At 71.6% G+C, this 54,669-nt stretch carries 57 protein-coding genes, 1 pseudogene and 1 riboswitch; of the genes and pseudogenes, 33 read left to right on the top strand and 25 right to left on the bottom strand.

Features of this window, described 5'->3' with window-relative positions; translation table 11 throughout:
- Positions 1-207: 207 nt before the first annotated feature.
- The 8 genes from I5Q34_RS30990 to I5Q34_RS30955 form a co-directional block, all read right to left on the bottom strand.
- On the bottom strand, positions 208-693 hold the full coding sequence (locus tag I5Q34_RS30990; protein WP_199895766.1) for a hypothetical protein: 486 nt from the start codon (positions 691-693) through the stop codon (positions 208-210).
- On the bottom strand, positions 690-1,025 hold the full coding sequence (locus tag I5Q34_RS30985) for a DUF6415 family natural product biosynthesis protein (RefSeq protein WP_199895765.1): 336 nt from the start codon (positions 1,023-1,025) through the stop codon (positions 690-692). Before I5Q34_RS30985 ends, I5Q34_RS30990 begins: the two co-directional genes overlap by 4 nt.
- A complete protein-coding gene (locus tag I5Q34_RS30980; RefSeq protein WP_199895764.1) occupies positions 1,022-1,498 on the bottom strand; it encodes a hypothetical protein in 477 nt (158 codons plus the stop codon). Before I5Q34_RS30980 ends, I5Q34_RS30985 begins: the two co-directional genes overlap by 4 nt.
- Positions 1,495-1,665 (bottom strand): hypothetical protein, encoded by a 171-nt coding sequence (locus I5Q34_RS30975; RefSeq protein ID WP_199895763.1) that lies wholly within the window; start codon positions 1,663-1,665, stop codon positions 1,495-1,497. The genes I5Q34_RS30980 and I5Q34_RS30975 overlap by 4 nt, the downstream gene beginning before the upstream one ends.
- Before the next feature lie 517 nt (positions 1,666-2,182).
- Complete coding sequence (locus I5Q34_RS30970) at positions 2,183-3,439, bottom strand: helix-turn-helix domain-containing protein (RefSeq protein WP_199895762.1); 1,257 nt, start codon at positions 3,437-3,439, stop codon at positions 2,183-2,185.
- 267 nt (positions 3,440-3,706) lie between these two features.
- Complete coding sequence (locus I5Q34_RS30965; protein WP_199895761.1) at positions 3,707-4,693, bottom strand: sporulation-delaying protein SdpB family protein; 987 nt, start codon at positions 4,691-4,693, stop codon at positions 3,707-3,709.
- Positions 4,690-5,289: an SdpA family antimicrobial peptide system protein gene (locus I5Q34_RS30960; RefSeq protein WP_199895760.1), complete on the bottom strand. Its 600-nt coding sequence runs from the start codon at positions 5,287-5,289 to the stop codon at positions 4,690-4,692. Before I5Q34_RS30960 ends, I5Q34_RS30965 begins: the two co-directional genes overlap by 4 nt.
- Before the next feature lie 117 nt (positions 5,290-5,406).
- Positions 5,407-6,069, bottom strand: a complete 663-nt coding sequence (locus tag I5Q34_RS30955; protein WP_199895759.1) for a hypothetical protein — start codon at positions 6,067-6,069, stop codon at positions 5,407-5,409.
- A 333-nt stretch (positions 6,070-6,402) separates the two neighbouring features.
- Here I5Q34_RS30955 and I5Q34_RS30950 point away from each other — a divergent pair, with 333 nt between their 5' ends.
- The 3 genes from I5Q34_RS30950 to I5Q34_RS30940 are packed head-to-tail and all read left to right on the top strand — an operon-like array spanning position 6,403 to position 7,641.
- Positions 6,403-6,786 (top strand): DUF1648 domain-containing protein, encoded by a 384-nt coding sequence (locus tag I5Q34_RS30950; RefSeq protein WP_199895758.1) that lies wholly within the window; start codon positions 6,403-6,405, stop codon positions 6,784-6,786.
- Positions 6,783-7,268, top strand: a complete 486-nt coding sequence (locus I5Q34_RS30945; RefSeq protein ID WP_199895757.1) for a hypothetical protein — start codon at positions 6,783-6,785, stop codon at positions 7,266-7,268. Before I5Q34_RS30950 ends, I5Q34_RS30945 begins: the two co-directional genes overlap by 4 nt.
- 1 nt (position 7,269) lies before the next feature.
- Positions 7,270-7,641, top strand: a complete 372-nt coding sequence (locus I5Q34_RS30940; protein ID WP_199895756.1) for a GntR family transcriptional regulator — start codon at positions 7,270-7,272, stop codon at positions 7,639-7,641.
- Positions 7,642-8,051: 410 nt separating this feature from the next.
- Here I5Q34_RS30940 and I5Q34_RS30935 read toward each other — a convergent pair whose 3' ends face one another.
- From I5Q34_RS30935 to I5Q34_RS30915, 5 genes are all read right to left on the bottom strand, one after another.
- Positions 8,052-8,312, bottom strand: coding sequence for a hypothetical protein (locus tag I5Q34_RS30935; protein ID WP_199895755.1), 261 nt, complete (start codon positions 8,310-8,312; stop codon positions 8,052-8,054).
- Positions 8,312-8,575: a hypothetical protein gene (locus I5Q34_RS30930; RefSeq protein WP_199895754.1), complete on the bottom strand. Its 264-nt coding sequence runs from the start codon at positions 8,573-8,575 to the stop codon at positions 8,312-8,314. The genes I5Q34_RS30935 and I5Q34_RS30930 overlap by 1 nt, the downstream gene beginning before the upstream one ends.
- On the bottom strand, positions 8,572-8,946 hold the full coding sequence (locus tag I5Q34_RS30925) for a hypothetical protein (protein WP_199895753.1): 375 nt from the start codon (positions 8,944-8,946) through the stop codon (positions 8,572-8,574). Before I5Q34_RS30925 ends, I5Q34_RS30930 begins: the two co-directional genes overlap by 4 nt.
- Positions 8,943-9,338: a hypothetical protein gene (locus I5Q34_RS30920; protein WP_199895752.1), complete on the bottom strand. Its 396-nt coding sequence runs from the start codon at positions 9,336-9,338 to the stop codon at positions 8,943-8,945. The genes I5Q34_RS30925 and I5Q34_RS30920 overlap by 4 nt, the downstream gene beginning before the upstream one ends.
- 86 nt (positions 9,339-9,424) lie before the next feature.
- A complete protein-coding gene (locus I5Q34_RS30915; protein WP_199895751.1) occupies positions 9,425-9,673 on the bottom strand; it encodes a hypothetical protein in 249 nt (82 codons plus the stop codon).
- A gap of 520 nt (positions 9,674-10,193) precedes the next feature.
- Here I5Q34_RS30915 and I5Q34_RS30910 point away from each other — a divergent pair.
- The 3 genes from I5Q34_RS30910 to I5Q34_RS30900 all read left to right on the top strand — a co-directional run bounded on the left by I5Q34_RS30910 (position 10,194) and on the right by I5Q34_RS30900 (position 12,166).
- Entirely contained in the window at positions 10,194-10,565 is a 372-nt protein-coding gene (locus I5Q34_RS30910; RefSeq protein WP_199895750.1) for a hypothetical protein, read from the top strand.
- Between the two features lie 188 nt (positions 10,566-10,753).
- Positions 10,754-10,957, top strand: a complete 204-nt coding sequence (locus I5Q34_RS30905; RefSeq protein ID WP_199895749.1) for a hypothetical protein — start codon at positions 10,754-10,756, stop codon at positions 10,955-10,957.
- Between the two features lie 318 nt (positions 10,958-11,275).
- Entirely contained in the window at positions 11,276-12,166 is an 891-nt protein-coding gene (locus tag I5Q34_RS30900; protein WP_199895748.1) for a serine protease, read from the top strand.
- A gap of 151 nt (positions 12,167-12,317) precedes the next feature.
- Here I5Q34_RS30900 and I5Q34_RS30895 read toward each other — a convergent pair whose 3' ends face one another.
- The gene (locus I5Q34_RS30895; RefSeq protein ID WP_004949045.1) at positions 12,318-12,548 is read right to left on the bottom strand and encodes a hypothetical protein; all 231 of its coding nucleotides are present in this window, start codon (positions 12,546-12,548) and stop codon (positions 12,318-12,320) included.
- Positions 12,549-12,980: 432 nt separating this feature from the next.
- Here I5Q34_RS30895 and I5Q34_RS30890 point away from each other — a divergent pair, with 432 nt between their 5' ends.
- Positions 12,981-15,101 (top strand): type IIA DNA topoisomerase subunit B, encoded by a 2,121-nt coding sequence (locus I5Q34_RS30890; RefSeq protein ID WP_199895747.1) that lies wholly within the window; start codon positions 12,981-12,983, stop codon positions 15,099-15,101.
- 320 nt (positions 15,102-15,421) lie between these two features.
- A pseudogene (locus I5Q34_RS35240) lies at positions 15,422-15,748 on the top strand (response regulator transcription factor); the annotation flags it as partial.
- A gap of 9 nt (positions 15,749-15,757) precedes the next feature.
- Here the strand turns inward: I5Q34_RS35240 and I5Q34_RS30880 are convergent.
- Together I5Q34_RS30880 and I5Q34_RS30875 are read right to left on the bottom strand one after the other, a co-directional pair.
- On the bottom strand, positions 15,758-16,435 hold the full coding sequence (locus tag I5Q34_RS30880) for a response regulator (protein ID WP_199895745.1): 678 nt from the start codon (positions 16,433-16,435) through the stop codon (positions 15,758-15,760).
- Entirely contained in the window at positions 16,432-18,072 is a 1,641-nt protein-coding gene (locus tag I5Q34_RS30875; protein WP_199895744.1) for a sensor histidine kinase, read from the bottom strand. Before I5Q34_RS30875 ends, I5Q34_RS30880 begins: the two co-directional genes overlap by 4 nt.
- A 288-nt stretch (positions 18,073-18,360) precedes the next feature.
- Between I5Q34_RS30875 and I5Q34_RS30870 the strand changes: the two genes are divergently transcribed.
- The 3 genes from I5Q34_RS30870 (at position 18,361) to I5Q34_RS30860 (ending at position 21,240) form a co-directional block, all read left to right on the top strand.
- On the top strand, positions 18,361-19,209 hold the full coding sequence (locus I5Q34_RS30870; RefSeq protein ID WP_199895743.1) for an ABC transporter ATP-binding protein: 849 nt from the start codon (positions 18,361-18,363) through the stop codon (positions 19,207-19,209).
- The gene (locus I5Q34_RS30865) at positions 19,199-20,068 is read left to right on the top strand and encodes an ABC transporter permease (protein ID WP_199895742.1); all 870 of its coding nucleotides are present in this window, start codon (positions 19,199-19,201) and stop codon (positions 20,066-20,068) included. Before I5Q34_RS30870 ends, I5Q34_RS30865 begins: the two co-directional genes overlap by 11 nt.
- A gap of 113 nt (positions 20,069-20,181) precedes the next feature.
- The gene (locus I5Q34_RS30860; protein WP_199895741.1) at positions 20,182-21,240 is read left to right on the top strand and encodes an ABC transporter substrate-binding protein; all 1,059 of its coding nucleotides are present in this window, start codon (positions 20,182-20,184) and stop codon (positions 21,238-21,240) included.
- A 77-nt stretch (positions 21,241-21,317) separates the two neighbouring features.
- Here I5Q34_RS30860 and I5Q34_RS30855 read toward each other — a convergent pair whose 3' ends face one another.
- Positions 21,318-22,223 (bottom strand): sucrase ferredoxin, encoded by a 906-nt coding sequence (locus I5Q34_RS30855; protein ID WP_199895740.1) that lies wholly within the window; start codon positions 22,221-22,223, stop codon positions 21,318-21,320.
- A 162-nt stretch (positions 22,224-22,385) separates the two neighbouring features.
- Between I5Q34_RS30855 and I5Q34_RS30850 the strand changes: the two genes are divergently transcribed.
- Positions 22,386-23,465 (top strand): GTP-binding protein, encoded by a 1,080-nt coding sequence (locus I5Q34_RS30850; RefSeq protein ID WP_277965598.1) that lies wholly within the window; start codon positions 22,386-22,388, stop codon positions 23,463-23,465.
- 565 nt (positions 23,466-24,030) lie between these two features.
- On the opposite strand, the gene I5Q34_RS30845 is transcribed toward I5Q34_RS30850, so the two are convergent.
- Positions 24,031-26,490, bottom strand: coding sequence for a DNA topoisomerase (ATP-hydrolyzing) subunit A (locus I5Q34_RS30845; protein ID WP_199895739.1), 2,460 nt, complete (start codon positions 26,488-26,490; stop codon positions 24,031-24,033).
- A gap of 244 nt (positions 26,491-26,734) precedes the next feature.
- Between I5Q34_RS30845 and I5Q34_RS30840 the strand changes: the two genes are divergently transcribed.
- From I5Q34_RS30840 to I5Q34_RS30825, 4 genes are all read left to right on the top strand, one after another.
- Positions 26,735-28,099 carry a pitrilysin family protein gene (locus I5Q34_RS30840; protein WP_199896061.1) on the top strand — a complete coding sequence of 455 codons (1,365 nt, stop codon included), beginning with the start codon at positions 26,735-26,737 and terminating at the stop codon, positions 28,097-28,099.
- Positions 28,100-28,143: 44 nt separating this feature from the next.
- Positions 28,144-29,511, top strand: coding sequence for a pitrilysin family protein (locus tag I5Q34_RS30835; RefSeq protein ID WP_199896060.1), 1,368 nt, complete (start codon positions 28,144-28,146; stop codon positions 29,509-29,511).
- Positions 29,512-29,775: 264 nt separating this feature from the next.
- Positions 29,776-29,932, top strand: a riboswitch (cyclic di-AMP (ydaO/yuaA leader).
- A 13-nt stretch (positions 29,933-29,945) separates the two neighbouring features.
- Positions 29,946-30,752 (top strand): M23 family metallopeptidase, encoded by an 807-nt coding sequence (locus I5Q34_RS30830; RefSeq protein ID WP_199895738.1) that lies wholly within the window; start codon positions 29,946-29,948, stop codon positions 30,750-30,752.
- A gap of 218 nt (positions 30,753-30,970) precedes the next feature.
- Positions 30,971-31,699 carry a GntR family transcriptional regulator gene (locus I5Q34_RS30825; protein ID WP_277965597.1) on the top strand — a complete coding sequence of 243 codons (729 nt, stop codon included), beginning with the start codon at positions 30,971-30,973 and terminating at the stop codon, positions 31,697-31,699.
- Between the two features lie 150 nt (positions 31,700-31,849).
- Here I5Q34_RS30825 and I5Q34_RS30820 read toward each other — a convergent pair whose 3' ends face one another.
- Positions 31,850-32,131: an HPr family phosphocarrier protein gene (locus tag I5Q34_RS30820; RefSeq protein WP_199895737.1), complete on the bottom strand. Its 282-nt coding sequence runs from the start codon at positions 32,129-32,131 to the stop codon at positions 31,850-31,852.
- Between the two features lie 98 nt (positions 32,132-32,229).
- Here I5Q34_RS30820 and I5Q34_RS30815 point away from each other — a divergent pair, with 98 nt between their 5' ends.
- From I5Q34_RS30815 to I5Q34_RS30800, 4 genes are all read left to right on the top strand, one after another.
- Positions 32,230-35,079 (top strand): bifunctional GNAT family N-acetyltransferase/acetate--CoA ligase family protein, encoded by a 2,850-nt coding sequence (locus I5Q34_RS30815; protein WP_199895736.1) that lies wholly within the window; start codon positions 32,230-32,232, stop codon positions 35,077-35,079.
- Positions 35,080-35,177: 98 nt separating this feature from the next.
- Positions 35,178-35,765, top strand: coding sequence for a DUF5998 family protein (locus I5Q34_RS30810; protein ID WP_049717129.1), 588 nt, complete (start codon positions 35,178-35,180; stop codon positions 35,763-35,765).
- Positions 35,765-36,973 carry an alkaline phosphatase family protein gene (locus tag I5Q34_RS30805; protein ID WP_199895735.1) on the top strand — a complete coding sequence of 403 codons (1,209 nt, stop codon included), beginning with the start codon at positions 35,765-35,767 and terminating at the stop codon, positions 36,971-36,973. The genes I5Q34_RS30810 and I5Q34_RS30805 overlap by 1 nt, the downstream gene beginning before the upstream one ends.
- 96 nt (positions 36,974-37,069) lie before the next feature.
- Positions 37,070-37,768 (top strand): thymidine kinase, encoded by a 699-nt coding sequence (locus tag I5Q34_RS30800; RefSeq protein WP_199895734.1) that lies wholly within the window; start codon positions 37,070-37,072, stop codon positions 37,766-37,768.
- Here the strand turns inward: I5Q34_RS30800 and I5Q34_RS30795 are convergent.
- Complete coding sequence (locus I5Q34_RS30795) at positions 37,743-38,537, bottom strand: VOC family protein (protein ID WP_199895733.1); 795 nt, start codon at positions 38,535-38,537, stop codon at positions 37,743-37,745. The genes I5Q34_RS30800 and I5Q34_RS30795 overlap by 26 nt on opposite strands.
- A gap of 302 nt (positions 38,538-38,839) precedes the next feature.
- Between I5Q34_RS30795 and I5Q34_RS30790 the strand changes: the two genes are divergently transcribed.
- Positions 38,840-39,685, top strand: a complete 846-nt coding sequence (locus I5Q34_RS30790) for a sulfurtransferase (RefSeq protein ID WP_199895732.1) — start codon at positions 38,840-38,842, stop codon at positions 39,683-39,685.
- 283 nt (positions 39,686-39,968) lie between these two features.
- On the opposite strand, the gene sepH is transcribed toward I5Q34_RS30790, so the two are convergent.
- On the bottom strand, positions 39,969-41,027 hold the full coding sequence (sepH, locus tag I5Q34_RS30785; protein ID WP_199895731.1) for a septation protein SepH: 1,059 nt from the start codon (positions 41,025-41,027) through the stop codon (positions 39,969-39,971).
- 349 nt (positions 41,028-41,376) lie between these two features.
- On the opposite strand from sepH, the gene I5Q34_RS30780 reads away from it, so the two are divergent.
- A complete protein-coding gene (locus I5Q34_RS30780) occupies positions 41,377-42,321 on the top strand; it encodes a hypothetical protein (RefSeq protein ID WP_199895730.1) in 945 nt (314 codons plus the stop codon).
- 115 nt (positions 42,322-42,436) lie between these two features.
- On the opposite strand, the gene I5Q34_RS30775 is transcribed toward I5Q34_RS30780, so the two are convergent.
- Together I5Q34_RS30775 and I5Q34_RS30770 are read right to left on the bottom strand one after the other, a co-directional pair.
- Positions 42,437-43,750: a D-arabinono-1,4-lactone oxidase gene (locus tag I5Q34_RS30775; RefSeq protein WP_199895729.1), complete on the bottom strand. Its 1,314-nt coding sequence runs from the start codon at positions 43,748-43,750 to the stop codon at positions 42,437-42,439.
- Positions 43,716-44,981 (bottom strand): MFS transporter, encoded by a 1,266-nt coding sequence (locus I5Q34_RS30770; protein WP_199895728.1) that lies wholly within the window; start codon positions 44,979-44,981, stop codon positions 43,716-43,718. Before I5Q34_RS30770 ends, I5Q34_RS30775 begins: the two co-directional genes overlap by 35 nt.
- A gap of 202 nt (positions 44,982-45,183) precedes the next feature.
- On the opposite strand from I5Q34_RS30770, the gene I5Q34_RS30765 reads away from it, so the two are divergent.
- Both I5Q34_RS30765 and I5Q34_RS30760 read left to right on the top strand, forming a co-directional pair.
- Positions 45,184-46,311 (top strand): ferrochelatase, encoded by a 1,128-nt coding sequence (locus I5Q34_RS30765; RefSeq protein WP_199895727.1) that lies wholly within the window; start codon positions 45,184-45,186, stop codon positions 46,309-46,311.
- Between the two features lie 9 nt (positions 46,312-46,320).
- Entirely contained in the window at positions 46,321-47,112 is a 792-nt protein-coding gene (locus I5Q34_RS30760; protein WP_199895726.1) for an inositol monophosphatase family protein, read from the top strand.
- Between the two features lie 72 nt (positions 47,113-47,184).
- Here I5Q34_RS30760 and I5Q34_RS30755 read toward each other — a convergent pair whose 3' ends face one another.
- Positions 47,185-47,352, bottom strand: coding sequence for a hypothetical protein (locus tag I5Q34_RS30755; RefSeq protein WP_198535550.1), 168 nt, complete (start codon positions 47,350-47,352; stop codon positions 47,185-47,187).
- Between the two features lie 381 nt (positions 47,353-47,733).
- Between I5Q34_RS30755 and I5Q34_RS30750 the strand changes: the two genes are divergently transcribed.
- The 4 genes from I5Q34_RS30750 (at position 47,734) to I5Q34_RS30735 (ending at position 51,244) form a co-directional block, all read left to right on the top strand.
- Complete coding sequence (locus I5Q34_RS30750; RefSeq protein ID WP_199895725.1) at positions 47,734-48,387, top strand: response regulator transcription factor; 654 nt, start codon at positions 47,734-47,736, stop codon at positions 48,385-48,387.
- A gap of 3 nt (positions 48,388-48,390) precedes the next feature.
- On the top strand, positions 48,391-49,662 hold the full coding sequence (locus tag I5Q34_RS30745) for a HAMP domain-containing sensor histidine kinase (RefSeq protein ID WP_199895724.1): 1,272 nt from the start codon (positions 48,391-48,393) through the stop codon (positions 49,660-49,662).
- A gap of 440 nt (positions 49,663-50,102) precedes the next feature.
- The gene (locus I5Q34_RS30740) at positions 50,103-50,399 is read left to right on the top strand and encodes a DUF4193 domain-containing protein (RefSeq protein WP_004949312.1); all 297 of its coding nucleotides are present in this window, start codon (positions 50,103-50,105) and stop codon (positions 50,397-50,399) included.
- 14 nt (positions 50,400-50,413) lie between these two features.
- Positions 50,414-51,244: a hypothetical protein gene (locus tag I5Q34_RS30735; protein WP_199895723.1), complete on the top strand. Its 831-nt coding sequence runs from the start codon at positions 50,414-50,416 to the stop codon at positions 51,242-51,244.
- Here the strand turns inward: I5Q34_RS30735 and I5Q34_RS30730 are convergent.
- Entirely contained in the window at positions 51,241-51,684 is a 444-nt protein-coding gene (locus I5Q34_RS30730) for a DUF3093 domain-containing protein (RefSeq protein ID WP_199895722.1), read from the bottom strand. The two genes, I5Q34_RS30735 and I5Q34_RS30730, sit on opposite strands and share 4 nt — an antisense overlap.
- Positions 51,685-51,743: 59 nt before the next feature.
- Between I5Q34_RS30730 and I5Q34_RS30725 the strand changes: the two genes are divergently transcribed.
- The 5 genes from I5Q34_RS30725 to I5Q34_RS30705 form a co-directional block, all read left to right on the top strand.
- Positions 51,744-52,328, top strand: coding sequence for a PaaI family thioesterase (locus I5Q34_RS30725; RefSeq protein WP_199895721.1), 585 nt, complete (start codon positions 51,744-51,746; stop codon positions 52,326-52,328).
- Complete coding sequence (gene dut, locus I5Q34_RS30720; RefSeq protein ID WP_199895720.1) at positions 52,328-52,825, top strand: dUTP diphosphatase; 498 nt, start codon at positions 52,328-52,330, stop codon at positions 52,823-52,825. Before I5Q34_RS30725 ends, dut begins: the two co-directional genes overlap by 1 nt.
- 1 nt (position 52,826) lies before the next feature.
- Positions 52,827-53,594, top strand: coding sequence for a DUF3710 domain-containing protein (locus I5Q34_RS30715; protein WP_199895719.1), 768 nt, complete (start codon positions 52,827-52,829; stop codon positions 53,592-53,594).
- 337 nt (positions 53,595-53,931) lie between these two features.
- Entirely contained in the window at positions 53,932-54,021 is a 90-nt protein-coding gene (gene kdpF, locus I5Q34_RS30710; RefSeq protein WP_199895718.1) for a K(+)-transporting ATPase subunit F, read from the top strand.
- Positions 54,022-54,029: 8 nt separating this feature from the next.
- The coding region (locus tag I5Q34_RS30705) for a potassium-transporting ATPase subunit KdpA (RefSeq protein ID WP_199895717.1) at positions 54,030-54,669 on the top strand (640 nt) is incomplete at its 3' end.

The following is a 54,669-nucleotide window of genomic DNA, read 5'->3' as shown; positions in this document are numbered from 1 at the left end:
GCCCCTGGAGGGGTACAGGGAACCCCCAGGGGCGGTCGAGAGGGCCGCAGCCCCGCCATCCGGACGGAACGACGCACCTCGCAGGAAGCGCCTTCCACGACCCCGCTCCCGCGTTCGTTGAGCGTTGCACATCCTGGCCCGCGTGCCTTGTGGCGGCAAGAGGGATTCAAGAACAACCTTGCGAAATCTGTGGCGGGCGGCGGAAGCCTACTCGCCGGTCTGCCCGCCCTTGATCAGACGGAGGACATCCCTGTGATCGCACAGCGCTGTCGCGTCGCCCGGGGGTGTCAGCAGCCAGAACGTTCCGGGCGGCTCGGCACGGTGAGGCGCGGGTAGGGCGATGCGGGAGGTCGGGGGCAGACACTCGATGCCGTGCAGGTTCCACATCTTGTGTGTGCCGGGCAGAACGAGGATGTAATGGTTGCGTCGTGGCCGGTCGATGATGACGGCCGTGGTGATCCCGCGCTCAGCGAGGGTTGCCTCGATCTTGTCGCGGTCCGTCGTACCGGCCGTGCGATGGATGATGGCGGCGGGCAGGCGGATCGTGTCGAAGCGTGGTCCGGCCGCGCGGACGAGTGCGGGTCGGTCCTGTGCCCACTCGCGACGGACGCGCCGCGGGTCGTTGCTCTGCGAGGCGAGCCACTCCACGGCCTGCCGCCGCTCGGAGAAGGCCGCGGGGTAGGGGGTGTTCATGACTCCTCCGGCAGGTAGTCGAGTAGTTCGATGACGGCCCAGTACAGGGCGAGAGCGTGATCCGCGACGCTTCTGGGTCCGCGTCCTGGCCGCTTGGCCAGTGCCTTCCGGGCGCGGTCCACCGACGCCTGCCGCATGACGAAAGGCACGCTCCCGGTGGCGTATGTGGTCGCCTGGCGCTCCGTCATACGCAGCAGTGCGGTCAGATGGCGGGTTAACCGGACTATGACCTTCCCTGTTTCCCGTGCCGGAGGTATCAGCACGTAGGCGTTGACGGCCTCACACAAGTCGTCCCGGATCTGGGCGCGGTCGAGTCGCCGGGCGGTGATCACTTCAGGACGCTTTCGTGGTGGATGGTTGGGGAAGGCGGGGTGGGGGTTTCGGTTGAGTTTGGTGTGGTCGTGGTGAGGGCGGCGCTGAGGTGGGCCGGGTGCGTCAAGTGCCCGGTGCCGTCGGGCTTCTCCAGCCAGCCGTGCCCGTGCAGCGGTTCGTCGGCCGGCGGGCACGGGAGCGCCCAGTCGGCCGGGCGCACGGTCAGGCCGGGGAAGCCGTCGAACGCGGCGGCCTGGCCGGGCGGCAGGAGCCACCAGATCTGCCGGCCCTCGGGGTAGGCGAGGACCGGGCCGGCGTGCCCGGTCCGCCGGAGGGCGAGGAGCACGTCGGCGGCCTGGACGATGTCGTGCGTCTCGACGACGGACCACGCGGTCGTGCGGACGGGAGCCAACTCTTCGGCGGACCACTGCGCCTGGACCGTCGTCGGCGAAAGGGCGCAGTGGGCGAGCCATTCGGTGCCGGCCGGGGTCATCTGCTCACCGCTTGATGGCAGGAGCAGGTGCAGACCAGGCGCTCGGCGCGGTCCGCGGTGATCTCGCCGGAGACCTGGCGGATCGTCGTCGCACCGGCGCACCGGCTGTGGTGTCCGGTCCGGCAGTCGGCCGTGATGTGAGGCTCGATGTGCTTGGTTACGGGCACGGCCGTGCTCCTCTGAGGGCAGCGCGGAGCTTCGCCGGGTCCACCAGGGTCCCGTCGGGCAGGTTGGCCCAGTGCAGGCCGGGTGGGAAGAGGCTCAGTGGGTCGGGAACGCGGAGGTAGCTGGGCTTCCCCAAGGCCTCGGTGCCGGGCTGATCCCAGGTGGCGGCCGCGCCTACCGGTACGAGGAAGAAGGCTTCTTGTCCCTCGCGCATGATGGGCCCGGAAAGGCCATAGCGGAGCGCCTCCTCAACGACGTAGCCCTGTACCCGGATCGCGTCCCATTTCCGCCCCACAGGGAGCAACGCCACCTGGGTGCTTGCCCACCAGCGCAAGGCGTGAGCTTCGTTGTGATCAGCGGCAGCCAGCCACTTTCGACGTGCATCGGGCGTCGTGAGACGAGACACGGCACGATCCCCTCGGTTTCGGTGAGTGAGGGGATCGTGCCGCTTGTGAGGCGCTGTGCGCGCACAAAGTGTGCAGGATGAAATTCAAGCAACTAGCTTGACATCAGCCCGAGTTATACACCGGCCCATCGTGCGAAGCCGGCGAGGGTGTCGTCCTGGGCCCGGTCCAGCCTCACCAGCGTGGCCGCCGTGCTGCGCACCGTCGGATGGAATCGGGTGTGATGCGGGGCGAGTTGACGGGCTCGGGTGAGGTCCTGATAGGAACCGGCCCGGTCGCCGGTGGCCAGCTTTGCCGCGGCCACGTCGATGTAGTGGTGTGACGACCGCTCCCGTGCCAGGTCGGTCGGCGGCTCCCACTCCTCCTTGTCCTGCTCGGCGCCCCACTGACGGACCCGCGCAAGCGCCTGCTCGGTGTCGCCGGAGTCGATGAGCATCGCCACTTCGTGGATCTTGACGTTGCTCGGCCCGAACGACGTCTCGTAATGCAGCGAGTCGCCCGGGAGCCGGCCGGCGTAGGACCGAGCCGCAGCAAGCCAGTCCTGGGCGCGGCCCTCATAGCCATCGCGCACCTCAAGGATCGCGAGCTTCAGCAGCATGGACCCGATGACCGCCAGGTGCGCATCGGTCAACGAGCGCTCCGGCGCCATCCGCTCTACCTCATCCATAAGCCCTCTCAGGAGCCGCCGGGCGGAGGAGTAGCTGCCCATGCGGACCATCGCCCCGGCTTTGAGATAGCCGGCCGTGGCCTGCATCAGGGGGTCACCGGAGCAGTCCGCAGCCCATTGCACCCGCTCCACCGCCGTGAGGCTGAGGTCGTGGTACCCGAGCTTGTGGGCCAGGGAATTGACGGCTCGGTAGCAGATGGCCAGGTGGCGAAAAGCCTCGCGTTGCGCGGGTTCGATTGGCGCGCCAGGGCGTCGCGCGGTCGCGGTGTCGCCGTTGAGAGCGGTGTGCGTCAGCTCCGAGAGCAAGCCCGGCAGTAGCGGTCCCATGGGCACGTACTTGCTGTCGCGGCGCAGCGCGGAGACAGCCTCGGTCTCGGCGGCCAGGACCGGCAACGGCCTTGCAGGGATGGGCAGGTCATCCGGATTGTCGTAGGTGAGCAGGACACGCCGCAGTTCCGGGATGACGGCTTGCGCCTGCTCCTCGGTCTCCGCTCCGTTGATATACGGCTGCCCCGTGAGATGGGTCGGGCCGACCCGCAACGCGCGGGCGAGATGCGTCAGCATGGCGGGCGGCACAACGCGCTGCCCGTTTTCGTACTTCTGAAGCGTGCTGACGGAGATCGCGACAGCGTCCGCCAGTTGCTTGACGCTCATCTTGCGTACTTTGCGCACTTCGCGGATGCGCTCGCCGACGTGCTTCATCATCCAGCCTTTCGTGTGCGGGCAGCGCCAGAGTAGAGCCGCCTGCTCGAGCTGGACAGGCCACTGGCGGGTGCTTCGCTCGCAGGTGGCGGGTCCTCGGACGGAGCAGCATGGGCTGCCGCACTGCACTGGCCGCGCCACACGGTGACGTGGCTAGCCGACCCCGCATCGTCGTCTACTCGTCCGATCACACAGGTGTCGGGGGCGCGCACAGCGAGGCGTCGGGGTTCTTGACGGATCAGAGCCGACGCTGCCGACTCTGGTCCTTCGTCACCGGGTCGGCTGCGCCACGCTGGCTGGCGGAACGGATGAACCATCCTGCTCGTTCGGTGGCCCGCCTTCAACTTCATGCTCAGTTGCGGAAACCCTATGGGAAAGATGCATGACGTTGCGGATGTGGATGGAACCCCCAAGGGGCTGGCATAGAACAAGGATGCCAGCGGCCATGGCCAGGGCAAAGCTCCACAGCCCCATGACCAGGGCGATAGATAGGTGGAAGAAGAGCCCCGCGTTCATCACCCACCACCGCAGGCGTTGTGGAAGCAGAAGGCAGATTGCCAGCGAGAGCTCGATTACCAGAGGGACCCAGGTCATCAATCCCACTCCTAATGGGGTGGTGATGATGGGCCTGATAAGTGTATTGATCCATGATGCGGGTCCGAAATCGAGATTGCTGCCCCAATACCACATAGCGGTTCCGTCCTGCCACTCAGCATGAGGCAGCTTGGCGACGGCAGCCTGGAAGTAGAGCACCACCATCTGTGCGCGCACCATGAACAGTCCGCTGGCGCCAATGAGCGCCAGCACCGATGCGGCGCGTGTGCCCGATGCTTGCTGCTGTGGCTCCCAGTGCCAGCGGCGCCTGTCCCCGATAGCTGGAAGTATGAACAGCACCGACAGGATGAGAGCGATCTGGTCGCCCCCATCGGCAATGGCGATGCCCGAGAAAATGCTGTAATTGATGTACGCATGCGGTATGGCGGTCAGCCGTGGCCGCCAGCCCGAAGCCACGATCAGGAGCACGAGCACGCATGCCCATTTGATCCAGGTCAAATGTGCGTAATCGTGGGGAGCGAGGCAGAAGACGCTCGCTGCGGTGGTCGAAGTGCACAGGGGGTAGTCGCCAATTGTCGCTACTGGACGAAAGAGGGTTTCTGCGCTTGATACGGCGAGGGTTCCGGCGGTGCCAAGGGCGACGAGGGTGCGAGCCAGACCGTAGACGTTGGTCCAAGGCAGCGGGATACGAAGCTGGTTCATGGGCACGTCACACTCCAGACGGCAACACGCTCGGGGGTGTGGCGCTCAGAAGACAGGTGGCGCCATGCCCACGGGACGGGCTGCACTTCCACGGCGGCGGCTAGGCCGCACAGTGTCGGAGCTGGTGAGGGATTGGTCGTCGCAGTGGTTGGCGCTTTTGCATGTGCTAGGCAAGATCTTACTGACTGGGCCCCTTCGCATGATGTCCACCTGACGTTCTTCTGGTGCAGCAGCAGAGCGATCTCAACGCCCTGCGATCTGGACTTCCGGTCAAACCCGAAGAAGTTCGACGGTTTGGAGTGCGGCCCGAGCGCGGCACTGTGCCAGCGTCCGCCCGTCATACGGTATGGAGCATACTGGGGATCTTTACCGGATTTAGTGAAGAAGGCCCAGCCCTGGGGCGCGGCAACGGTAGCGACCTTCCGGATGCCGCCTTGCCCGGGCAACGAGATCACGTTGTGCGGCAGAAAGCTTTGGGCGATGTACAGGCACACAGCGACCCAGATGACGGATATTGCCGTGACCCAGCCGCGGGGGACCGTGACGGAGTGGGCGGAACTGTGTGAGCGCAGACGAATGGCATGGGTGAGACGCATGGTTGCTGTGCCCTCAACTGGTCGGCGAAGCGCGGAAGCCGCCATGCAGATGGACGGCGGAGTGCGGCGGGCTGGCCGTCACAACGCATGCCGGCCAGCCCGCCATCGTGGACTGGACTAACCCGCCAGAACCTGAGTCAGCTGGGCAATCTCCTCATCCCTGTTTAGAGAGCTCTGCCCCCTCTCGAAAGAAGACCAGAAGTGAGATGTGTTCACCACCCACTTGGACGCCTGAGCGTTCACGGCGACCGAGACATTGGCTACGCCACCCAAGTTGACGGCGACGAGTATGTTGACAGCTGCCACCACATTGACGCACTCGCCGGTGCCAGCACCGGTGCCAATGTTCTTGACCTTCGTGGTCGACAGTGACTTGAGGATGTCGGCAGCTTCGGCGATCCCGCCTTTCACCTGACGCGGGTCGCCGGAGCGAAGCTTCGCCGAGAAGGAGCTGAAGAAGTCCGGGCGCTGCTTCTGAATTCCGTCCAGCACCGCCGTCACGGCCTTTCTTTGGTCCGCGGTGCTGTTCTTCTTCCGAAGGGCGGCGACGTCAACGAACTTGCCCGAGTGAGCAAGCTTCTCCGCGACAGGGCCCTGCGCGAAGGTCAAGCCCTCGAAGAGGGCCCGGCCGTCCCTGGTGGCATCGGCCTTCGACTTCGCCGCGGGCGTTGTAGAGGCGGCGTGTGACGTAGCCGAAGATGCAGTGGCCTCCTGGGCCACGACACCGCCGAGCCCAAGGACAGCGACAGCGGCGATGGCGACGTTTGCGCGTCTGTGCACGGTTGGCTCCTGTGGTACGACGGAAGAGCCCACTGGTCACTCACTGCAACCAGTGGGCATGGACGAGTGAACGCTACAAGGGTTCGAAAGTGGGTCAACGTTCTTAATGAGGCGACCGGAAGGAACGAGTCAAGCTGCCCCAGTCCCGTGTGAGTGCCGGGATGATCGGGCAGGGGTATGGGAGCCGCTAGGCTCGTTCTACTGCAACTCGAACAATTATTGTGGCGTACGCCACAGAAGGGGCGGGTGTTCGTGTTAGGGGACCGCACTGCTTCACTGAGCCGTGCTCGCCTGGTCGGCGAGGCGACTGCGCCGTTCGCTGGAGCGGCTCTCGTGGCTGGCATCGCGTTTCTGCTGTTCCAAGGCTCACTGCCGAGCAGGATTGCCACGCATTTCACCCTCGGTGGCAGCGCCGACCGTTACAGCTCCCCAGCGGCGGCGCTTGGCCAATACATGCTGTTGTTCGCCTTCCAAGCGGCCGGTGCCCTCGGGGTGGTCTTCTCCATCAAAGCGACTCCGCGGGCGACAAGGGGCCTTAGGGCGTTTTGCTGCGGTCTAGCCGCCGGGACGACGTACGACCTCATCGCCACTCTCTGGGTCGTTAGCGATTCCGGTGAGCGCAGTGTCCACCTGCCGCCGTACCAGTTGGTCGTTGACGTTGTTGTGGGCGTCGCCGTGGGCGTCGCCGTCTGGTTCGCCTCTCGGAGGCGAGCATGAGCCAGAAGCGCACGCCGCAGCAGGTGACGGTCTGGCAGCGAACCTTGGCCAGCGGCTGGATGCTCGCTACTGGCATCGTGTCGGCGGTTGGCATGTTCGTTGTGGCCGCCATCGATGCTCGTCACCGATCCCTCACCCTGTGGCTTCTCGTCATTCCAGCGGCTTTTCTGGTCATTGGCGCTATCCGCGTAACCGTCTCCTCCCGTGGGGTCACAGCCGGATCACTGCTCGTGCCATTCGTGCGCCGACGCTTTCCTCTCGAACGCATTGAGAGTGCCTCGGCTCGATGGACCAAACCCGCCGAGATCGGGGGGTGGGGTTACCGCTGGAACCCCGGCCTCAGCGCAGTGTCCCTACGCGAAGGGGACGCCATGTGGCTAACCCTCACAGATGGCAGTCAGTTCGTGATCACCATTGATGACGCGGACACAGCCGCAGAACTGACCAGTCACTTGCTCACTCGCGGACAAAAAGGTCCCTGACATGCTGGTCACCATCGACCATTCCTCTCCCATCGGCCTTGCGGAGCAGATCGCCGCCTCGGTGCGAAGAAGCATGGCCGAAGGGAAGCTCCGCAAAGGCGACCGCTTGCCCTCCGCTCGTGCTCTCGCACGCACTCTGGACATCAACATGCACACGGTCCTGCGCGGCTACCAGATCCTCAAGGAGGACCAGCTCATTGACCTCCGGCCCGGACGTGGTGCGGTCGTCGCCGCTGTGGCCGCGAACCAGATCATGGTCGTCGATGCCTGCCTGCACTTCATCCAGGCAGCGCAGAAGGCCGGCATGACCAGCCATGAGATTCTCAGCCTCGTCGCCGAGCACGTGGGTCCCGGCCGTGGAGCCTCTAATTAGCGGAGAGGTGGTCGTGTTCGTCGGAGGTGAGGGCGTAGCCCGTGTGGTAGGAGCTGCTGTGGCTCCGTGTCACCGGGTGACGGTACCGGCTGCGGCCAGGGTACGGGCCTGAACGCGAAGATGCCCTGCCCTGCACGTGGCAGGGCGGGGGATCGTTCATGCCGCGTCGGGCGCCGTCGGTGGCGGGGGCGGCTCGGGTGATGGCGTGGGCTGCGGGGCGACGACTCCCAGCTCCTCCAGGGTTCCCAGGTCGGCGGCCGTCCGGTTGTGGCGGGGCTGTACGGGCGTGGGAGCAGGTGGTTCGGGCACGGGCGCTCCCAGGGTCAGTGAGTGAGGGCGGAGTAGACGCTGACGAGGAGCGCGGCGACGCCGACGACCGCGGCCAACGAGGAGCCCCGGCCGGCACGGACTCAGGCACCCGCGCCACCCCCGATCGCCCGGACGTCCCCCAACGCCCGGCCGTACCGGGCGCACCAACCGGGGCAGTACCAGCGCGCCGGCTCCCGCGAGCCCCGCACCGACACCCGCACCATCCCGGCCCGACGGCTCCCCGCAGGCGCAAGATCACCGCAGTGCTCGACGGGGCACTCCCCGGACAGGGCGGTGACCGCCGGCGGGCGGCCCACCCCCACCTTGCCGCCGTTCCACGTCATCGCCGACTTGGACGCCATCACGACCTCCCCTTCGTGGCGCGCTTGCGGGTGTAGAAGCGGCGGTTCGGGTCCTCGCCGTGCTCCTCCAGCAGCCCGGCCCGGGCGAGGAGGCGGAGATCACCGCGCGCCGTCGCCCGCTTCGGGGCGTCATGACCGTTCAGCCGGTGGGCCCTCAGCACGCGGTGCGTCGTCCACGCGCCGCCCTGGCGCTCGATCCGCACCCAGAGATCGGCCACGCGGGGGCACAACGGCGGGATGCCGGGCCCCGTCTGAGCGCTCACGTGGCACTCCCCTCGACGCGCTGCTGCGGGATCCGGACCGCCGGAGCGACGGCACACAGCCGGCCGGCCAGCTCGGTCACCTGGGAGCCGTAGAGCGGCAGTTCGTACCCGACCGCTTCCGCGAGCCGCTCGACCAGCAGCCCCTCCGGCCGGTGGCCGTCGTACCCCCGGGCGTTCGCCCGGTCCTCGGCGATCTCCAGCAGCTCGTTCAGGTACTCGTCGGCGAGCGTCGTGATCACGAGGTGCGCATAGGACTCGATGTCCAGCACCGCCCCGGCGGGGGAGCGGCGGACGTAGATCGGTACCGGGCCCGTCACGGCGGGCGTGCGGCGGCCGACGATGCGGCCGATGAGACGACGGAGGCTCTTCACTTGGCCACCGCCTGCTGCTCGACCGGCACCGCCGGGTCCGAGACGTCGTGACGCTGGCCGGGCAGAGGGGGGTCGACGAGATCCGGGTCGTACAGGGCGGCGGGAACGCTGACCGCGACCTCCACGCGCACGCCCGGCCGCAGGGCCGTGACCCGGTAGGAGCGCAGACGCTCCCCGTTGTATTCGTACGCGACGCCGGGCCGGACGCTGCCGCCCAGCGCGCTCGCATACGTGCGGATCGCGGTGAAGTTGTCGGCCTCCGGGCCGTAGACGTGCCCGTGAAGGATGCCGTCGTCCACGGACCAGCGGGTCCGGGGCAAGTCGGGGTGAGCGGTGATCAGTCGCACAAGCGCCATGGCCGGTGCGAGCTGCGGAGTAGCCTGTGTGCCCACGGTGGAGCCTCCTTGGATTCGGTGAGGTGAAGCCGAAGGGGGTCGCCCCGCTGCTTGGCCGTCGCGGGGTGGCCCCTGCTTGTTTGTCAGGCGGCCTTCAAGCGCCGCTTCTTGGCGGATTCGAGTGCCATCCGGGCGAAGTGGGCCTTCTTGAGGTGGCGCGCGATGCGAGCCCGCTCGGCGAGGGGCAAGACCCCGTCCGGGTCGGCCTGCTTCTCGAAGCGGTCCAGCGCCGCCTCACGAGCCTTGGCGGTGCGGGCCGCCGGGTCAGCTGTGTTCGCCCAGCTGATGTGGGCGGCGAGCCTTGCTCGTTGGGTGCGTTCCTCGGGCGACATGTTTCTCCTCGCTATTCGCGTCCCCGAATGGGGATGCGATGGGCGTGAAAAGCGCCTTGCGTCGCACCCTGACGGCCCCGGCGATGCGGTCTGCCTGCTCCTGCGTGACGGTCGGCCGCTCCTCGGTGATCAACCTGTGGATCTTGCTCCAGGAGACCCCCGTGACGCGGGCCAGACTTCGTTCCGTATGCGCAACCCCGTCAGGCTCGGGGTGGCGCATCAAACGTTTCAGTAGGGGGCCGTCGTGCAGGCGGTAGCGGGTGCTGCGCACGTACTGTCCTCCAGCTCATCCCCATTCGGGGATGGGGATAGCTAAGCATAGAGTTCACGCCCCGTCCAGAGGCGTGCCGAACGGTCGTCCCGCGTCCACAGGGGCGCCTCTTTTCGGCCGCTTCATGCAGGCGGCATGGCCATCCCCGTTCGCGTTTGTGGACAATGGGTCGCGCCGCAGGGGTGAACCTCGCGCGGGGTGCATCAGGCGCACCCGATCCCCCTCTGCTGCGGACATGGAGACCACGTCATGGCACCTCAGGAACCTGAGACCCTCTCGAAACTGGTGGGGGATCGCGCCGGAAAGGAAGGGAGCCTTACCTTCCTGGCCCTGAGTGAGCGGTGCGTCGACCCCGAAGGCGGCTACCGCCCGAGCGCCAACCTCCTCTGGAAGATCGCCAAGGGGCAGGAGATCAAGGTGAACCCGGAGCTCATCCGAGCCATCGCCACCGGCACCGGCCTGCCGCTGAAGCGGGTGCAGGCCGCAGCGGCCTACCAGTTCACGGGCTATGTGGCCACCGAACTCGGCGAAGGCGTCGTCCTCCACGAACCGGGGGTCGGCGGCGACTTCCCCAAGGCTCGTGCAGTGCTCGAACACTGGGCCGAGGAAGAGGGCTCGTAGCTCCAGCCGGAGCCCAACCGCCGGTGTCAGCTGCGCACCCCCGGGCGCACGCCGCCTCCCGAGCCGCTTCGCGTAGGCGTCTATGTGGAGAACCTGTGAGGGCCCTACAGTGTTGGCACCTCGCAGAGATCGAACGCGCGTGCCGCGTTGGGTTATGCCAATGGCACACGCGGGACAAGGGGGGACGCGTGACGGAGGTGCACGTCGAGCAGGCACCTCTCGACAGTGGGGTGGCATTGATCTACAAGGACACCGGGCGACGCGTACGCATGGCGTTCGACCCACGGCGCACCACCGAGGCACTCGCTCTCACCCTGCTGCGCCTGCTCCTGCCGCGCCTCGAAGGCGCGATCGTCGTGGTCCGCAGTGCCGGCACCTCGATCGACAGGTAGAGTCCGCCCCGGCTGGCAGCGCTAGCCGGGGCCTCGCTACGCCTGGGGCGCGACACGCTGGGGAGTGAACCCGGCCCTCAATCTCATCCCAGGATATTTCGCAGCACAGAAGGACGGCGGCACCAGGAAAGCCCAGGTCTAGCACAGCGCTCAGCCGCGCGTAGTGCGGGACTACCTGGACTGAGCAGCGTCACACGGCGACATGGCGGGGCCCGGTTCCCTCTTCGGAGGGGCCGGGCCCCGTCGCTTCCGGATGCGGGGACGGCCGCCGGGGTTGACTCTGGGTGTGCAAGGGGCTCCCTCGCGTCAGGAGGTCGTATGCGTGCCCTGGGCTGGTCGCCGGTCGTCGCGCTCGCCCTGCTGCTCGCGCTGCCGGGCCCCACGGCGGCCGACGGGCGGCCGGTCGCCGACGGACGGATCGTCGTCGGGGGGCAGCCGGCCAAGACCTCGGACGTGCCCTGGGTGGTGGCCCTGGCGAGCCGCGAGCGGTTCGGCTCGACGCGGTCCGGGCAGTTCTGCGGCGGGGTCGTGGTGGGGCTCAGGACCGTGGTCACCGCCGCCCACTGCCTCACCCGCGAGGTGCTGGGCGGCGATCCCCGCGAGACCAAGGACCTGCGGGTGCTCGTGGGGCGTGATGATCTGCGCGGCGCCGAGGGTGCCGAGGTGCCCGTCCAGGAGACCTGGGCCAATCCGGGTTTCAACGTGATGACCAACGCCGGGGACATCGGCGTCGTCACCCTGGCGCAGCCGCTCCCGGCCACCCATGTGATCGGGATGGCGCAACGGGGGGAGACGGTCTACGGAGCGAACACCCCGGCCGTGGTCTACGGCTGGGGCGACACGGTCGGCAACGGCGCCTACTCCGAGACGCTGCACGGCTCGCCGGTGCTGGTCCTGGCGGACGAGCTGTGCGAGCAGGCCTACCCCGGAGGGGTGGAGGGTGCCTTCACCCGGGTGTCCATGCTCTGCGCGGGCTGGCCGGAGGGTGGCAGGGACGCCTGTCAGGGAGACAGCGGGGGACCGCTTGTGGCGGGCGGACGGCTGGTCGGGATCGTCTCGTGGGGGAGCGGTTGTGCCCAGCCGGGCCGTCCGGGGGTCTATACGCGCATCTCCGCCGTTTCCGAGATGGTCTCGGCACACAGTGCGGACGCACGGCCGACGGGCCCGCAGAAGCCGCTCCAGGCTGCCAGGCCGGCGGTGCCGTCATGAGAGCCGCGGAAGCGGGGGAGCGCACGGGAACGGGCGGCCTCCCCCGTGGGGGCCGCCCGTCGCCGCCCGGCCGCGCGGGGCCGGGGCACGCTCGTCGTGGATGCGATGTGTCGGCGTTCCGCCGGTGGGTCCGGGAGTCCGCGGAGCGGACTCAGCGGTCCTCGTCGGACGCGGAGGCCGGGACGGCCGTCAGTCGCTCCGTCTCGTCCTGTATCTCCGCAGCGATCTTCTTGAGCTCCGGCTCGAACTTGCGCCCGTGGTGGGCGCAGAACAGCAGTTCACCGCCGCTCAGGAGAACGACGCGCAGGTAGGCCTGAGCGCCGCACCGGTCGCAGCGGTCAGCGGCCGTCAGCGGGCTCGCGGGGGTCAGAACAGTAGTCACGTCGCCTCTTCTCTAGCTCGACGAGCTGTCGTACCAGGGTCAACATCCAACCAGGCCGAAAACGTTCCCGCTCGTGGCTTTTCCTCGAAAGTTGCTTCCGGGGAAGCCGGATCTTGACGTTTGGCGGCGAATGAGCCGTATCGCGTGGGTTTACGGTTTCACATCGCTGGGGGTTTCCGTCCTCCCGGCCGGCTTGCCGGGTTGTTCTTGAGGACGTGCCCGGAGCCTAAATGGTTCATGCCTCCAAGGGAACGTGATGTGCACGTCACCCCATTGAGTCATCGAACCCCAGTTCGATGCTCGACTAGCATGGCCATTGCCGCGGGTGGCGGCACAAAGGCTCTACTGGGCCTCGGTACCCTCTGAACGGCGACCGAGCCAGCCATTGCGCCCCAAGAGGGCCAGAGAGAAATTCAGCGAGGAGCGAACCGCGTGACCGCCGATACGTCCGTGCCGTCCACTGCATTGCTGACCGGGGCAGACCGGGACGGATCCAACTACACCGCGCGGCACCTGCTCGTCCTCGAGGGACTCGAAGCCGTCCGCAAGCGTCCGGGCATGTACATCGGCTCCACGGACAGCCGCGGCCTGATGCACTGCCTCTGGGAGATCATCGACAACTCGGTCGACGAGGCCCTCGGCGGGTTCTGCGACCACATCGAGGTGATCCTCCACGACGACGGTTCCGTCGAGGTCCGTGACAACGGCCGGGGCATCCCGGTGGACGTCGAGCCCAAGACCGGGCTGTCCGGCGTCGAGGTCGTCATGACCAAGCTGCACGCCGGAGGAAAGTTCGGCGGCGGCTCCTACGCCGCCTCCGGCGGTCTGCACGGCGTCGGCGCATCGGTCGTCAACGCGCTCTCCGCCCGGCTGGACGTGGAGGTGGACCGCAACAGCAGGACCCACGCGATCAGCTTCCGCCGCGGTGTGCCCGGCATCTTCACCGAGTCCGGACCCGACGCGCCCTTCGACCCGGCCAACGGGCTCCTCAAGGGCAAAAAGGTGCCCAAGACCCGTACGGGCACCCGGGTCCGCTACTGGGCGGACCGGCAGATCTTCCTCAAGGACGCCAAGCTCTCCCTGGAGACGCTGTACGGGCGCGCCCGGCAGACGGCCTTCCTGGTGCCGGGCCTGACGCTCGTGGTCCGCGACGAACGGGACCTGGACGGCACGGGCGTCAGCGAGGAGGTCTTCCGCTACGACGGCGGCATCAGTGAGTTCTGCGAGTTCCTCGCGCAGGACAAGGGCGTCTGCGACGTGTTGCGGCTGAGCGGCCAGGGCACCTTCAAGGAGACCGTCCCGGTCCTCGACGACCGCGGGCACATGACGCCCACCGAGGTCACCCGGGAGCTCGGCGTGGACATCGCGCTGCGCTGGGGCACCGGCTACGAGAGCACGCTCAAGTCGTTCGTCAACATCATCGCCACCCCCAAGGGCGGCACCCACGTGGCCGGTTTCGAGCGGGCGGTCACCCGGACCGTCAACGAGGTGCTGCGCTCGTCCAAGCTGCTGCGGGTCGCCGAGGACGACGTGGTCAAGGACGACGCCATGGAGGGGCTCACCGCGGTGGTGACCGTCCGTCTGGCGGAGCCCCAGTTCGAGGGGCAGACGAAGGAGGTCCTGGGCACCTCGGCGGCCTCCCGGATCGTGGCCAACGTGGTCGCCAAGGAGCTCAAGGCGTTCCTGACCTCGACCAAGCGCGACGCCAAGCAGCAGGCGCGGGCCGTGCTGGAGAAGATCGTCGCGGCGGCCCGCACGCGCATCGCGGCCCGCCAGCACAAGGAGGCCCAGCGCCGCAAGACGGCACTGGAGTCCTCGTCGCTGCCGGCCAAGCTCGCCGACTGCCGCAGTGACGACGTGGACCGCAGCGAACTGTTCATCGTCGAGGGCGACTCGGCGCTGGGCACGGCCAAGCTGGCGCGGAACTCCGAGTTCCAGGCGCTGCTGCCGATTCGCGGCAAGATCCTCAACGTTCAGAAGTCGTCCGTCTCGGACATGCTGAAGAACGCCGAATGCGGCGCGATCATCCAGGTGATAGGAGCCGGGTCGGGCCGGACCTTCGACATCGACGCGGCGCGCTACGGGAAGGTCATCTTCCTCGCCGACGCCGATGTGGACGGCGCGCACATCCGCTGTCTGCTGCTCACCCTCTTCCAGCGCTACATGAGGCCGATGGTGGAGCAGGGGCGGGTGTTCTCGGCGGTGCCGCCGCTGCACCGGGTGGAGCTGATCCAGCCCAAGAAGGGCCAGGACAAGTACATCTACACCTACTCCGACAGCGAACTCCGGCAGACCCTGCTGGAGCTGGAGCGCAAGGGTGTCCGTTACAAGGACTCCATCCAGCGCTACAAGGGTCTGGGCGAGATGGACGCCGACCAGCTCGCGGAGACCACGATGGACCCGCGCCACCGCACCCTGCGACGGATCAACATCAGTGACCTGGAGGCCGCCGAGCGCGCCTTCGACCTGCTGATGGGCAATGAAGTGGCGCCGCGCAAGGAGTTCATCACCAACTCCGCCGCGACGCTGGACCGCTCGCGCATCGACGCCTGAGCCTCCGCTTCTGGAGTGCCACCTCTGGGTCTCCGCCTCAGAGTCTCCACTTCTGGGCCTCCACCCACGGGTGGAGAGAAGAGGCCCCGGGCCGGAGAGCGATCTCCACCCGGGGTCCACCCGTGCTCCGATCCGGGGTGTCGGCCGGATCCGTAGCGTCGGATGTGTCGTTCCGCGGCGTCCTGGTGAGACGGACGGGCCGCGTCCGACCATCGTGTCCGCGCTCCACGGAGGCTTTCCATGTCCGGTCCGGTCAGTGTGCTGGTGGTCGTCCGCCAGGTGAAGCCGCAGAAGGTGGTCTCAGGTTCCCGCCGGTGGTGGGTCGTTCCGGCGGTGCTGGCCGTCGTCGCCCTTCGCGAGCCGGGGCTGGTGGACGGCGGCCACCGGGCAGCGTCCGTGGGCCTGTTGGCGGCCGGGGCCCTGCTCGGCATCGGGACGGGCTGACGGTTCGTGAGGCGGAGGTTCTCACGCTGGTCGCCGAAGGGTTGTCGAACGCGGATCGCCCGTCGGCTCCATGTGAGCACCGCGACGGTGAAGACGCAATCAACAACCTCTTCGCCAAGACCGGTGTGCGCGACCGGGCGCAGGCCGTCCGCTACGCCTTCCACCACGGCATCGTCCCGTCTCCGGGACCGGCCCGTGGCTGAGGGGCACGGTCACCGGCCGGACCAGGCGTAACGGTGTTCCGGCCGGCCCGTCTCGCCGTAGCGCAGGGTGAGGCTGAGACGTCCGGACTCCTCCAGGCGCTTGAGGTAGCGCTGGGCGGTGGAGCGGCTCAGTCCGGAGCGGGTGGCGACCTCGTGGGCGGAGAGCGGCCGCGCGGCGTCGGAGAGCACCTGGCGGATCAGCTCGGCGGTCGGGGCGGAGTGGCCCTTGGGCAGGGGAGGGGTCGTGGCGGCCGTGCGCAACGCGCCGAAGATCCGGTCCACTTGGTCCTGCTCCGCCTCCTGCGTCCCCTCCAGCGTCCGGCGCAGCTGGGCGTACGCCTCCAGCTTCACCCGCAGGCCGGGGAAGGAGAACGGTTTGACCAGGTACTGCAGGGCGCCGTAGCGCATCGCGGTGCGGACGGTCGCGACGTCGCGGGCCGCGGTGACCATGATGACGTCGGCTCCGTGGCCGCGCTGACGGATGTGGCGGACCAGTGAGAGGCCCGTCTCGTCCGGCAGATACTGGTCGAGCAGCAGCAGATCGACGGGCTCCCGGTCCAGCACGGCCATGGCCTGGGCCGCGTTGTGGACCGTGGCTCTCACCCGGAATCCCGGAATCCGGCGTACATAAGCCGCGTTGATCTCCGCAACGCGGAAGTCGTCGTCCACGACGAGGACTTCGATCATCGGTTCACTCCTTCGGGCAATCGCAGCGCCTCCGGGAGTTCCACCGTGAACACCGCCCCGCCGCCGCTTCGTTCGCCGGCCCGCGCCGAGCCGCCGTACCGCTCGGCCAGCCGGTGGACGAGCGAGAGGCCGAGGCCCCGGCGGCGGTGCGAAACGGGTTCCTTGGTGGTCCAGCCGTCGGTGAAGACCAGCTCTCTCGCCTCCAGCGGAACGCCCGGCCCGTTGTCCGAGACCCGCAGGACCACGGTGGATCCCGCCACCCGCAGGTCGACCTCCACCCACGGTTCCACGGGCGGCCGTTCCGCGCCCCGCTTTCCGGTCAAGCCGCCGCCCGCCGCCGCGTCCAGGGCGTTGTCCACCAGATTGCCCAGGACCGTGACCAGATCCCGTGGGTCGGCCAAGAGGTCCGGAAGCCGGCTGGCCGGGCTCAGTTCCAGCGCCACGCCGCGTTCCGCGGCGACCGCGCCCTTGCCCACCAACAGCGCGCCCACCAGCGGATCGTGCACCCGCTCGGCGATCCGTCCGGCCACGGCCGGGGGTGCCCCGATGGCCTCCGTGAGGTAGTCCGCCGCCTCCGCGTAGCGGCCCAGTTCGAGCAGCCCGGCCAGGGTGTGGATCCGGTTGGCGTGCTCGTGGCCCTGGGCGCGCAGCGCCTCGGTGAGACCGTGCGTCCCGTCCAGTTCGCGCCCGAGGCGCTCGACTTCGGTCCGGTCGCGCAGGGTCGCCACCGCCCCGCCGTCGGCCGTGTCCCTGCGGTTGGCGACCAGGACGCGGTCGCCCCGGACAGTCAGCAGGTCGGTCCCCGTCACCCGGCCCGTCAGCACGTCGGCGGTCCGGCCGGGCGGCAGCAGGGCGTCGAGCGGTTGCCCGGCGGTGTCCGGCCCCAGGCCGAGCAGTCGCCGCGCCGCGTCGTTGACCAGCCGGACGCGTCCGCTCCGGTCGAGGGCGATGACGCCCTCCCCGATGCCGTGCAGCACCGCTTCGCGCTCCTCCAACAGGGAGGGGATCTCGGCGAGTTCGATGCCGCGCGTGCGGGTGCGCAGCCGCCACGAGACGACGAAGGCGGCTGTGGCGCCGACGGCCAGCGCCGCTCCGGCGTACAGCAGGACACCGGGAACCGAGCGCAGCAGCAGGGCGCGGACGCTCGCGTAGGAGATGCCGACGGACACCGCGCCGACGACCGTTCCCCCGGCGTCGCGCAGGGGCACCTTGCCCCGGGCCGAACGTCCGAGGGTGCCCTCCTCGATGCCCGTCCACTCGTGTCCGGTCAGGACGGGGCCCGGGTCGGTGCTGACGCGCCGGCCGATCCGCGTGGGGTCGGTGTGCGAGTAGCGGATCCCCCGGGTGTCGACCACCACGACGTAACGCGCGCCCGTGGCCCGGCGGATGCGCTCGGCGTCCGCCTGCACGGGCCCGTCCGGGACGGGGCGTGCTGCCAGCAGGTCGCGGACGAGGCCGGGCCGGGCGGCGGTGGTCTGGGCGATGGCCAGCGCCCGGCGCATCGCCTGGTCGTCCAGGCGGGAGCCGAACGGGGTCAGGACCAGGCCCGCGGTGAGCAGGGTGACCCCGGTGACGATCAGCAACTGCGCGGACAACACCTGGGCGAAGACGCGGCGGGGCCACCACCGGGGGCGCATGCGGGTCCCTTCCGTGTCACCGGCACCCCTGCCGGAGCGCTGCGTTGCGAAGTCTCGTGGAAGCTCTGTGGCAGGACCGGACGTCGCGCGGACCGTGCCGTCCGCCCGACCTCTGTGTCCCGCCACCTGTTCTAGCGTGAGCAGAACGAACAGAACAGGGTTCGTGCGCTCAACCCGCACAGCGCTCACAAGGCTGCCCGCCCCTCGCGGGCCGCTCCTACCCTCCGCACGGCGCCCCGCACGTGATCGTGGGGCCGAGCGGCAGCGGAGGCGAGTGGAGGCAGACGGATGAACATCGGTGATCCGCCGGGAGGCGCCCCGGCCATCGAACTGCGCGGCGCGACCAAGGTGTTCCGCACGCCGTCGGGCACGGACCACACGGCGGTCCGCGACCTCGGCCTCGTCGTGGAGCGGGGCGAGTTCGTGGCCGTGGTGGGACCGACCGGATGCGGCAAGTCCACCACACTGACCCTGGTCAGCGGCCTGGAGGAGCCCACCGAGGGCGAGGTGCTGGTCGGCGGCCGGCCCGTCGCGGGCATCCCTCCGCAGGTCGGCTTCGTCTTCCAACAGGACGCGGTCTTCCCGTGGCGCACCGTCCTGTCCAACGTCACGGCCGGGCCGCGCTTCCGCGGCGTGCCGAAGTCCGAGGCCCGCGGCCGGGCCCGGGACTGGCTGCGCCGGGTGGGGCTCACGGCCTTCGAGGACCGCTATCCGCACCAGCTCTCCGGCGGCCAGCGCAAGCGGGTCGCGCTCGCCCAGACCTTTGTGAACGACCCGGAGATCCTGCTCATGGACGAGCCCTTCTCGGCGCTCGACGTACAGACCCGGGCGCTGATGTCGGACGAACTGCTGGACCTGTGGGGTGGTTCGCGTGCCGAAGGCCCCGCCTCCCGCGCCTCCGTCGTCTTCGTCACCCACGACCTGGAGGAGGCCATCGCCCTGGCCGACAAGGTCGTGGTGATGACCGCCGGACCGGCCACCGTCAAGCAGGTCTTCCCCGTCCCGCTGGACCGGCCGCGCAAGGTCGAATCCGTGCGTCTGGAACCCCGGTTCATCGAGATCTACCGCGAGATCTGGGTGTCGCTCGGCGAAGAGGTGCGCATCACACGGGAGAGGGGAGCGGGGCATGCCGCCTGAATCCGTGACCGTACCGGTGGTGGTGGAGCGGTCCGCCGGGGACCGTGGCGCCGCCCGGGCCCGGGCCGCCCGCAACCGCCGGATCCTGGTCCTGCTGACGCGGGTGCTGCTGCTCGCCGTGCTGCTGGCCGCCTGGGAGGCGCTGTCCCGGGCGAAGGCCATCGACCCCTTCAACTTCTCGATGCCGTCGGAGATCTGGGACCAGATCTGGCAGTGGATCGCACACGGCACCCCGCAGGGGTCTCTCGGCGAACAGGTCTGGGTCACCCTCCAGGAGGCCCTCATCGGCTGGGGGATCGGTGTGGCGTGCGGGGTCGTGCTCGGCATCGCGCTGGGCCGGGTGCCGTTCCTGGCCGATGTCCTCGGCCCGTTCATCAAGGTGCTCAACGCCCTGCCGCGGATCGTCCTGGCCCCGATCTTCCTGATCTGGTTCGGTCTGGGGCCGGCGTCCAAGGTGGCCTCGGCGGTGGTGCTGGTGTTCTTCCCGGTGTTCTTCAACGCGTTCCAGGGCGCGCGCGAGGTGGACCGGAACCTGGTCGCCAACGCCCGCATCCTGGGCGCGTCCCACCGGCGCGTCACGCTCCAGGTGGTCGTCCCGTCCGCCACTTCGTGGATCTTCACCAGCCTGCACGTCAGCTTCGGCTTCGCCCTGATCGGGGCCATCGTCGGCGAGTACATCGGTGCGTCCCAAGGCATCGGCCTGCTGGTCTCCGGCTCCCAGGGCACCTTCAACACCGCGGGCGTGTACGCGGCGATGGTGATCCTCGCCGTCGTCGCGCTCCTCGCGGAGGCGCTGCTGACCTTCGCGGAGAAACGGTTGTTCCGCTGGAAGCCGCAGAGCCGGGACGGCGGGCGCTGACGCTTCGTACGCCCCGGCTCGTACGCCCTGGGCCGTACGCCCTGGGCCCACGCTCGACGCACACTTCCGACGCACACCCCGACCCGTGCACCATGACCCCGAAGGACTCAAGGATGCGCACGTTCCGCACGTTCACCAGGCTCTCCGCGGCGGTGACCGCGGGGGTCCTGTGCCTCGCGCTCGCCGGGTGCGCCGACGAGGCGTCCAGCGACTCGGGCCCGAAGAGCGGGGACGCCCTCTCGGGCGACGTCGTAAAGATCATGGTCGGCGGCCTGGACAAGGTCATCTACCTGCCGATGATCCTCACCCAGCGGCTCGGCTACTTCCACGACGAGGGCGTCCCGGTCAAGCTGCTGACCGAGCCCGCCGGGGTGCAGGCCACCACCGCCCTGGTGTCCGGGGAGGTCCAGGGCGCGGTGGGGTTCTACGACCACACGCTCGACCTCCAGGCCAAGGGCAAGTACGTCGAGTCCGTGGTCCAACTGGCCCGGGCGCCGGGCGAGGTGGAGATCGTCTCCAAGAAGGCCGCCTCGGCCGTCACCTCGCCCAGGGACTTCAAGGGCAGGAAGCTCGGGGTCACCGGGCTCGGCTCGTCCACCGACTTCCTGACGAAGTACCTGGCCGTGAAGAACGGGGTGCGGGTCAGCGAGTTCACGCCGGTCGCGGTGGGCGCCGGCCAGACGTTCATCGCCGCGCTCCAACGGGGGTCCGTCGACGCCGGCATGACCACCGATCCCACCGTCGCCCAGGTCCTCGCCAAGGACGTGGGCGAGGTCCTGATCGACATGCGCACCCCGGAGGGATCAAGAGCCGCGCTCGGCGGGCTCTACCCCTCCTCCAGCCTCTACATGAACACCGGTTGGGTCGACGGGCACAAGGAGACCGTGCAGCGGCTCGCCAACGCCCTGGTGAAGACGCTGAAGTGGATGTCCTCGCACAAGCCCGAGGAGATCGCCGCCAAGATGCCCGCCGACTACGCCAAGGGCGGAAAGGAGCTCTACACCAAGGCGATCGCCAGCACCCTGCCGATGTTCACCGAGGACGGGGTGATGCCGGAGGACGGGCCGAGGACGGTCCACAAGGTGCTCACGTCCTTCAACCCCCAGCTCAAGAACGCCTCGCTGGACCTGAGCAGGACGTACACGACCGAGTTCGCGAAGAAGGCGGGCTGAGACGGGCGGCCGGGGGCCGGGCCGGGAGAGCGGCGTCGGACGACGTGCGTCGGACGACCGGCATCGGACGACGTGCGTCAGGTGACCGGCTCGATGTGGACCACGTCCATCCGGGCCGGTGAGACCGGCGCGCGGCCGCAGCTCTCCGGCCGGGCCGGCGTCGCGGCGCCCTGCTCGACGACGACCCGCCACGACCGTCCGTCGGCGTGGGCCACGGTCGCCGTCCAGCGCGGTGCCGACCCCGTGATCCCGGACACGTCCAGGGCGTCCGCGCCCTCCTCGCCGGTCAGCGCCCGCACCGCCAGCTCGGCGGCCTGGGCGGGGCGCGACCAGGCGGAGCGGCCGCGGCAGTTCGCGGTGACGATCCGGCCCTCGCGCGCCGCCTCCAGGACCTCCTTGACCGCGGGGGCGGTGGCGCGGCCGTAGGCGTAGCCGTACGGCAGCACGAGGAGGGTCGGCGCGAAGCGGTGGCCGCCTATGTGGGTCACCTCCCAGACCTCGGTCCCGCCCGCGGCGGTCAGCTCGGCCGCCAGGGGCCGGCCCAGCAGGGCGCAGCAGCGGTCCCGTTTGCCGTTGGTGCACACCAGCGCGAGGGGCTCGCCCTCGTACGGCTCTCCCAGACCGCCGTGCTCCCCGGCGCCGAGCGCCGCGAAGTCCAGGTCCAGGAGGAGCGCGGGGTCGGTGACCCCGGCCGTACGGATCCAGGAGCGGCCGGGCGCGGTGTGGGCGACGAAGATCCGCCGGGTGCCGGGGCTGTGACAGTCCGCGTGCCGTCCGGGGCGGCGGATCAGGGCGATCCGTACGCCCGTACCGGCGGCGGCCTCCTCCAGCGCCCGGCCCGTCCCGGGGTCGAGGTGGCTCGCGGTGAGCGCCTTGGCGCCCCACGGTCCGGGCTGCTCGATCAGCAGCCAGGTGCGCGCGGTGGCGGCGGTGCCGGAGAGGGGTTCGGCCAGCATCAGGGAGGCGGTCGCGCACGTGCTCACATAGGTGAGCCTAACCTGACTGGCGGAACGCCCTGGCTCGGAAGGCCGTTTCCGGTACGACCATATCCTGGTGCGGGTGGGGCTCCCGGGCCCCGCGTGCCCGGCTGACAGCTCCCGGAGCGCCCGAGAGGCGCTCCGGGCCCGACGACGGAGGCTTTCCGCGTGACCATCCGCGAGACCAAGCGACAGATCCCGGTCATCGTGCTGGCGGGTTTCCTCGGTTCGGGCAAGACCACCCTGCTCAACCACCTGCTCGCCCACAGCGGGGGCAGCCGCGTCGGTGTGGTCGTCAACGACTTCGGCAGCATCGAGATCGACGCCATGAGCGTGGCCGGGCAGGTCGGCTCCTCCATGGTGTCGCTGGGCAACGGCTGTCTGTGCTGTGCCGTGGACACCAGCGACCTGGACGCCTTCCTGGACCGGCTGTCCCGGCCCGCGGCCCGCATCGACGTCATCGTCATCGAGGCGAGCGGGCTCGCCGAGCCGCAGGAACTCGTCCGGATGATCCTCGCCAGCGACAACACGGAGATCATGTACGGCGGGCTGGTCGAGGTGGTGGACGCCGCGGAGTTCGGGCGGACCCGGGTCCGGCATCCCGAGCTGGACCGGCACTTGGGCATCGCCGATCTCGTGGTCCTCAACAAGACGGACCGCATCGGGGAGGCGGAGCGGGAGGAACTGGCGGGGACGCTGGCGGAGCTGGCGCCCGGGACGCCCGTCGTCGCCGCCTCGTACGGGCGGGTGGATCCCGAGCTGCTCTTCGACCGCAGGCCGCGGGAGGAACGGCTGGAGGAGATCCGGCAGTTGTCGTTCGAGGATCTGGTCCACGAGGCGCATGAGCACGATGACGGTCATGACGGGCATGACGGTCACGACGGGCATCTGCACGCCGCCTACGAGAGCGTCGAGTTCGTCTCCGAGGAGCCGCTGCATCCGCGGCTGTTCATGGACTTCCTCGACCGGAGGCCGGAGGGGCTCTACCGGATCAAGGGGTTCGTGTACTTCGGAGTGCCCGGCCACCGGCAGAAGTTCGCGCTCCACGCGGTGGGGGACTTCCTGCGGATGCACCGGTCGGCGTGGGGGCGCTCGGAGGCGCGCACCACGCAGCTGGTGATGATTGGGAGCGGGATTGACGGGGGTGCGTTGCGGGAGGGGCTGGAGGGGTGCCGGAGGGTGGGGGAGGGGGCGGGGGACGTGGATGAGCGGAGCATGTGGGGGGTGTTGCGGTATACGCAGGGGTGAGGTGGGGTTTGCCCCCGCCCCGCCCTTTCGTCGTTTCCCGGACCCGGGCGGCGGGCGGGGGCTTCGCCCCCTCCACTTCTGGTTCCGGTTCGCGGCTCTGCCGGGTGAACCGGAGCTGTGCCTACCGTCCCGGGGCCAGGGGGCCAGGAGCCGGCGCCGCGCAGCTCGACGAGAACACCGAAGGCGGGCCCGTAGCGGGTGGGCGGGCGGCGCCGGAACTGGGCGCGGAGTTCGGTCTCCTGCGCTCCGTGGCTTCGCCTGCGGCTCCGTCGTGAGCCAAGGCTCCGGACCATCGCGGGGGTTCGGTCGGTGCCGAGCCCCCGCGGCACCGCACGGCTTCGCCCCCGTACCGCCTGTCGCGTAGTGAAGGCGGCCCCCCGCCGCGCACTTGAACGGGACGCGCCCCGGCCCCGCGGCGTGAGCAGGGGTCGCGCTCCGTGCGGTTGTCCCCGGCCCCGGGGTGGGGGGCGGTGCCCGGACCGGCACCGCTCCCTCGTCCGCCGGGCGCACAGCCGGCACCGCCGGGCAGGCCGGACTCCCGTCCGTCCGCCCGGCGCCCGTCGGCCTAGACCGGACCCGCCACCGACGTCACCGGCTTCGGGAGCGGCGTCCCCGAGCCGTCGCGGCGCGGGTCGGGGTCCGGGAGGGCGACGGGGGTGCCCGACGCGTTCGCGGCGCGGGCCGGGGAGGTGCCCGCCCAGGCCAGGACCAGGCAGTCCTCGCCCTTGAGGAAGCGCTGGCAGCGGACGCCACCCGTGGCCCGGCCCTTGCGCGGGTACTGGTCGAACGGGGTCAGCTTCGCCGTGCCCTCCGAGGCGGCGCCGGGGAGGCCGCCCTTGGCACCGGCCACCGTGAACACCGCGGCGTCCTCCGCCGGGTCGACGGCGGTGAACGAGATCACCTTCGCCCCCGAGGACAGCTTGACCCCCGCCATGCCGCCGGCCGGCCGGCCCTGCGGACGCACCTGCGCGGCCTGGTAGCGCAGCAGCTGCGCGTCGTCGGTGATGAAGACCAGGTCCTCCTCGCCGGTGCGCAGCTCGACCGCGCCGACGATCCGGTCGCCCTCCTTGAGGCCGATCACCTCCAGCTCGTCCTTGTTGGCCGGGTAGTCGGGGACCACGCGCTTGACGACGCCCTGCTCCGTGCCGATCGCCAGGCCCGGCGAGGACTCGTCGAGCGTGGTGAGGCAGACCGCCCGCTCGTCGTCCTCCAGGCTCAGGAACTCCGGCAGGGGGACGCCGCCGGCCAGGTTCGGCGCGGACGCCGTTCCGGGGAGCTGCGGCAGGTCGATCACCCGCAGCCGCAGCAGGCGGCCTGCGGAGGTGACCACGCCCACCTCGCCGAGAGCCGTCGCCGGGACGGCCGAGACGATCACGTCGTGCTTCACGCGCTTGGCCTCGCCCGCCTCCGGAGTGAGGGGCTCGCCGGTGGCCGTGCGGGCCAGGAGGCCGGTGGAGGAGAGCAGCACCCGGCAGGGGTCGTCGGCGACCTGGAGGGGGACGGCCGACGCTGGAGTGCCCGCCGACTCCAGCAGGACCGTGCGCCGGTCGGTGCCGAACTTCTTCGCCACGTCGGCCAGTTCGGCGGAGACGAGCTTGCGCAGCTCGGCGTCGGACTCCAGGATCCGGGTCAGTTCCTCGATCTCCGAGGTGAGCTTGTCGCGCTCCGACTCCAGCTCGATCCGGTCGAACTTCGTCAGACGGCGCAGCGGGGTGTCGAGGATGTACTGGGTCTGCACGTCGGAGAGCGAGAACCGCTCCACGAGTGACGACTTGGCCTCCGACGCGTTATCGCTCGATCGAATGATCCGGATGACCTCGTCGATGTCAACGAGCGCCGTCAGAAGACCCTCGACCAGGTGAAGCCGGTCACGCCGCTTGCCGCGACGGAACTCGCTGCGCCGCCGCACCACCTCGAAGCGGTGGTCGACGTAGACCTCCAGCAGCTCCTTGAGGCCGAGCGTCAGCGGCTGACCGTCCACCAGCGCGACGTTGTTGATGCCGAAGGACTCCTCCATCGGCGTCAGCTTGTAGAGCTGCTCCAGCACGGCCTCGGGGTTGAAGCCGTTCTTGATCTCGATGACCAGCCGCAGGCCGTGGGCGCGGTCGGTGAGGTCCTTCACATCGGCGATGCCCTGGAGCTTCTTCGAGCCGACCAGGTCCTTGATCTTGGAGATGACCTTCTCCGGGCCCACCGCGAACGGCAGCTCGGTCACCACCAGGCCCTTGCGGCGGGCGGTCACGCTCTCGACCGAGACGGTGGCGCGGATCTTGAAGGTGCCGCGGCCCGTCTCGTACGCGTCCCGGATGCCGCCGAGGCCCACGATCCGGCCGCCCGTGGGCAGGTCCGGGCCGGGGACGTACCTCATCAGGGTGTCGAGGTCGGCGTTCGGATGCCGGATCAGGTGCCGGGCGGCGGCGATCACCTCGCCCAGGTTGTGCGGCGGCATGTTGGTCGCCATGCCGACGGCGATGCCCGTCGCGCCGTTGACCAGCAGGTTCGGATAGGCGGCCGGGAGGGCCACCGGCTCCTGCTCGCTGCCGTCGTAGTTGGGCGTGAAATCGACCGTGTCCTCCTCGATGGAGGCGGTCATCAGCGCCGTTGTGGAGGCCATCCGGGCCTCGGTGTACCGCATGGCGGCCGGCGGGTCGTCGTTGCCCAGCGAGCCGAAGTTGCCGTGCCCGTCGACCAGCGGCACGCGCATCGAGAACGGCTGCGCCATGCGCACCAGCGCGTCGTAGATGGACGCGTCGCCGTGCGGGTGCAGCTTGCCCATGACCTCGCCGACGACGCGGGCGCACTTCACGTAGCCGCGCTCGGGCCGCAGGCCCATGTCGTTCATCTGGAAGAGGATGCGGCGCTGCACCGGCTTGAGGCCGTCGCGGGCGTCGGGCAGGGCGCGGGAGTAGATGACGGAGTAGGCGTACTCGAGGAAGGAGCCCTGCATCTCGTCGACGACGTCGATGTCGAGGATGCGCTCCTCGAACTCTTCCGGCGGCGGGGTCTTCGTGCTGCGGCGGGCCATCGCGGCTGCGGCTCCTTCGATCGATTGCCGGGGGTGGGTACGACGCCGACCATTGTGGACCGCCCCACCGACAACGCCGACCGCGACCCGTCCGCAAGAGGGACCCGGCCGGGAACTTCGCGGGATGTCAGTGCGCTTGCATACAGTGACAGCACTGTTCATCCGCGAGCCGTCGCGGGGCGCCACGGGATGCGGCGGCGCGCGACGCGGCGAGAAGCAAGCGATCGAAGGGACGTACATGCCCATGGGTCACACGGCCGCGCAGCGGGCCGGTACCGGCGGCCTGACAGCGACCGAGCACCGCCTGGCCAATGGCCTGAGGGTCGTGCTCTCCGAGGACCATCTGACCCCGGTCGCGGCCGTCTGCCTCTGGTACGACGTCGGCTCGCGGCACGAGGTCGAGGGCCGCACCGGCCTCGCCCACCTCTTCGAGCACCTGATGTTCCAGGGCTCGGCGCAGGTCACGGGGAACGGCCACTTCGAGCTGGTGCAGGGCGCCGGCGGCTCGCTCAACGGCACCACCAGCTTCGAGCGGACCAACTACTTCGAGACCATGCCCGCCCACCAGGTGGAGCTGGCGCTGTGGCTGGAAGCCGACCGGATGGGCTCGCTGCTCACCGCGCTCGACGACGAGTCCATGGAGAACCAGCGCGACGTCGTCAAGAACGAGCGCCGCCAGCGCTACGACAACGTGCCCTACGGCACCGCCTTCGAGCAGCTGACGGCGATGGCCTACCCCGAGGGCCACCCCTACCACCACACGCCCATCGGCTCCATGGCCGACCTGGACGCCACCTCCCTGGAGGACGCGCGGGAGTTCTTCCGCACGTACTACGCGCCGGGCAACGCGGTCCTCTCCGTCGTCGGCGACATCGACACCGAGCAGACGCTCGCCTGGGTCGAGAAGTACTTCGGCTCCATCCCCGCCCACGACCGCAAGCAGCCCCCGCGCGACGGCAGCCTGCCGGACGTCATCGGCGAGCAGCTGCGTCACGTCGTCCGGGAGGAGGTGCCCTCCCGGGCCCTGATGGCCGCCTACCGCCTGCCGCACGACGGCACCCGCGAGGCGGACGCCGCGGACCTGGCGCTGACCGTGCTCGGCGGCGGCGAGTCCTCCCGGCTGCACAACCGCCTGGTCCGGCACGACCGCAGCGCCGTCGCCGCCGGCTTCGGCCTGCTGCGCCTGGCGGGCGCCCCCTCGCTCGGCTGGCTGGACGTCAAGGCCTCGGCCGGCGTCGAGGCCCCCGCCATCGAGAAGGCGGTCGACGAGGAGCTGGCCCGTTTCGCCCTGGAGGGCCCCACCCCGCAGGAGATGGAGCGCGCCCAGGCCCAGCTGGAGCGCGAGTGGCTCGACCGGCTGGCCACGGTCAGCGGCCGCGCCGACGAACTGTGCCGCTACGCCGTGCTCTTCGGCGACCCGCAGCTCGCGCTCACCGCCGTGCAGCGCGTCCTGGACATCACCCCGGAGGAGGTGCGGGCCGTGGCCAAGGCCCGCCTCCACCCGGACAACCGCGCGGTGCTGGTGTACGAACCGACCGGCCCGCAGGCCGACGCCGACGACGCCGCACAGGCCGACGACAACGCACAGGAACAGGAGACGGCCCAGTGACCGACGCCGCAGTCGTGGGCGCCACCGACACCGCCGAGCCCACCATGCACTTCCACCCGCAGCCCCGGCCGGGCACGGCCACGCCCTGGGACTTCCCGGCCCCCGGCCGCGGGGTGCTGCCCAACGGCCTGACGGTGCTGCGCTGCCACCGCCCCGGCCAGCAGGTCGTCGCCGTCGAGGTCAGCCTGGACGCGCCGCTGGACGCCGAGCCCGCGGGGCTCGACGGAGTGGCCACGATCATGGCCCGGGCGTTCTCCGAGGGCACCGACAAGCTCAGTGCCGAGGACTTCACCGCCGAGCTGGAGCGCTGCGGCGCCACCCTCGACGCGCACGCCGACCACCCGGGCGTCCGGCTGTCGCTGGAGGTCCCGGCCTCCCGGCTGCCCAAGGCCCTCGGCCTGCTCGCGGACGCCCTGCGCGCCCCCGCCTTCCCCGACAACGAGATCGAGCGCCTGGTCCTCAACCGCCTCGACGAGATCCCCCACGAGCTGGCCAACCCGGCCCGCCGGGCCGCCATGGCCCTGTCGGACACGCTCTTCCCGGCCGACTCGCGGATGTCGCGGCCGCGCCAGGGCACCCAGGAGACGGTCGAGCGCATCGACGCCGCGTCCGTCCGGGCCTTCTACGAGGCGCACGTCCGCCCGGCCACCGCCACCGCCGTGGTCGTGGGCGACCTCACCGGCGTCGACCTCGACCAGGCGCTCGCCGACACCCTCGGCGCCTGGACGGGCTCCCCGGCCGAGCCCCGGCCCGTGCCGCCCGTCTCCGCCGACGACACCGGCCGCGTGATCATCGTGGACCGCCCGGGCGCCGTCCAGACGCAGTTGCTCATCGGCCGTACCGGCGCCGACCGGCACGACAGCGTCTGGCCCGCCCAGGTGCTCGGCACCTACTGCCTGGGCGGCACCCTGACCTCCCGGCTCGACAAGGTGCTGCGCGAGGAGAAGGGCTACACCTACGGCGTCCGCGCCTTCGCCCAGGTCCTGCGCTCCGCCCCCGACGGGACGGGCACCGCCATGCTGGCCGTCAGCGGCTCGGTCGACACCCCCAACACCGGCCCGGCGCTGGCGGATCTGTGGACCGTGCTGCGCACCCTCGCCGCCGAGGGCCTGACGGACACCGAGCGCGACGTCGCCGTGCAGAACCTCGTGGGCGTCGCCCCGCTCAAGTACGAGACGGCGGCGGCCGTCGCGGGCACCCTCGCCGACCAGGTCGAGCAGCACCTCGCCGACGACTTCCAGGCCCGGCTCTACGAACGCCTCGCGGAGACCGGCACGGTGGAGGCCACGGCGGCCGTCGTGGCCGCCTTCCCGGCCGACCGCCTGGTCACGGTCCTCGTCGGGGACGCCGCCGAGATCGCCGAGCCCGTCAAGGCGCTCGGGATCGGCGAGGTGACGGTGATTCCCGCCTGACAGCGGATTCCTGTCCGAGGACGGACCCGCCTGACAGCGGATTTTCGCTTGACGGCGGCTCAGAAGCGGGTCAATGCGCCTGAGCACGGAGGCGCGTGGGGTCAACGGGACCCACGCGCCTCCGTTATGCCCGAATTGGCAAGGTGGTTGCACGGGAGTGGTGTGGCGTGCGTCACGAAACCGCCGTTCCGTTTGCCGTTCGAATCTGACGCCGATTAGCTTCGGGGCGGCAGTCCGTCAGATCGGAGCCGCAACCGCGGCCCCGGGCAGCCATCGCCGAGTCCCCGTACGGCGCGAGCCAGGGGAGCCGGGGAACCACCTGTTCCCTGGGGTGAATCGGAACTCTCTCCGGAGGGGGCCGTAGGAGACCTTCCTGCTCCGAACCCGTCAGCTAACCCGGTAGGCGACAGGGAAGGAAAGGAACAGCCGTAGCCATGGCGTTCACCCGTGCCACCGGGAAGCACCGTCGTCCGAGCCGCGCCGCCCGTGTCGGCGCCAACGTCGCCGGCATAGCCACCCTCACCGCCGCGGGCGTCGTCGCCGGCGTCGCCGCTCCGGCCTTCGCCGCCTCCCCCGACGACGCGCAGCGTCCCGAGGACACCGGCCTCACCCAGGCCGTCGTGCTCTCCGACCGCGTGGCCGACGGCGTCGGCGAGCAGGCCCAGATGCAGCAGGGTTCCGCCGACCAGGCCGCCGCCCGGGAGCAGGCCGAGTCCGAGGCCAAGCAGCAGGCCGCCCTGGTCAAGAAGCGCGCCGACGAGGCGAAGCGCAAGGCCGAGGCCGAGCGCGCCGAGGCGGAGCGGGCCGCCCGCGAGGCGGAGCGCAAGCGGCTCAACGCGTTCGTGATGCCGATCGCCGGCTCCTTCGTCTCCACCACCTACAAGGCCACCAGCGGCCTGTGGTCCTCCGGCAGCCACACCGGTGTGGACTTCCACGCCGGCGAGGGCAGTGTCGTGCAGGCCGTCGGCGCCGGCACCGTCGTCGAGGCCGGCTGGGGCGGCGCATACGGCAACAACATCGTCATCCAGCACAACGACGGCACCTACACCCAGTACGGCCACCTGTCGTCCATATCCGTCAGTGCCGGCCAGACCGTCACCCCCGGCCAGCAGATCGGCCTCTCCGGCTCCACCGGCAATGTCACCGGCCCGCACCTGCACTTCGAGGCCCGCACCGCGCCCACCTACGGTTCGGACATCGACCCGGTCGCCTATCTGCGTGCCCACGGCGTCAACATCTAGGACGCGCCCAGGATTTCCCGAAGGCCCCGGCTCCGGCCGGGGCCTTCGGCGTGGCCAAAACGTTTCCCTGCCTCTCGGGCGGCCATCGGAATTCGTACGTGATTGCAATAGAGTCGATCGTCCCCGGGCATCCTTGAACAGGCGTCAACCGGAATGCCATTCGGCGGGGCGACGCGGAGCGGGGCGATACGGAGGGGTTCGTCGATGCGGGGACGTTGGTGACCAGCGAGGGCGACGAGGTGCGGGACGCCCGCCGCGTCTCCGCCCAGGCCGTGTGCGCGGCCATCCGCGACGACATCGTCTCCGGTGCCTTCCCGCCGGGCAGCCGGCTCATCGAGGAGCTCCTCGCCCGCCGCTACGGCGTCTCCCGCGTGCCCGTCCGCGAGGCCCTGCGCACCCTGGCCTCCGAGGGCTTCGTCACCACCCGCCGGCACGCCGGCGCCTGCGTCGCCGAGCCGACCGAGCAGGAGGCCGCCGACCTGCTCGACGTCCGCGCCCTGCTGGAGCCGCTGGGCGCCGCCCGTGCGGCGCAGCGGCGCACCGACGCGCACCTGAAGGTGCTGCGGGGGCTGGTGCGGCTGGGCCGGGAGCGCGTCCGCTCGGGGCGGACGGGGGAGTTGTGCCAGCTGGGCGACTGGTTCGACGAGACGCTGGCCCAGGCGTCCGGCAGCCCGAGTCTCGCGGCCCTGCTCACCCAGGTCCGGCGCAAGATCGCCTGGGTGTACGCGGCCGAGCCGCCGGCCCGGCCGGCGGAGGTCTGGGAGACGCACGCGGCCCTGGTGGACGCCATCCTGCGCCGTGACGCGGAGCGGGCGCGGTCGATCGCGGCGGTACGGGCCCAGCGGCCGCCGGGGGAATTCCGGCTGTGGCGTCCGGTCCCGCCGGCCGGGGTGCCGCGGGCGGCGGACGGGAAACGCGCCGTGAACACGGCGAGCGCCCGCCTGTAACAACCCCGCGCTATTCCGGTACGCGGAGGAAATTCCGGCCGGGAATTGTGGCGGTTCGCGGGCGGAATCCGCCGCCCGTGTGCCGGGCGGAGCACACGACGGGGCCGCGGCGGCCGCTGAGGGCCGCCGCGGCCCCGCCGCGTTCCGGGGTCAGACGGTCTCCGGGAGCTCCTCCAGCCCCTCGGCGACCAGCTTCGCCAGGCGGTCGAGCGCGGCCTCGGCGCCCTCGGACTCGCTGGCGAGGACGAGCTCCTCGCCACCCTGCGCGCCCAGGCCCAGCACGGCCAGCATGGACGCGGCGTTCACGGGGGTGCCGCCGGCCTTGGCGACCGTCACGGGGACTCCGGCAGCTGTCGCCGCACGGACGAAGATCGACGCCGGGCGGGCGTGCAGACCCTCGGCCCAGCCGACGTTCACTCGGCGCTCAACCATGGTGTTGCCCTTCAAGTCGAAGTGGTTGTCTAGACCAGTGTCGCACGGGGCGGACGGTGCTCGGTCGCGGTGTCGGTACCCGGCCGTACGCTGGCCCCATGCAGACGCCGTCCGAGCACGCGACGCGGTTCACCAACTACCCGGCCCACTGGGAAGCCGATGTCGTCCTGCGCGACGGCGGCACCACCCGGATCCGCCCCATCACCCCCGACGACGTGCGGCGCCTGGTCAGCTTCTACGAACACGTCTCGGACGAGTCCAAGTACTACCGCTTCTTCGCGCCCTACCCCCGGCTGTCCGACCGGGATCTGCACCGCTTCACCCACCACGACTACAACGACCGGGTCGGCCTCGCCGCCACCGTCGGCGGCGAGTTCATCGCCACGGTCCGCTACGACCGCATCGACCCCCGGGGCCGCCCCGCGGCGGGTGCGACCGACGAGGCGGAGGTCGCCTTCCTGGTCCAGGACGCCCACCAGGGCCGGGGCGTGGCCTCCGCCCTGCTGGAGCACATCGCGGCCGTGGCCCGGGAGCGCGGCATCCGGCGCTTCGCCGCCGAGGTCCTGCCCGCCAACACCAAGATGATCAAGGTGTTCACGGACGCCGGCTACACCCAGAAGCGGAGCTTCGAGGACGGCGTCGTCCGCCTCGAGCTCGACCTGGAGCCCACCGACCGCTCGCTCGCCGTCCAGCGCGCCCGCGAGCAGCGGGCCGAGGCCCGGTCCGTGCAGCGCCTCCTCGCCCCCGGCAGCGTCGCCGTCGTCGGCACCGGCCGCGCGGCCGACGGCATGGGCCGCACCGTGCTGCGCAACCTGCTGGCCGGCGGCTTCACCGGCCGGGTGTACGCAGTCAACCGGGCCTTCCCGGACGGCCTGACGCGGCTCGACCCCGAGGGCGTCCCCGCCGCCCGCTCGCTCCGGGAGATCGAAGCCCCCGTCGACCTCGCCGTCGTCGCCGTGCCCGCCGCCGAAGTGCCCTCCGTCGTCGCCGACTGCGGTGAGCACGGCGTCCAGGGCCTCGTGGTGCTCTCCGCCGGATTCGCCGAGAGCGGCCCCGAGGGCCGCGACCGCCAGCGCGAACTGGTCCGGCAGGCCCGGTCCTACGGGATGCGCATCATCGGCCCCAACTCCTTCGGCCTGGTGAACACCGCCGCCGGCGTCCGGCTCAACGCCTCCCTCGCGCCCGAGCTGCCCGCCCCCGGCCGGGTCGGGCTCTTCAGCCAGTCCGGAGCCATCGGCATCGCGCTCCTCTCCGAGCTGCACCGGCGGGCCGCCGGCGCCGGGCTCGCCTCCGTCTCCACCTTCGTCTCCGCGGGCAACCGGGCCGACCTCTCCGGGAACGACTTCCTCCAGTTCTGGTACGACGACCCGGACACCGACGTCGCCCTCATGTACCTCGAATCCATCGGCAACCCGCGGAAGTTCACCCGCCTCGCCCGGCGCACCGCCCGCCGCAAACCCGTCGTCGTGGTCAAGGGCGCCCGGCACGGCGCCGCCGCCCCCGCCGGGCACACCGTGCCCACCACCCGCATCCCCGACGCCACCGTCTCCGACCTGCTGCGCCAGGCCGGGGTCATCCGGGTCGACACCGTCACCGAGCTCACCGACACCGGACTGCTGCTCGCCGCCCAGCCGCTGCCCGCCGGGCCCCGCGTGGCCATCCTGGGCAACTCCCAGTCGCTGGCCCTGCTCACCTACGACGCCTGCCTGACCGACGGGCTGCGCCCGCGCCCCCCGCTCGACCTCACCACCGACGCCCTCCCGGAGGACTTCCGCGCCACCCTCGCCACCGCCCTGGCGGACGACGCCTGCGACGCGGTCGTCGTCACCGCCATCCCGAGGGTCGGCAGCGAGTCCGCCGAGGAGCTCGCCACGGCCCTGCGCTCCGCCGTCGCCACCGCTCCCGCGGCCAAGCCGGTGTGCGTGGTCCACCTGGAGATACCCGGCCTCGCCGAAGCCCTGGCCGCCCCGCCGGAAGACGTCCCGCAGGAACCGGAAGACACCCAGCCGGAAGACGTCCCGCCGGACGACGCCCGGGCCCCCGGCCCCGCCTCCCCGCGCATCCCCGTCTACCCCGCCGCCGAGCGGGCAGCCAGGGCCCTGGCCCAGGCCACGCGCTACGCCCAGTGGCGCCGCCGGGCCGAGGAGTCCCCCGGCCGCGTCCCCGAGTACGACGACATCGACGAGGCGGGCGCCGCCGCCGACATCGAGGTGCTGCTCGACGCCCACGGCGCCACGGCCCCCGGCGGCACCGGCCCGCGCGCCGTCACCCTCTCCGCCGCCGACACCCAGCGCCTGCTCGCCCGCTACGGCATCGCCGTGCTCCCCGCCCTGCCCGCCCCCGACCCGGACGCCGCCGTGGCCGCCGCCCACCGCCTCGGCTTCCCCGTCGCGCTCAAGCCCACCGCCCCGCACCTGCGCCACCGCGCCGACCTCGGCGGCGTCCGCCTCGACCTCGGCGGCGAGGCGGAACTGCTGCGCGCCTACACCGAGTTGACCGAGCTGCTCGGCAAGCCCTCGGAGACCCGGCTGGTGGTGCAGGCGATGGCCCCGCGCGGCGTCGACACCGTCGTCCGCGCCGCGATCGACCCGGCCGCCGGCGCCGTGCTCTCCTTCGGGCTGGCCGGCGCCCCCTCCCTGCTCCTCGGCGACACCGCGCACTGCCTGGTCCCGACCACCGACCGGGACGCGGCCGAGCTCATCCGCTCGGTGCGCACCGCACCGCTGCTGTTCGGCTGGCGCGGCGCGTCCCCCGTGGACACCGGGGCGCTGGAGGAGCTGCTGCTGCGCCTCTCGCGGCTGGTCGACGACCACCCGGAGGTCGTCGGCGCGGACCTGGAGCCGGTGATCGTCGCCCAGCACGGCGTCCATGTCCTGGGCGCCTCCCTGCGCCTGGCCCCGCCCCCGCCGCGCACGGACCTGGGCCCGCGCAGCCTGCCGTCGTACTGACCGTCCCGCCGCCGTCCCGCCCGGACATGGCCGGGATCCGCCGGACCGGGGCGGGCATCGGCGGCGGCCGGGCTCCGTACGCCCCGTAGGATGGGCGTATGGCGAAGACCGGTACGACGACCCAGGGGCTGCGCGCGGCGATCGAGCGCAGCGGCTACTACCCGGCCCTCGTGGCCGAGGCCGTGGAGGCGGCCGTGGGCGGTGAGCCGGTCGTGTCGTACCTGGTGCACCAGGAGACGACGTTCGACTCCAACGAGGTCCGCCGCCATGTGACGGTGCTCGTCCTGACGGGCACGCGGTTCATCGTCAGCCACACCGACGAGCAGGCCGCGGACGGCACCTCGCCGTCCCCGTACGCCACCACCTCGACCGAGTCCGTGAAGCTGGAGCGGATCTCCTCGGTCGTCGTCAGCCGCGTCGTCGCCAACCCCGAGTCGTACACCCCGGGCGCGCTGCCCCGCGAGGTCGTGCTCACCATCGGCTGGGGCGCGGTGTCCCGGATCGACCTGGAGCCCGCCGCCTGCGGCGACCCCAACTGCGACGCGGACCACGGCTACACGGGCTCCACGACGGCGGACGACCTGAGCCTGCGCGTCAGCGAGGCGGGCGACGGGCCGGACAGCGTCCGCCAGACCCTCGCCTTCGCCCAGGCGCTCTCCGAGGCGACCGCGGTCGCCGGCCGCTGATGTCCCACCCGACCACCGCCGGTTCCTCCTGGTACGAGCCCGCCCCCCTGGACCCGCGCTCCGCCCCGCTGCCGCGCTACGGCACCGGCTCCCTGGCCGACCTGCTGCCCTCCGCCGTCGCGGGCATGGGCGTCCCGGGCTTCCGTTCCGGCCTGGAGCTGGCGCCCGCCGACCGGGTCTGCGTCTTCCTGATCGACGGCCTGGGCTGGGAGCTGCTGCGCGCCCATCCCGCCGAGGCGCCGTTCCTCCACTCGCTGCTCGGCAGTTCGGGCAACGGCACCGGCACGCCGCTGACCGCGGGCTTCCCCTCCACCACGGCCACCTCGCTGGCCTCGGTGGGCACCGGCCTGCCGCCCGGCGTCCATGGTCTGCCCGGCTACACCGTCGCCGACCCGGCGACCGGACAGCTGATGAACCAGCTGCGCTGGCGGCCGTGGACCGACCCGCACCAGTGGCAGCCGTACCCCACCGTCTTCTCGCTCGCGGACGACGCGGGGATCCACACCTGCCAGGTGTCCGCCCCCGACTTCCAGCACACTCCGCTGACGAAGATCGCGCTGAGCGGCGGCACCTTCCACGGCCGGCTCTCCGGCGAGGACCGGATGGATCTGGCCGCCCAGCAGCTCGGCGCCGCCGACCGCTCGCTGGTCTACACCTATTACAGCGAGGTGGACGGCAAGGGCCACCGCTTCGGCGTCGACTCCGAGGAGTGGCGCGGCCAGCTGATGTACGTGGACCTGCTGGCCCAGCGGCTGGCCGAGCAACTGCCGCCGCGCTCCGCGCTGTACGTCACCGCCGACCACGGCATGATCGACATCCCGTTCACCCCCGAGGCGCGCATCGACTTCGACGAGGACTGGGAGCTGCGCGCCGGCGTGGCCCTCCTCGGCGGCGAGGCGCGGGCCCGGCACGTCTACGCGGTGCCGGGCGCCGCCGCCGATGTGCTCGCCGTGTGGCGCGAGGTGCTGGGGGAGCAGATGTGGGTCGCCGGGCGCGACGAGGCCATCGAGGCCGGCTGGTTCGGCCCGCCGGGAGCCGGCGTGGACGACCGGGTGTACGCCCGGATCGGCGACGTGGTCGCGGCCGCGCGGGACGACGTCGCGATCGTCGCGACCGAGACCGAGCCCAACGAGTCCGCCATGGTCGGCCTGCACGGCTCCATGACGCCCGTCGAACAGCTCGTCCCGCTCCTCGAAGTGCGCTCCTGAGCACAGCGGCACCTGAGTACGGCAGCAACTGAGTACAGCAGCACCCCCACGACGTTCCCCGCACGCCCCCCACGAACGAAAGGCATCGGCCTTCCCATGCCCGAGCTGGTGTTCTTCTCCGGAACCATGGACTGCGGAAAGAGCACCCTCGCTCTGCAGATCGAGCACAACCGCTCGGCCCGCGGTCTGCAAGGGATGATCTACACCCGCAACGACCGCGCGGGCGAGGGCAAACTGTCCTCAAGGCTCGGCCTGGTGACGGACTCCGTCGAGGCGGGGGAGGGCTTCGACTTCTACGCGCACATCGTCGGCCACCTCTCCTCGGGCGGCCGCGCCGACTACGTCATCTGCGACGAGGCCCAGTTCCTCGCCCCCGAGCAGATAGACCAGCTGGCCCGGATCGTCGACGACCTCGAACTGGACGTCTTCGCCTTCGGCATCACCACCGACTTCCGCACCAAGCTCTTCCCCGGCTCGCAGCGGCTGGTCGAACTCGCCGACCGCATCGAGGTCCTGCAGGTCGAGGCGCTCTGCTGGTGCGGGGCGCGCGCCACCCACAACGCCCGTACGGTCGGCGGGCAGATGGTCGTCGAGGGCGCCCAGGTCGTCGTCGGGGACGTCAACCAGCCGGAGACGGTGGTGGGTTACGAGGTGCTGTGCCGTCGTCACCACCGCCGGCGGCTGACGGCGGCCGCGGCGCGGGCCGCCGCGCTCTCCCCCGACGTGCTGCCGGTCGACCCGGAACCCATCGAAGGCGCGGCCGGTGCGGCTAACGGGCCGTCCGCAGCAGGGTGAGGGCGGCGCCCTCCGGGTCCTCGACCGAGGCCATGCGGCCCGCCGGGTCGTCGTGCGGGGGGTCCAGCACGCGTCCGCCCAGTTCCTCGGCCCGTCGGGCGGCGCCGTCGGGGTCGGCCACCTCGAACCAGGTGGTCCAGTGCGGGCGGCGCAGCGCGGCCCCGGCGCCGCGGACCGAGGCGACCGGCCGGCCGTCGAGCAGCAGCGTGAGCCGGTCGCAGTCGGCGGAGCCGGCCGGCTTGGTCTCGTAACGGAACAGGGCCTTGTAGAACTTCACCACCGCTGCCGCGTCGTGGGTGACCAGCTCGTGCCACACCGGCGTACCGGGCACTCCGGAGGGCTGCGGCCCCGTCAGGTCCTGTCCCTGCCAGACGCCGAAGGGCGCGCCGGCCGGGTCGGAGGCGAGCACCAGGCGGCCGATGTCCTCGGCGGCGAGGGGGCCCACCCCGACCGTGCCGCCGGAGCAGCGGATCCACTCCGCGGCACAGTCGGCGTCGTCGCTCGCCAGATAGGTGGTCCACGCGGTCGCCGGCCGCCGGTCGGGCGGCAGTTCACCGATCCCGGCCACGTCGCGCCCGTCGACCGTCGCGCGGACGTAGGGACCGAGCTGGCGCGGCCCGGGGCTGTAGTAACTCCAGCCGAACAGGCCGCCGTAGAAGTCCTTGGTCGCTTCCAGGTCGTGCACCAGGAGGCTCGTCCAGCAGGGGGTGCCGGGGGCGTGCCGGGCGGGCTGCCCCCGCCGCGGGGAGGAACCCCATACCTCGGTCATCGTCGCTCTCTCCTCGGACCATCGTGGTGGCCGCGCGTTCCCTCGCCCATTGCCTGAACGGCGGCGCGCGGGGTGGTACAGGACGGTGCCTGAGCAGATGTTTGCACCACCGGTGGTGACATGCCCCCCGGCCGCGCCGGATTTCACTGGTTCCCGCGCGATCTCAGCGGGATCTCCCGCGAACGGACCGGAATTCGCGTTTCGCTTCCGTTTCGACGCCGTTGCCGTCCAGTATCGATCGGCAGGAACCATCGCGCCAGGGTGCCTGTCGGACGCACGCCGACTACGCCAGGATGGCTGTCATGAATGCGATCATCAGCGCAAAGGAATTGGCCGGGGAACTGGCGGGGGAGCGGCCGCCCGTCCTGCTGGACATCCGCTGGGAGATGGGCGCGGTCCCGCGCCGGCCGGACTACGACGCCGCGCACATCCCCGGAGCGGTCTACCTGGATCTGGAGACCGAGCTGACGGGGCCGAAGGAGACGGGCCGGGGCTGCCGCCATCCGCTGCCGGACCCGGGGGCGTTCGGGGCGGCACTGCGCCGGGCCGGTGTCCGGGCCGACCGCGGCGTGGTCGTCTATGACGGCGGGCAGGGCTGGGCGGCCGCGCGCGTGTGGTGGCTGCTGAGCTGGACGGGGCACCCGTCGGTGCGGGTCCTGGACGGCGGGCTGCCCGCGTGGACCGCGCAGGGCGGCGAGGTGACGGCCGAGGTGCCCGATGCGCCCGAGGGCGACTTCGTCCCCGAGCCGGGGGCGCGCCCGCTGCTGATCGACGCCGACGGGGCCGCCGCGCTGGCCCGGCGCGGGGTGCTGCTGGACGCGCGGGCGGGGGAGCGCTACCGCGGCGAGGTGGAGCCGCTGGACCCGGTCGCCGGGCACATCCCCGGCGCCCGCTCCGCGCCGACGACGGAGAACGTGACCGCCGACGGGACGTTCCGGCCCTCCGCCGATCTGGCGGAGCGCTTCGCCGGACTCGGCGCGGAGCCGGGCGCGGAGGTCGGCGTCTACTGCGGATCCGGCGTCTCGGGCGCGCACGAGGTGCTGGCGCTCGCGGTCGCGGGCGTACCGGCGGTGCTGTACGCGGGGTCCTGGAGCGAGTGGACGGCGGATCCGTCCCGGCCGGTGGCCACCGGGCCGCAGCCGGGCTGAGAACGGGGCGGTCCCCGCCTTCCGGGGGCCGCCCGCCAGGCCGTGTCCGACGGCTCTTGAGGCCGCCGCCTCGCAGGTGCGGGCGCTCCTTGTACGGCGGTCGGCAGCTCATGAGTCGCGCCGCGTGGCAGGGGCGGCCTGCTCGGCAGCGGTCCAAGAGCCGTCGGACGAGCCCTGGGCCGTGTCTGATGGCTGTCGACGCCGCCGCCTCGCCGGAACGGGTGCTCCCTGTGAGGCAGTCGGCAGCTCACGAGGCCTGCTGCGTGACGCGGGCGGCCAGGCCCTAGTCCTGTTTCTTGCGGCGCGTGCCGAAGACGATCTCGTCCCAGCTCGGCACCGCCGCCCGGCGGCCCGGACGGACGCCGTCCGCCTCCGCCTGACGGTCCGTCGTGCCGATCAGCCGCTCGCGGTGCCCCGCCACGGAGCGCGGCATCAGCACGTCCGCGTAGGCCGCGCCGGCGCTCGCGGCCGGGGCGGGCGGCTCGACCGCCTCCGCCTCCTCGGCCGGCGCGTCCTCGGCCGACGGGGCCGGCGACGGCTCCGGGACGATCATGTCGCCCCGGAAGCTGGGCACGGCCTCGAGCAGGCTGGTCAGGGAGTCCCGCTCCTTGCCGCCGTCCTCCGGAGCCGCGCCTTCCGCGGCCTCAGGGGCGGCGGATGCCGAGGCCCGCTCCGCGGACCGGTCGCGGGGCAGCCGGGCGATGCGCGGCACGAAGGGGAAGCTCGGCTCCGGGGTGTCCTCGGTCTCGCCGATCAGCGCCCGGGCCTCGTCGTCCAGCGCAGAGACGATCCGGCGGGGCGGATCGTACGTCCAGCTCGCGGCGCGCGGCTCACCGGCCGCCCGGTAGACGAGCAGCACCTCCCAGGTGCCGTCGTCGCGCCGCCACGAATCCCACTGCGCGGTGTCCTTCTCGGCGCCGCGCATCAGGAGCCGCTCGGCCACCGCCTCGCCGAGCTGGGGCCCGGTGCTCTCGCCGGGACGGCGCACGGGTGTCTTGCGGGCGCGCTCGGCCATGAACGCGCGCTCCGCCAGGACGGGCCCCTCGAAGCGCCGCACGCGCTCGACGGGGATGCCCGCGAGCTGCGCGACCTCCTCCGCGGAGGCGCCGGCCCGGATCCGGGCCTGGATGTCACGGGGCCTGAGGTGGCTCTCCACCTCGATCTCGATCTGGCCCAGGCGTGCGCGGTCGTTGCGCACGGCGGCACGCAGCCGCTCGTCGATGGGGAGGGTGTACTCCGTGCTGTCCGCTGCCTTGAGCACCAGTCGTGTGCCGTCGTTGGAGACGGCCACGACACGCAGTTCGGGCATGGGGACCTCCCGGGTGGTGCCTGCCGACGTCACGTGCGTCGCTGCTTCCGCTAGTCGAGTGTGGCCTGCCCGGGTAGCAGCCTGCCACAACATTGCCGAGTTGACGGGGCGAGAGCCGCCCGGGCCCCTTCCCGGTCGGGTCCGGGCAGCCGGACGGAATACCGGGGCCGGGCTCGCCACAGTACTCCATTCGGACCACTGGGGGTGGAACGGCGCGCCATCGATGTTCACGTCCGGCAAGGGAGTTGATTGTGCCCTCTTGCGCCGGAGACCTTCCCACGGGTGGCGTGGTTCACACAATCAACGAATTCGGAACTGTTCGCCACGCTCGAATGTCTCTTCTTGCTGCAAGAGGGTGCGAAAGGTTCGACAGAGGCCGGAGATGGACGACAAAGCCGAAAGTGCCGCAAAGGCCAAGGGCAGGCGCCTGGACTTGAGCGTCGCCCAGGTCGCCGGAAGTGCCCTGGCCGCGGTCGTCGCCGCGCTGCTCGCGGGCAAGCTCGGTGTCTACGGCACGGTGATCGGCGCCGGTGTCGTCAGCGTGGTCGCCACCACGGGAGGCACCGTCTTCCAGCACCTGTTCCGGCGCACCGGCGAGCAGGTGCGGGACGCGGCCACGCAGGCGGCCCGGCCCAAGCCGCGACAGGTGCCGGTGGACGGCGCGACGCGGATGCCGCCGGAAGCGCACGCCGGTGCGTACCCCGGCGTGTACGGCGATGCGCGCTCCGGTGCCGTACCGCCCGGCCTCTCCGGGCAGTACTCGGAGGGAACGACGCACGGCACCCGGCTGCGCGGCTGGAAGCGCCCGCTGCTGGCCGCCGGGGCGGTGTTCGTCCTGGCGATGGGCACGGTGACGGCGGTCGAGCTGGTGTCGGGGACGAGCGCGGACGGGAAGAAGGACGAGCCGACGATCCTGCGACCGTTCCAGGGCGGCGGCGGGAAGTCGGAACAGAAGAAGGGGAACGACGGGCCGGGGCAGGACCCCGGTACGCACCGGACGCCGGGGGCCGGATCCTCCGGCACGGACTCCGGTTCCGCTTCCGGCGGCGGGCAGGACGACGGGAAGGACGGCGCGTCGTCGTCGCCCGGCACGTCGGGGTCGAGCGGCGGCTCCTCGGGCGGGCAGACGCCGGATCCGGGGGGCTCGCCCTCGGGCGGGTCGTCGCCGAGCCCGGGGAAGTCGCCGGACGCGAGCGGTTCGCCGGACGCGGGGAGCGGTGGCACGTCCGGGGGGAAGACCACGGGCGGTTCCGGGGACGGCGGCACGCCGCCGGCGACGCAGCAGCCGCCGGCGGGCGGGGCGGGCGGGGCGACCTCGGCGCCGTAGGTCGTTTCAGCCCGTCCGGCGTTTGAGGACTCCGCCCGGCGTGCGGACGGGGTCCGGGGTCTTCCCGGGAAACGGTGAAAGTGGGTGTGTCCCCTCTGGGGGGGCCGGGGCGTCCCTAATCCCCGAGCACCCGCCGCAGATACGCGTTCGCGAACACCCGATCCGGGTCCAGCCGGTCCCGCACGGCCGCGAACTCCGCGAACCGGGGATACACCCCGGACAGGTACCCCGCGTCGCGCGAGTGCAGCTTCCCCCAGTGCGGCCGCCCCCCGTGCGCGACCATGATCTGCTCGGCGGCGGTGAAGTACTCCCGGTACGGCGCCCCCCGGTACATGTGCACCGCGAGGTACACCGTCTCCCGCCCGGACGCGGTGGACAGCGGAATGTCGTCGGCCGGCGCGGTCCGCACCTCGACGGGGAAGCTCACCCGTAGCCGGCGGCGCTCGATGACGGAGCGCAGCTCCCGCAGCGCGGCCGTCGCCGCCTCGCGCGGCAGCGCGTACTCCATCTCCAGGAAGCGGACCCGGCGAGGGCTGGTGAACACCTTGTAGGGGACGTCGATGTAGGTGCGGGCCGACAGGGCCCGTCCGGTGAGCCGGGCGATGCCGGGCACCGCCGCCGGCACGGCCCGGCCGAGCGCGCACACCGCCCCGAACAGCCCGTTGGAGAGCAGCTCGTCGTCCACCCAGGCCGCGGCCCGGCCGAGCGGCGCCGCCGGACCGGCGCTGCGGTTGTTGCGCTTGGTGGTGCAGTGCTCGGTGTGGGGGAACCAGTAGAACTCGAAGTGCTCGTTCTCCGTCGTGAGCCGGTCGAACTCCGCGGTGACCCGCCCCAGGGACATCGGTTCCTCACGGGCCGTCAGCAGGAACTCCGGTTCCACGGCGAAGGTGACCGCCGTGATCACGCCCAGCGCGCCCAGCCCCACCCGGGCCGCCGCGAAGACCTCCGGATGGCGCGTCGCGGAGCACTCCAGTACCGAGCCGTCCGCGGTCACCAGCTCCAGACCGCGCAACTGCGCGGCGACGGCGGCCGAGTCGCGGCCCGTGCCGTGGGTGCCGGTGCCGACCGCGCCGGAGACGGTCTGCTCCATGATGTCGCCCATGTTCGTCAGCGACAGGCCGTGCGCGGACAACAGCCGGTTGAGCGTGCCGAGCCGCATCCCGGCCCCGACCGTCACCGTCCCGGCGGCGCGGTCGATCGCCCGCAGACCGGCCAGCCGCTCCGGGCGTATCAGCAGGCCGTCGGTGACGGCCGCGGCCGTGAACGAGTGGCCCGAGCCGACGGCCTTGACCCGCAGGCCGTCCGCCGCCGCGGACGCGACGGCCTCGGCCGTCTCGCGTGCCGTGCCGGGTGCCACGGTCCGCGCGGGGCGCGCGGTCACGTTCCCCGCCCAGTTACGCCACGCGCTCGTCCTCGCTGTCTCCGTCATGTGCGCCAGCCCCTCCCCTTGCCCGCGGGACGGAAGCCCCCGCCCGCTCCGGCGCCGGCCGCAGCCGGCGGTATCCGAGGAACGCGACCGCCGCCGCCAGCGCGCCCGCCGCGCCGGGCACCGCGTACCCCGTCCCCGCCCCGGCGGCGTCGACCACGGAGCCGGCGGCGGACGAGCCGAGCGCCGCCCCGACCGCCATTCCGGTGCTCGTCCAGGTCATGCCCTCGGTGAGGTTCGCCCGCGGTACGTGCTGCTCGACGAGGGCCATGGTGGTCACCATCGTCGGTGCTATGGCGAGGCCCGCGAAGAAGAGCGCGACGGCCAAGAACGGCAGGTTCCCGACCAGTTGGAGGGGGATCATACTCAGGGCCATCGCGCACACGCCCAGCAGCCAGCGCCGGGCGGCGTCCCCCTTGGGACGCAGCAGCCCGAACACCGTCCCGGCCAGGCACGATCCGAGGGCCCAGACCGCGAGCACCAGGCTGGCCGCCACCTTGTGGCCCTGCTCCTCGGCGAAGGCCACGGTCACCACCTCGATCGAGCCGAACAGCCCGCCGGTGGCGACGAAGGTGACCACCAGGACCTGGAGGCCGCGCGAGCGCAGCGCGGAGCCGCCCGCGCGGTGTCCGGCGGGCGCCGGGACGGGTTCGGTGGCGCGCTGCGCGGTGAGCCAGAAGACGCCGACCAGCAGGAAGACGCCGGCCAGCAGCGGGCCGGCCTCCGGGAACCAGCCGGTGGACAGGCCGATGGCGAGGATCGGCCCGACGATGAAGACCACCTCGTCGATGACGGACTCGGCGGAGTAGGCCGTGTGCAACTGGTCGGGGGAGTCGGCGTGGAGGGCGGCCCAGCGGGCCCGCACCATCGAGCCCACGCTCGGCACGGTCCCCACGCCCAGGACGAAGAGGAACAGCGTCCACTCCGGCCAGCCCTGTTGGGCACTCAGCAGCAGGGCGGCCACCGAGACCGTGGCGACCAGGGTGACGGGCCGCATGACGCGCCGCTGTCCATGGCGGTCGACCAGCCGCGAGACCTGCGGGCCCATCGCGGCGGTGGCCAGCGCGAGGGCCGCGGAGAGCGCCCCCGCCAGCCCGTACCTGCCGGTCAGCTCGGAGACCATGGTGACGATGCCGATGCCCATCATCGACAGCGGCATGCGGCCGAGGAGTCCGGCCGCGGAGAAGGACTTGGCACCGGGTGCGGCGAAGATCGCACGGTAGGGACTGGACAAGCCGACTCCGCACTGTGGGGATGGAGGGGTTCGACACGAGAGTGTCGTAAGGACCTTGGGTGGCCCATACAGCTTACGAGTGAACATCTGTGCGTCGCACGGCTTTTTCCGGTCCTCGGCAGGCCCGGACTCCGGCCCGCGGCACCGCCGGTAACCGAGCCGGGTGCGGCGGCTGTCAGTGGCGGGTGGCAGGATCGGACCCATGTCGGATCAGCCAGCCCATGCCCCGTACGACGCCCTGCTGTTGCTCTCCTTCGGCGGCCCCGAGGGCCCGGACGACGTCGTCCCGTTCCTGGAGAACGTGACGCGCGGCCGCGGCATCCCCCGCGAGCGGCTCAAGGAGGTCGGCCAGCACTACTTCCTCTTCGGCGGCGTCAGTCCCATCAACGACCAGAACCGCGAGCTGCTCCGCGTGCTGCGCGAGGAGCTCGCCGCCGCCGGCCTCGACCTGCCGGTCTACTGGGGCAACCGCAACTGGACGCCGTACCTGACCGACACCCTGCGCGAGCTGGTCGCCGCCGGCCACCGCCGCGTCATCACCCTCGCCACCAGCGCCTACGCCTCCTACTCCGGCTGCCGCCAGTACCGCGAGAACCTGGCCGACGCCCTGGCCGCGCTGGAGGCCGAGGGCCTGCCCGTGCCGCGGATCGACAAGCTGCGCCACTACTTCAACCACCCCGGCTTCGTCCGCCCCATGGTCGACGCCACGCTGGCCGCGCTCGACGGGCTGCCCGAGGAGGTCCGCGCCGGGGCCCACCTCGCGTTCACCACCCACTCCATCCCCACGGCCGCCGCCGACACCTCGGGCCCCGCCGAGGACCACGGCGACGGCGGCGCCTACGTCGCCCAGCACCTGGACGTCGCCCGGACGATCGCCGAGGCGGTCCGCGCGGAGACCGGCACCGACCGCCCGTGGCGGCTGGTCTACCAGTCGCGCAGCGGCGCCCCGCACATCCCCTGGCTCGAACCGGACATCTGCGATCACCTGGAGGCGGTGCACGGCGAGGGCGCCCCGGCCGTCGTCATGGTCCCCATCGGCTTCGTCTCGGACCACATGGAGGTCAAGTACGACCTCGACACCGAGGCCACCGCCAAGGCCGCGGAGCTGGGCCTGCCCGTCGCCCGGGCCGCGACCGTGGGCGCCGACCCGCGCTTCGCCGCCGCCGTCCGCGAGCTGGTCCTGGAGCGCGCCGCCGCCGAGCGCGGCGAGTGCCCCGAGCGCTGCGCCCTGGGCGCCCTGGGCCCCTCCCACGACCTGTGCCCGGTCGGCTGCTGCCCGGCCCGTTCCCCCCGCCCCGCCGCCGCGGGCGCCGACAGCCCGTACGCGTAAGGAAGCACCGTGAGCAACTCCGAGCTCCTGGCCGTGGCCCTGGAGGCCGCCGCCCGGGCCGGCGCCCTGCTGAAGGACGGCCGCCCGGCCGACCTGGGCGTGGCCGCCACCAAGACCAGCCCCATCGACGTCGTCACGGAGATGGACCTCGCCGCCGAGAAGCTGATCACCGGCTTCCTCGCCGAGCGCCGCCCGCACGACGGGCTGCTCGGCGAGGAGGGCGCCGACAGCGAGGGCACCAGCGGTGTCCGCTGGGTGATCGACCCGCTCGACGGCACGGTCAACTACCTCTACGGGCTGCCCTCCTGGGCGGTCTCCATCGCCGCCGAGGTGGACGGGGAGGCCGTGGTCGGCGTGGTCGCCGCCCCGATGCGGGGCGAGACCTACCGGGCGGTCCTCGGCGAGGGCGCGTACTGCGGCGAACGGCGGCTGCGGGTGCGCCCGGCGCCGGAGTTCCCGCAGGCGCTCGTCGGCACCGGCTTCGGCTACCTCACCGAGCGCCGCGCCGCCCAGGCCGAGGTGGTGCGCGCCCTGCTGCCCGAGGTGCGCGACATCCGCCGGGCCGGCGCGGCCGCCATCGACCTGTGCGACGTGGCCTGCGGCCGGCTCGACGGCTACTACGAGCGCGGCCTCAACCCCTGGGACTTCGCGGCCGGCGCCCTGATCGCCCGCGAGGCGGGCGCCCTCACCGGCGGCCGCCCGGGCCGGGCCCCCTCCGGCGAGCTGACCGTCGCCGCCCCGGCCGGCCTCTTCGAGCCGCTCCAGGCCCGCCTGGAGGAGCTGGGCGCCTGGCACGACTGACCCGGAGACGGACGGGCGCCCCGGTGCGGATCGCACCGGGGCGCCCTGGCGTACCTCGGGACCGGTCAGGGGTCAGGCGGCGCTGACCTCGACACCGTGCTCCGCCGCGAGGCGGTGCAGGTCGTCCAGCTGCGACTGCTCCATGTCGATGAGAAAGTCGTCGCCGCTGCGGCGGGCCCGGTCGAGAGATTGCCGCGTGCTCTCTATGCGCTGCAGAATGCCGGCGGTGAACGCGTCCATGCTGCGCCCCCTCCTGGGTCGGCTCGGTTGGCACGGGGGTGTGCCGGGGGTTCTCCCCGGCCGGGGCCGGGAAACGATCACGTGCGTGGTGGTACCCCAAGCGGTACGGCGGGTCGGGGCGTACCGCGGTACAGGGGCGTGATCGCGGGTGTGGAGACGTCTTCCCCACCCTCGTCCGGACGGAAACATGCCGTCCGCAAACAGGCGCGAATCCCCTGCCCACCGGGCGTCCCGGACCCCTTACAGCCGGTTTACCGGGTGACGAGGCACGATGGAGGGACTCACCGCGGTCCGTCGCGCCTGCTCAGAGCCTGCTCAAAGAGCCCGCACGGGCCGTCCGCACCCCTTGGCCCACCGGGCCCACACGGAAGGAAGAGCGCCGTGCGCGTACTCGTCGTCGAGGACGAGCAGCTGCTCGCCGATGCCGTAGCCACCGGACTGCGCCGGGAGGCCATGGCCGTCGACGTCGTGTACGACGGAGCCGCCGCCCTGGAGCGTATCGCCGTCAACGACTACGACGTCGTCGTCCTCGACCGCGACCTGCCCGTCGTCCACGGCGACGACGTCTGCCGCAAGGTCGTGGAGCTCCAGCTGCCCACCCGCATCCTGATGCTGACCGCCTCCGGCGACGTCAGCGACCGCGTCGAGGGCCTGGAGATCGGCGCCGACGACTACCTCCCCAAGCCCTTCGCCTTCACCGAGCTGATCGCCCGCGTGCGGGCCCTGGGCCGGCGTACCACCGTCGCCCTGCCGCCCGTCCTGGAGCGGGCCGGCATCCGGCTCGATCCCAATCGCCGGGAGGTGTTCCGCGACGGCCGCGAGGTGCAGCTGGCACCGAAGGAGTTCGCGGTGCTGGAGGTGCTCATGCGCAGCGAGGGCGCCGTGGTCTCCGCGGAGCAGCTGCTGGAGAAGGCCTGGGACGAGAACACCGACCCGTTCACCAACGTCGTCCGCGTCACCGTCATGACGCTGCGCCGCAAGCTCGGCGAGCCCGCCGTGATCGTCACGGTCCCCGGCTCGGGATACCGGATCTGACCGATGGCCGCTCCGTCCCCCACCTCCCCGCCCACGCCCCCCTCGGCGCCCCCTCAGCCGTCCTCCCCGCCCAGGCCGGCCTGGGACCCCCGCCAGCCGGTGGTGCGGCCCTTCCCGTGGCTGCGGCCCACCATCCGGATACGGCTCACCCTGCTGTACGGCGGGATGTTCCTGATGGCCGGCGTCCTGCTGCTGACGATCATCTATCTGCTGGCCGCGGACGCGATGCGGCAGGGCAGCGAGCTGCCGTTCAGCCTCGTCGAGGGCAAAGTGCGGGTCGCCACCAACTGTCCCGATCTCGCCAACCTGGGCGGCAAGGACGAGTTCATGCAGGGCGTCAGGACCTGCACCGACCACCAGCGCGCCCTGGCCCTGGACAGCCTGCTGCGCCGCTCGCTGCTGGCCCTGCTCGGCCTCGCCGTGATCGCCTTCGCCTTCGGCTACGCCATGGCCGGCCGCGTCCTGTCCCCGCTGGGCAAGATCACGCGGACCGCCCGCCGGGTGGCCGCGACGGACCTGACCCGGCGCATCGAGCTCGGTGGCCCGGACGACGAGCTCAAGGAGCTGTCGGACACCTTCGACGAGATGCTCGACCGGCTGGAGCGGGCCTTCACGGCCCAGCAGCGCTTCGTGGCCAACGCCTCGCACGAGCTGCGCACCCCGCTGGCGATCAACCGCACGCTCCTGGAAGTGCACCTCTCGGACCCCGGCGCCTCGCCGGAGCTCCAGCAGCTGGGCAAGACCCTGCTCGCCACCAACGAGCGCAGCGAGCAGCTGGTGGAGGGCCTGCTGCTGCTGGCCCGCAGCGACAACGAGATCGTGGACCGCAAGCCCGTGGACCTCGCGGAGGTCGCCGACCGGGCGCTCGACCAGGCCCGCACCGAGGCCCAGACCAAGGGCGTGGAGCTGCGCGGCACCCGGCGGCCCGCCGTGGTGCAGGGCAACGGCGTCCTGCTGGAGCGGATCGCGCTCAACCTGGTGCAGAACGCCGTCCGCTACAACGTCCCGGACGGCTGGGTCGAGGTCACCACCGAGACGCAGCAGGGGCAGGCGGTGCTGGTGGTGGAGAACACCGGCCCGGTCGTGCCCGCCTACGAGCTGGACAACATCTTCGAGCCCTTCCGCAGGCTGCGCACCGAGCGCACCGGCAGCGACAAGGGCGTGGGCCTGGGGCTGTCCATCGTCCGCTCGGTGGCCCGGGCGCACGGCGGCCGGATCACGGCGGTGCCCCGGGAGGGCGGCGGCCTGGTCATGAGGGTCGTCCTGCCGACCTGACAGACTTCCCGGTGCCCCGCCACCGGGCGGGAAAAGGGCCCGGGAAATCTGCGAGAATACGGCGGACACGGGTTCGCTTTGCGCGGAATTTTCCCGGTCTGGTGGACGCTGTTGTCGTGTGTGATCGATCACATGGGACAACATCCGGCCATCCACTCTCCGTGATCGAAGGCTCCCCTGGAACGCCGGGAAAATGGGGGTTTCCGGGGGTCTTGATCACGGGAAGTACAGGAGATGGCGCCGCCACGAGCGGCCTGCGGACCGTGTACGGTCCCGTTCGCCACCCGATCCGATCACCTCTTCAGGTGTGCGGTTGGGTGTCGATTGAGTAACAGACCTTGATGTGAGGCAAAATCTCCGCCTCGGGTCGGGCACAAGTCCGGCTCCTCACGCGTTACGTGCGCTGGAGACACCGCAGACACCCAGAGGGGGAGAGCGACATGGCAACGGATTACGACACCCCACGCAAGACCGACGATGACGTCAACGAGGACAGCATCGAGGAACTGAAGTCCCGCCGGAACGACAAGTCGGCCTCGGCCGTAGACGTCGACGAGTTCGAGGCCGTGGAGGGCCTGGAGCTGCCGGGCGCGGACCTCTCCAACGAGGAGCTCTCCGTACGCGTCCTGCCCCGGCAGGCCGACGAGTTCACCTGCATGAGCTGCTTCCTCGTGCACCACCGCAGCCAGCTGGCCGGCGAGAAGAACGGCCAGCCGATCTGCCGCGACTGCGAGTGAGGCGCGGGTCTGCCATGGCAGGCTCGGAATCGTTCGGGAAGCGGCGCGCACGGCGCATCATCCGGGCCCTGAAGCCGGCGGGGGACGGCACGGGGCCGCAGGAGGCCGCATCGGGCGGCGCGGCCGACACGAACGCCGAGCGGGGCCGCACGGCCTCGCTCGCCGCCGCGGTCGGCCACGGCGTCGAGAATCCGGCCGATGAGGGTTCCCAGGGGCGGGCCCGGCGCTGGAGCCTGGGCGCGAAGGCGGGACTGACCGCCGTCGCCGACCGGATCGTCGCGAACGCCCCGCGGATCCCGGTGCGCGATCTCGCCACCCTGCGGGCCCAGTTTCCGGGCCTCGGTCCGGAGGAGATCGCCGACAAGCTGGTGGCCGGCGCCGCGAACGGCACGTCCACCGTGGGGGCCGGGATCGGGGCCGCGGCGATGCTGCCGGTGCCCCCGGCCATGCCGGCGGAGCTCGCCGCCGAGATCGTCGGCGTCGCGGCCGTCGAGTTCAAACTGATCGCCGAGCTGCACGAGGTCTACGGCCTCCGGGCGCCCGGCACCCTTCGCCGGCGCTCGACGGCCTACCTCGCCGCCTGGGCCGACGAACGCGGGGTCGACGTCACCTCGCCGAAGACCATCAACATCGCGCTGGGCGGACAGCTGCGGCGCGAGCTGCGCCAGCAGGTCCTCAAGCGCACCTTCCGCAGCCTCCCCAACCTCGCGCCGTTCATGATCGGCGCCACCGTGGGCGCGGTGATGAACCGCCGGGACACCCGCAAGCTCGCCGCCAAGGTCCGCACCGACCTGCGCCGCCGGCAGGTGCCCTGGGACGAGCTGCCCGCCCCCGAGGCCCCCTAGCTCCGCACAGCGGCGACCGCGGCGGCCAGCTTCTCGGGGTGGCGGGTGGAGAGGTAGACGTAGGGTGTCGGGTCGTCCGGGTCCGTGACCTCGATCCGCACGGCGGTCGGCACGTAGCCGCGCAGCAGCATGAACGCCCGGACGTCGGCCTTGTGCGTGCGCCAGGCGCGCGCCTCCTCGGCGTCCAGGACCCGCGCCTCGCCCAGGGCCTCGACGGGGATCCGCGCGTCCCCGGCGACGAGGGCGCCGCCCACCACCCGGATCCGCGCGGAGCCGTAGGAGCTCACGGCGATCGCGGCCAGGGCCGTCCCGGCGACGAAGCCGGTGAGCATCGGGACCGAGCCCAGGGGCAGCGTGATCAGGGCCATCGAGATCCCGACGAGCACCGCGACGACCCACCAGGATCGGGGCGCGGTCAGGCGTTCTTCGTAAGGCTGCATGAGCCCAAGCTTGGCACGGACGGGACCGGGTGCCGCTCGCGCGGGTAAGGTCAGCCCCTGTGAGTGGACGAACGACAGCGCTGACACCGCCGGCCGGCGCCCGGCCGCCGGTGCGGCATCCCGAGGCCCCCGCGCCGGGCGAGGTCATCGGGGCGCACTACGACAACTGCTTCGGCTGCGGCGGCGGTGTCCCGCACGGTCTGCACCTGGAGGTGCGGGCCGGCGAGGGCGTGCGCGTCACGGCCGAGTTCCGGGTCAGGGAGGCCCACCAGGGAGCCCCCGGTCTGGCGCACGGCGGAGTGCTGGCGACGGCGCTGGACGAGACGCTGGGGTCGCTGAACTGGCTGACCCGCGTCATCGCGGTGACCGGCCGGCTGGAGACGGACTTCGCGCTGCCCGTCCCCGTGGACACCGTGCTGCACCTGGACGCCGAGGTGTCCGCCGTGCACGGCCGCAAGATCTACTGCACGGCCACCGGCCGGATCGGCGGCCCCGAGGGGCCGGTCGCGGTCCGCGCCGACGCGGTGTTCATCGAGGTCAAGATGGAGCACTTCGTCAACAACGGCCGCCCCGCCGAGATCAGGGCGGCGCTCTCCGATCCCGACCAGATGAAGGTCATGCGAGCCTTCGAGGTGAACCCCTGATGCGTCAGCCCGTCGACGTCCTGATCCACCGGATCGATCCCGAGGTACCGCTTCCCGCCTACGCCCACCCCGGCGACGCCGGGTGCGACCTGGTGACCACCGAGGCCGCCGTGCTCGCCCCGGGCGAGCGGGCCGTGCTGCCCACCGGGGTGTCGATCGCGCTGCCCGACGGGTATGCGGCCTTCGTGCACCCGCGTTCCGGCCTCGCCGCCCGCTGCGGGGTCTCGATGGTGAATGCCCCGGGGACCATCGATGCCGGGTACCGTGGAGAGATCAAGGTGATTGTGGTCAATCTGGACCCGCGCGAGAGCGTGCGGTTCGAGCGGTTCGACCGCGTCGCCCAATTGGTTGTCCAGCAGGTCGAGAAGGTCCGCTTCCACGAGGTTGCGGAGCTTCCCGGCTCGGCGCGGGGCGAAGGGGGCTTCGGGTCCACCGGGGGCCACGACGCCGTGGGGCATGGATTCGCTTCGGTCGCCTCTGACCGGGAAGGACAGTGACGTGTTCGGTCGTCGCCGCAAGCGCAGCGAGGACGCCGTCGAACTGATCGACGACGTGACCTCCGAGCAGACGGAGGACTCCCTCGCCGACGAGGACGTGGAGGACGCCGAGGCGCACCGGGTGCGCCTGGAGCCCGAGCCCCGTCCCGACGGGCCGTGGGACGTCTCCGAGGTGCACGAGGCCGCCGAGGGCCGCGTCGACCTGGGCGGGATCTACGTGCCCGGGGTCGAGGGCATGGAGCTGCGGGTCGAGGTCGCGGGGGACGCGATCGTCGCCGCGACCGTGGTGCTGCGCGACAGCGCCGTGCAGCTGCAGGCCTTCGCCGCCCCCAAGCGCGAGGGCATCTGGCACGAGGTCCGCGACGAGATCGCGGCCGGCATCACCCAGCAGGGCGGTGTCGTGGACGAGGTGCAGGGCCCGCTGGGCTGGGAGCTGCGGGCCCAGGTGCCCGTCGCCCTGCCCGACGGGACGAACGGCGTGCAGCTGGTGCGCTTCGTGGGCTGCGACGGTCCGCGCTGGTTCCTGCGCGGCGTGATCTCGGGCCAGGGCGCCGTGCAGCCGCAGACGGCGGGTCTGCTGGAGCAGATCTTCCGGGACACGGTCGTCGTGCGCGGCGAGTCCCCGATGGCCCCGCGTGACCCGATCGTCCTCAAGCTGCCCGACGACGCCCAGATGGTCGCCGAGGGCCTCCAAGAGGAGGGCCAGTCGCGCTTCGCGGGGGGCGTGGAGCGCCTCCAGCGGGGCCCGGAGATCTCCGAGGTCCGCTGACCCCACCGTAGCCGGGCACGCGCTCCCAGCGGCCCGAACACCGGCCTCCAGCGGCCGGATTGTGCCCTTCCGCCGGGCCGGAACCCTTAGCCGGGGTTCCGGCCCGTTGGCGTTTTCGCAGGTCCTGGACGTTCCCGTATGGATCTCGTCAAGGGGGCGCTAATGGCCGTAAGGGAGGCGTCAACGAACGCTGTACCGGTCGGTAAGGGATGTTTCCTCTAGAGGTCCGTTTCTGTCCGACTCTCTAGGAGCACACGATGGCCGACGTGGCCTTCGTCGTCACCTGTGTCGCGGTCTTCGCGCTGGTGGCTCTCGTCGCCAAGGGGGTGACGAAGCTGTGAGCATCGAGAACATCGTCGGCCTGGTCGTGGCCGTCGCCCTCCTGGGCTACCTGGTCCTCGCCCTCGTTTTCCCGGAGAGGTTCTGAGCACAGACATGAGCCCCGTCCTCTCCGGAGTCCTCCAGCTCACCGCGCTCGTCGCGGCGCTGGCGCTGGTCTACCGCCCGCTCGGCGACTACATGGCCCGCGTCTACAGCTCCGAGAAGCACCTGCGCACCGAGAAGTGGATCTACCGCCTCATCGGCGCCAACCCGTCCGCCGAGATGCGCTGGCCCGCCTATCTGCGCGGCGTCCTGGCCTTCTCGCTCGCGAGCATCCTCTTCCTCTACCTGCTCCAGCGGATCCAGGGCGTGCTCCCGCACTCCCTGTCGCTGGGTTTCACGGCGATCGGCCCGGACCAGGCGTTCAACACCGCAGCCTCGTTCGTCGCCAACACCAACTGGCAGTCGTACTCGGGCGAGCAGGCCATGGGCCACGCCGTCCAGACGCTGGGCCTGGCGGTGCAGAACTTCGTCTCCGCCGCCGTCGGCATGGCCGTCGCCATCGCCCTCGTCCGGGGCTTCGCCCGCTCGCGCACCGGTGAACTCGGCAACTTCTGGGCCGACCTGGTGCGCGGCACCGTCCGGATCCTGATCCCGATCTCGGTGATCGGCGCGCTGGTGCTGGTCGCCTGCGGCGCCATCCAGAACTTCGCGGGCATCCACGAGATCGGGCAGCTGACCGGCGGCACCCAGC

It is taken from the genome of Streptomyces sp. AV19, assembly GCF_015999245.1.
Lineage (GTDB): Bacteria > Actinomycetota > Actinomycetes > Streptomycetales > Streptomycetaceae > Streptomyces.
This window is presented reverse-complemented; position numbering and strand designations above follow the sequence as displayed.

Bases quoted from the DNA above. Each gene is read 5' to 3' on its own strand.
- I5Q34_RS30990 (WP_199895766.1), bottom strand. From the start codon at position 693: ATGAACACCCCCTACCCCGCGGCCTTCTCCGAGCGGCGGCAGGCCGTG.
- I5Q34_RS30980 (WP_199895764.1), bottom strand. From the start codon at position 1,498: ATGACCCCGGCCGGCACCGAATGGCTCGCCCACTGCGCCCTTTCGCCG.
- I5Q34_RS30970 (WP_199895762.1), bottom strand. From the start codon at position 3,439: ATGATGAAGCACGTCGGCGAGCGCATCCGCGAAGTGCGCAAAGTACGC.
- I5Q34_RS30965 (WP_199895761.1), bottom strand. From the start codon at position 4,693: ATGAACCAGCTTCGTATCCCGCTGCCTTGGACCAACGTCTACGGTCTG.
- I5Q34_RS30960 (WP_199895760.1), bottom strand. From the start codon at position 5,289: ATGCGTCTCACCCATGCCATTCGTCTGCGCTCACACAGTTCCGCCCAC.
- I5Q34_RS30945 (WP_199895757.1), top strand. From the start codon at position 6,783: ATGAGCCAGAAGCGCACGCCGCAGCAGGTGACGGTCTGGCAGCGAACC.
- I5Q34_RS30940 (WP_199895756.1), top strand. From the start codon at position 7,270: ATGCTGGTCACCATCGACCATTCCTCTCCCATCGGCCTTGCGGAGCAG.
- I5Q34_RS30935 (WP_199895755.1), bottom strand. From the start codon at position 8,312: ATGGCGTCCAAGTCGGCGATGACGTGGAACGGCGGCAAGGTGGGGGTG.
- I5Q34_RS30915 (WP_199895751.1), bottom strand. From the start codon at position 9,673: ATGTCGCCCGAGGAACGCACCCAACGAGCAAGGCTCGCCGCCCACATC.
- I5Q34_RS30910 (WP_199895750.1), top strand. From the start codon at position 10,194: ATGGCACCTCAGGAACCTGAGACCCTCTCGAAACTGGTGGGGGATCGC.
- I5Q34_RS30900 (WP_199895748.1), top strand. From the start codon at position 11,276: ATGCGTGCCCTGGGCTGGTCGCCGGTCGTCGCGCTCGCCCTGCTGCTC.
- I5Q34_RS30880 (WP_199895745.1), bottom strand. From the start codon at position 16,435: ATGATCGAAGTCCTCGTCGTGGACGACGACTTCCGCGTTGCGGAGATC.
- I5Q34_RS30875 (WP_199895744.1), bottom strand. From the start codon at position 18,072: ATGCGCCCCCGGTGGTGGCCCCGCCGCGTCTTCGCCCAGGTGTTGTCC.
- I5Q34_RS30870 (WP_199895743.1), top strand. From the start codon at position 18,361: ATGAACATCGGTGATCCGCCGGGAGGCGCCCCGGCCATCGAACTGCGC.
- I5Q34_RS30865 (WP_199895742.1), top strand. From the start codon at position 19,199: ATGCCGCCTGAATCCGTGACCGTACCGGTGGTGGTGGAGCGGTCCGCC.
- I5Q34_RS30860 (WP_199895741.1), top strand. From the start codon at position 20,182: ATGCGCACGTTCCGCACGTTCACCAGGCTCTCCGCGGCGGTGACCGCG.
- I5Q34_RS30845 (WP_199895739.1), bottom strand. From the start codon at position 26,490: ATGGCCCGCCGCAGCACGAAGACCCCGCCGCCGGAAGAGTTCGAGGAG.
- I5Q34_RS30840 (WP_199896061.1), top strand. From the start codon at position 26,735: ATGGGTCACACGGCCGCGCAGCGGGCCGGTACCGGCGGCCTGACAGCG.
- I5Q34_RS30835 (WP_199896060.1), top strand. From the start codon at position 28,144: ATGCACTTCCACCCGCAGCCCCGGCCGGGCACGGCCACGCCCTGGGAC.
- I5Q34_RS30830 (WP_199895738.1), top strand. From the start codon at position 29,946: ATGGCGTTCACCCGTGCCACCGGGAAGCACCGTCGTCCGAGCCGCGCC.
- I5Q34_RS30820 (WP_199895737.1), bottom strand. From the start codon at position 32,131: ATGGTTGAGCGCCGAGTGAACGTCGGCTGGGCCGAGGGTCTGCACGCC.
- I5Q34_RS30815 (WP_199895736.1), top strand. From the start codon at position 32,230: ATGCAGACGCCGTCCGAGCACGCGACGCGGTTCACCAACTACCCGGCC.
- I5Q34_RS30810 (WP_049717129.1), top strand. From the start codon at position 35,178: ATGGCGAAGACCGGTACGACGACCCAGGGGCTGCGCGCGGCGATCGAG.
- I5Q34_RS30805 (WP_199895735.1), top strand. From the start codon at position 35,765: ATGTCCCACCCGACCACCGCCGGTTCCTCCTGGTACGAGCCCGCCCCC.
- I5Q34_RS30800 (WP_199895734.1), top strand. From the start codon at position 37,070: ATGCCCGAGCTGGTGTTCTTCTCCGGAACCATGGACTGCGGAAAGAGC.
- I5Q34_RS30795 (WP_199895733.1), bottom strand. From the start codon at position 38,537: ATGACCGAGGTATGGGGTTCCTCCCCGCGGCGGGGGCAGCCCGCCCGG.
- I5Q34_RS30790 (WP_199895732.1), top strand. From the start codon at position 38,840: ATGAATGCGATCATCAGCGCAAAGGAATTGGCCGGGGAACTGGCGGGG.
- I5Q34_RS30780 (WP_199895730.1), top strand. From the start codon at position 41,377: ATGGACGACAAAGCCGAAAGTGCCGCAAAGGCCAAGGGCAGGCGCCTG.
- I5Q34_RS30775 (WP_199895729.1), bottom strand. From the start codon at position 43,750: ATGACGGAGACAGCGAGGACGAGCGCGTGGCGTAACTGGGCGGGGAAC.
- I5Q34_RS30765 (WP_199895727.1), top strand. From the start codon at position 45,184: ATGTCGGATCAGCCAGCCCATGCCCCGTACGACGCCCTGCTGTTGCTC.
- I5Q34_RS30755 (WP_198535550.1), bottom strand. From the start codon at position 47,352: ATGGACGCGTTCACCGCCGGCATTCTGCAGCGCATAGAGAGCACGCGG.
- I5Q34_RS30745 (WP_199895724.1), top strand. From the start codon at position 48,391: ATGGCCGCTCCGTCCCCCACCTCCCCGCCCACGCCCCCCTCGGCGCCC.
- I5Q34_RS30740 (WP_004949312.1), top strand. From the start codon at position 50,103: ATGGCAACGGATTACGACACCCCACGCAAGACCGACGATGACGTCAAC.
- I5Q34_RS30735 (WP_199895723.1), top strand. From the start codon at position 50,414: ATGGCAGGCTCGGAATCGTTCGGGAAGCGGCGCGCACGGCGCATCATC.
- I5Q34_RS30730 (WP_199895722.1), bottom strand. From the start codon at position 51,684: ATGCAGCCTTACGAAGAACGCCTGACCGCGCCCCGATCCTGGTGGGTC.
- dut (WP_199895720.1), top strand. From the start codon at position 52,328: ATGCGTCAGCCCGTCGACGTCCTGATCCACCGGATCGATCCCGAGGTA.